This window comes from Methylobacterium sp. A49B (assembly GCF_053346215.1).
This window is the reverse complement of the sequence record NZ_JBKFBO010000152.1, coordinates 1-57,671: the sequence shown is the minus strand read 5'-3', so window position 1 is coordinate 57,671 and position 57,671 is coordinate 1. Positions and strand designations below refer to the sequence as shown.

Here is a 57,671-nt window from a genome sequence, read left to right as displayed (position 1 = left end):
TGGGCACCCGGACCGTGGGCAAGGTCTACGCGGTCCTGCCGAAGGCGGACGCGGACGGGAAGCGGGAGGTGAAGACCCTCGCGACCGGCCTGCACCGGCCGAACGGCGTCGCCTATCACGACGGCGCGCTCTACGTGGCCGAGCTCTCGAAGATCTGGCGCTACGATGACATCGCCAATCACCTCGACGGCGCCGCGAAGCCGACCCTCGTCTACGACGACCTGCCGAAGGACGAGGCCCATGGCTGGAAATTTATCGCCATCGGTCCGGACAACAAGCTGTACGTGCCGATCGGCGCGCCGGGCAACATCCTGATGCCTCCGGACACGCACGCGCAGATCCGCCGGATCGACCTCGACGGCAAGAACGCCGAGGTCATCGCCCGCGGGGTGCGCAACACGGTCGGCTTCGACTGGAACCCGAAGACCAAGCAGCTCTGGTTCACCGACAACGGCCGCGACTGGGTGTCGGAGGATATCCCGAACGACGAGCTGAACGTGATCACCGATCCAGGCAAGCAGCATTTCGGCTACCCGTTCTGCCACCAGGGGACGTTCACGGATCCGGAATACGGCTGGGGCCATTCCTGCGCGGAGTTCACCGCGCCGGCGGCGCTCCTCGGCCCGCACACGGCCTCGCTGGGCCTGCGCTTCTACACCGGCACGCAGTTCCCGGACGCCTACCGAGACGCGATCTTCGTCGCGCGGCACGGCTCGTGGAACCGCACGACCAAGCTCGGCGGCGACGTGGTGATGGCCAAGCCAGGCTCTGACGGCAAGGTGACCTCGGTGGAGCCGTTTATGACTGGCTTCCTCCAGGACAACAAGTATGTCGGCCGTCCGGTGGACGTGCTGGTCGCCAAGGATGGGTCGCTGCTCGTGTCGGACGACTACAACGGCGCGATCTACCGCGTCAGTTACGGCCAATGATGCCTCGGCCTGTGCGCGTGATCCGAGGGCTCGCCCCTGCCCTCGGCGTGCTTCTGACGGGTGCGGCCCTCGCTGCGCCCGACGCCGCGATGCAGGAGCGCCTCGCCCCCTGCATCGCCTGCCACGGGGCGGGCACGTCGGAGACGGAGGGCGTGCCCTCGCTCGGCGGGCAGATGCCGGACTACGTGGTGACGCAGCTCTTCCAGTTCCGGGAGAAGCAGCGTGAGGCGCCGCCGATGAACGACATCGCGGCCGGCTTCTCGGACGACGACCTGCGCAGCTACGCCGACGCGGTGGCGACGCTGCCGCCGCCCACCCGGTCCGAAGCGGCCGCCGATCCGGCCCTGACGGAGCGGGGGCAGGCGCTCGTCGCCAAGCACCAGTGCAATTCCTGCCACGGGTCCGATCTCGCCGGGCGGGACGCGATCCCGCGGATCCGGGCGCAGCGCGAGGATTATCTGGCCAAAGCGCTGACCGGCTACAAGTCGAACAGCCGGCCGGGCTACGATCCCGCGATGAACGAGGTCGCGCAAGGTTTGAACGAGGCCGACATCAAGGATCTGGCGGCTTACGTGTCGCGGCTCTGACTCGAACGCCCCTTTGACCGCGCCGACCCGTCATCACGAAGGCAGCGAAGGGACCTAGGGCGACGCGCTGCTTGTCAGCGTGGCGTGGCCTGGATTGCTGTGCCGCGCCCGCGATGATGGCCGCGCCGGGGCGATGGCATCACCCGTCGGTTGTCACCCCACCACCCGCAGCGCATCGCCCCTCGCCAGTTCCCCACCGGCGATCACCTCGGCGTAGACCCCGAGGTCGCGGTGGCCGAGGCGTGCGTCGAGCGTCCAGGGGATGTCGCAGTCGCGGATGCCACTCGCCGGATCGACGTTGGTCGCCGCGCAGCGCACGGTCCGCTTGGTGATCTTGAGCCGCAGCCCGTTCGGCGCCTCCACCACCTGTCCCACCATCTCCAACTCGGCGAAGGGCGCGAGGCCATCGACGAGGAGGTTCCCGCGAAAGCGCAGCGGGTCCACGGGCGCGCCGATGTAATCCTCCACCGCCGCCACGCTCGCGCGGTTGATCAGCGAGACGTAGCCGGTCGGCGAATCCGTGAAGCGATATTGCGGCGGGGCGGCGAGAACCTTCGGCTCACCGCGCAGGCTTTCGGGGATGAAGTGCCGCATCAGGTCCGCGAGGCCCTCCCGGCCGTCCTCGGTGTCGAGGCGGAAGGCGCGCACCGCGCCGAAACCTTCGACGGTGAGCGTCGCCGTGGCGTCGTCGTAGCGGGTGCGCAGGCGGGCGAGCGCCTCGTCGCGCATGAGCATCAGGTACTTGGTCTTGGGCTGATGCCGAGGTGCGACTGCGTTGAAGCCCGAGGGACCGTTCTCGATGGCGTAGAGGCGGTCGCCGGGGAAGAATCCGCTGGTCTCGAGCTGCGCCCGCTCGACGGGTTCCGGGCTCAGGCCCTTCACCGGGTAGCGGTACAGGGCGCTGACATGAATCAATGCGGTCATGCGCGGAGCGTGGCCCTGAAATGATCCGGCGCGCAAGGGCTTCGCCGCCCCTTGTGGTGCTCAATTGCAACACCACATCGGGTCTACCGGCGGCCACCAGCGGCGCCGGGGCCCTCGCGCGGCGGAAAGCCGGAGGGCGACGTTTCGGTGGCGCCGCGCCTCTCATCGGGCGGCGGATGCCGGTACGGGAGGGTTGTGCATGAATTTCGAAAAGTACACCGAGCGCGCCCGCGGCTTCGTGCAGGCGGCTCAGAATCTCGCGATGCGCGAGGGGCATCCCCAGCTTCAGCCGGGTCACCTTCTGAAGGTGCTGCTCGACGATCCGGAGGGCCTCTGCGCCGGCCTGATCGACCGCGCGGGCGGCCAGTCGCGCGTGGCGCTGGCCCAGACCGAGCAGTGGCTCGCCAAGCAGCCGAAGGTTTCCGGAAACGCGTCCGCCCCGCAGGCGACGCGCGAGCTGATGCGCCTGTTCGACACCGCCGAGAAAGCCGCCGAGAAGGCGGGCGATTCCTACGTGACTGTGGAGCGGCTGCTCCTCGCGCTCGCGGTGGAGAAGGATTCCGAGGCCGGCAAGGCGCTCCAGGCGGCCGGTGTCACCCCGGCCTCGCTCAACGCCGCGATCAACGCGCTCCGTAAGGGCCGCACCGCCGACAACGCCTCGGCCGAGAACGCCTACGACGCGCTGAAGAAGTATGCCCGCGATCTCACCGAGGCCGCCCGGGACGGCAAGCTCGACCCGGTGATCGGCCGCGACGAGGAGATCCGGCGGACCATCCAGGTCCTGTCCCGGCGCACCAAGAACAACCCGGTGCTCATCGGCGAGCCCGGCGTCGGCAAGACCGCGATCGTGGAGGGTCTGGCCCTGCGCATCGTCAACGGCGACGTGCCCGAGTCCCTGCGGGACAAGAGCCTGCTCGCCCTCGACATGGGCGCGCTGATCGCCGGCGCGAAGTACCGCGGCGAGTTCGAGGAGCGGCTGAAGGGCGTGCTCTCGGAGGTCACGGCGGCCGAGGGCGGCATCATCCTGTTCATCGACGAGATGCACACGCTGGTCGGCGCCGGAAAGGCGGACGGGGCGATGGACGCCTCGAACCTCCTGAAGCCGGCGCTCGCCCGCGGCGAGCTGCACTGCGTCGGCGCGACCACGCTCGACGAGTACCGCAAGCATGTCGAGAAGGACGCGGCCCTGGCCCGGCGCTTCCAGCCGGTCTTCGTGTCGGAGCCGACCGTCGAGGACACGGTCTCGATCCTGCGCGGCCTGAAGGAGAAATACGAGCAGCACCACGGCGTGCGCATCCAGGATTCCGCCCTGGTGGCGGCCGCGACGCTCTCGAACCGCTACATCACCGACCGCTTCCTGCCCGACAAGGCGATCGATCTCGTCGACGAGGCCGGCTCGCGCCTGCGCATGCAGGTCGATTCGAAGCCCGAGGAACTCGACAACATCGACCGCGAGATCGTCCGGCTGAAGATCGAGGCCGAGGCGCTCAAGAAGGAGACCGATTCCGCCTCCCGCGACCGGCTGGTCCGGCTGGAGAAGGAGCTCGGCGACCTCGAGGAGCGCTCGGCGGCGATCACCGCCCGCTGGAAGGCCGAGAAGGACAAGCTCGGCACGGCGGCCGGCCTCAAGAAGAAGCTGGACGAGGCGCGGAACGACTTGGCCGCGGCGCAGCGCCAGGGTCAGTACCAGCGCGCGGGTGAGCTCGCCTACGGGGTGATCCCGGGTCTGGAGAAGCAGCTCGCCGAGATCGAGGCGAAGTCGGAGAACGGCCGCGACGCGATGATGGAGGAGGCGGTCACGCCCGCCCATGTCGCCGGGGTCGTCTCCCGCTGGACCGGCGTGCCGGTGGACAAGATGCTGGAGGGCGAGCGCGAGAAGCTGTTGGCCATGGAGGAGGCGCTGTCCAAGCGCGTCGTCGGCCAGCGCGAGGCGGTGGAGGCGGTCTCGACCGCGGTCCGGCGCGCCCGCGCGGGCTTGCAGGATCCGAACCGGCCGATCGGCTCGTTCATGTTCCTGGGCCCGACCGGCGTCGGCAAGACCGAGCTGACCAAGGCTCTGGCCGGCTTCCTGTTCGACGACGACACGGCGCTCGTGCGCATCGACATGTCCGAGTACATGGAGAAGCACGCGGTCGCCCGGCTGATCGGCGCGCCTCCCGGCTATGTCGGCTACGAGGAGGGCGGCGCCCTCACCGAGGCCGTGCGCCGGCGGCCCTACCAGGTCGTGCTGTTCGACGAGGTCGAGAAGGCGCACCCGGACGTGTTCAACGTCCTGCTGCAGGTGCTCGACGACGGGCGGCTCACCGACGGCCAGGGGCGGACGGTCGACTTCCGCAACACGCTGCTGATCATGACCTCGAATCTGGGGGCCGAGTATCTGGTCAACCAGCCTGCGGGCCAGGACAGCGACGCGGTCCGCGCGGAGGTGATGGGCGTGGTGCGGGGCCACTTCCGGCCGGAGTTCCTGAACCGGGTCGACGAGATCATCCTGTTCCACCGCCTCGCGCGGTCGGAGATGGGGGCGATCGTCGAGATCCAGCTCGGGCGCCTGCAGAAGCTGCTGGATGACCGGAAGATCACCCTGGAGGTCGACGAGGACGCCAAGAACTGGCTCGCCGACAAGGGCTACGATCCGGCCTACGGGGCGCGGCCGCTGAAGCGGGTGATCCAGAAGAACGTCCAGGATCCGCTGGCCGAGCTGGTACTCTCCGGCAGGGTCCATGACAGCGAGACGGTGCCGGTCCGCCTCGGCCCGATGGGCCTGATGATCGGCGACGTCACGGTCGGCACCGAGCGCCGGCCGGTTCACGCGACGTTGAACTGATCGTATCGCCGGAATGGCTGAGGGCGGCGCGTCACCGCACGGCGCGCCGCCCTCCTCGTCTCTGGTCCATCGGGACTGCGCCCTGTCGGCGGATCCGGCTCATCCTCGGCGACCTCACGCGGCTGAGTGGCGTGACCCTTCCGAGGGACGGGACGCGGGCACGCATCGGGCGACCGTTTCGCCGGCAGCGTGTGCCTCGCTCCGAGCATGACGCGTCACCTCACGATCTTGCGGGACGCCGGGTTGATGCTCGCGCCCGCGACGGGAGCCGGTGCCAGAGTTCCCGGGATCGCGGCCATCATGAAACAGCGGCCGCGAGGCTGCGCGCCGGGTCAGCCCTGCGCGGCGTGAGCGACTGGTCCGGGCATCCGGACCGGCCCGGCCAGCCGTATGGCCCCGGCCAGATCCGCCGCCTGCGCCCGGTCCCGGCAGACCAGCCAGAGATCGTCGTGGGCAGAAAGCTCGGCGTCGAACAGGTCGACGAGGGCAGCCGGCGGATCGGCGAGGTCAGGCCAGTGATAGAGACGGAAGCCCAGCGCTTCATAGAGCGGAAGAAGGGGGGCCAAGTCCCAGAGCCTGTGATTGCTCAGCGTGGCGTCGAGGCGGCCCGTGGCGAGCAGCGCGGCGTCGGCAATCGCACCGCCCTCCCCCCAGGGGAACCAGCCCCGCCCGTAATCCAGCGTGAAGCGCTGGGCGGCCACGGCGAGCCAGCCGACATGGCCGGTGCGGCGCGCCGACGGTTCGAGCGGCCGCAGCGATCCGGCCCGGCGCCCACCCCGGGTCGGCGCCCAGAAGGCCTGACCATCGCACGCCGCGAGCAGGATACCCTGCGCCGCCTCGGCACGCTCGGTGCGCGCCGGACCGGTGCGGTCCTCGTTCCAGGCCGGCAGGCTCAGTACACAGGCGCGGGGCCAGCCGGCGCCGCAGGCTGCCACCATCACGCCCCAGCCTGGAAGGCCACCCGCGAAGGGCCGAGTCCCGTCGATCGGATCGCCCACGAAAGTCCAGGCGTCCCGGTCCAGCAGCGCCCGCGCCGCCGGCTTTCCCAGCTCCTCTGCCGTCTCCTCCTCGATCAGGTCCGGGCCGAACCGATCGTGCAGCAGGCGGCTGACGGCAAGGTCGGCCTCAGTCAAGGCCTGGCCGAGATCCGGGCCCTTGTTGGTCATGTCCAGGCCGCGCGCCCGCAGGGCCAGCGCCAGCGGTGCCGCCTCCTCGACGAAGGCGAGCATCCGCGCGAGGACGTCCCGCGCGGGCGTGTCGGGCGCTTTGGTCATGCGGCGAACAGCTCCGGGGCACGGAGCATCAGGGCCTGGACCAGGACCAGTGTCTTGAGGTCGGGCAAGCGGCCGGTCCGGGCTTGGTCCGCCAGTTCCGAGAGCGGCACCTCCAGAACCGCTACCTGCTCGCCCTCCTCGGGCAGGCCGCCGCCAGGACCGACGCGGTCGGCGGGTCCGTAGGGCGCAAGATAGAGCCAGAGCCGCTCGGAGGACACGCTGGGCATCGTGTAGGCGTGCGCCACCGGCTCCAGCCGGGCCAGGCGCACGCCCGCCTCCTCCATCGCCTCGCGGATCGCGGTCGCCTCCGGCGTGCCGCCGTCGAGACCGCCGGCGGGCGCCTCGTCGAGATCCGCCGCCTCACCCCAGAAGGCCGGGCCGACCCGGGCCTGCCGCACCAGCAGGGCCACCCGCCGCCCCGGATCGTAGGGCAGCACGCAGGCGGCCTGACCGTGATCCTCCAAGGCGCGCCGCACCGTCCTGCCGTCCGGCAGCGTCAGCGTGGCGAGGCCGAAGGTGTTCCAGCCGCGGTGGAGCACCTCCAGCGGCAGGGCGGGCGCGGTGTCGGTCATCGGGCGGTCAGCGCTTGGTGTTGGCGGCGGTCTGGCCGAACATCACCTTCTTGGCATCCTCGCTCATGGTCTTGCCGTAATCGGGATTGACCTCGGGGGCGCGGGCATAGGCCGCCTGCGTGGCCGGCCGCTCCGCGATCGTGGTGAACCAGCGTTTGAGGTTCGGATGATCGTCGAGGTTCTGGCCCTGCTTCTCGTACGGCACGATCCAGGGATAGCAGGCCATGTCGGCGATGGAGTAGTCCGAGCCGGCCACGAAGGCGCGATCGGCCAGCCGCCGGTCGATGACGCCGTAGAGCCGGTTGGTCTCGTTGACGTAGCGCTTGATCGCGTAGTCGATCTTCTCCGGCGCATACTGCGAGAAGTGGTGGTTCTGGCCGAGCATCGGCCCGAGGCCGCCCATCTGCCAGAACAGCCATTGCAGCACGTCGGCCCGGCCGCGCAGATCGGTGGGGATGAAGCGCCCGGTCTTCTCGGCGAGGTAGAGCAGGATCGCGCCGGATTCGAACAGCGTGAGCGGCGCACCGCCGCCCGCCGGCTCATCGTCGACGATCGCCGGCATGCGGTTGTTCGGAGCAATCCTGAGAAAATCGGGGTTGAACTGCTCGCCCTTACCAATATTAACAGCATGTATCTGGTAGGGTAGCGCCGCTTCTTCCAAAAACATCGTGATCTTGTGGCCGTTCGGCGTCGGCCAGTAATAGAGATTGATCATCAGTCCGCGTCCCGCTGCGCCCCCAGCGGACGAGAAGTGGGCCGCACGCAGCCCCTGGTCAAGGACGGACCTGGCGCCGTCGGGGCGACGGATGCGGGTCGATCCGCTGCGCCCCGTCCGCATTTCGATCACCGTCGACGGCCCACGGGGGCCATCCTGGCATTGCGCCTGCGTCCAATCCTGCAACGGCGCACCGGAAGACGACGGATCGAGATCTGCCGACGCTACAGTGGCGAACGTGTGCCGCGGTCCTGGTTGCCGGGGCCTGCTGCGCGGTCTCGGATCGACAGATGCGCCTTCACCGAGGCTTGTCGGCGGCGGATGGCGGCGCCAAAGTCGCGGCGTGGCCGCGGACACCCGACCCGATCTCATCCCGCGGCGCGATGCCGGACGGCCTGGACATGTCCCTCCCCCTGACCGAGAGGTCGCTGTGACGGCTCCCGAACTTCCGCCATACCGGGACCGGGTCCGGGGAACCCGTTAGGGAAGCGCGATGAAACCTGTCCTGTTGACCGGGGCGGCCGGGTTCATCGGCTACCACGTCGCCAAGCGCTATCTGGAGGAGGGTCGGACCGTCCTCGGGATTGACGACCTCAACGATTATTACGACGTCGCGCTCAAGCAGAGCCGCCTCGGGCAACTCACGGCGCACGCGAATTTCGCGTTCCGCACGGTCGATCTGGCGGATCGCGCCGCCATCGAGGACCTGTTTCGCACGCACGCCTTCGGCACGGTCGTCCATCTCGGCGCGCAGGCGGGTGTGCGCTACTCCCTGGAGAACCCGCACGTCTACGTGAAGAGCAACGTTGAAGGCTTCCTGCACATCCTCGAAGGCTGTCGGCACAACCCGGTCGAGCACCTTCTCTATGCCTCGTCGAGTTCGGTCTACGGCGCGGTGACGCAGATGCCCTTCTCGGTGCACCAGAACGTCGACCATCCGATCAGCCTGTACGCGGCCACCAAGAAATCGAACGAGCTGTTCGCTCACTGCTACAGCCATCTCTACCGCATCCCGTGCAGCGGACTGCGCTTCTTCACGGTCTACGGACCCTGGGGCCGGCCGGACATGGCGCTGTTCCTGTTCACGCGCGCGATCCTGGCGGGCGAGCCGATCAAGGTCTTCGGCCACGGGCAGATGATGCGCGACTTCACCTATATCGACGACGTGGTCGAGGGCATCGTGCGGCTTGCCGCGAAGCCGGCGCAGGACAACCCGGCCTGGGACCCGCGCGCGCCCGATCCCGGCAGCAGCGCAGCCCCGTACCGGGTCTACAACATCGGCAACCATGAGCCCGTGCAGCTTCTGCACCTGATCGAGGTGCTGGAGGCCTGCCTCGGCCGGAAGGCGGTCAAGGAGTTCCTGCCCTTCCAGCCCGGCGACGTGCCGGAGACCTACGCCGACACGGACGACCTCGCCGCGGCGACCGGCTACGCGCCGAGCACCCCCATCGAGATCGGCGTGGAACGCTTCGTCCGCTGGTACCGGGCGTACTACCGCGTCTGACCGCGGGCGCGGCGATCGTCGGCCGACCGGCCGGCGGCGCCGGAGGCCATGCCCGGACGACACGTCGCAAGCCATTCCGGGGACGCCGCCCGACCCCATATCGGATGTCGGGCCAGCCTCGGGCCCTGGAACCCGCATGGCCCTGACCCGCGACCTCCTCGATATCCGGACGATCTACCACGAGCCGGCGGTGGAGGGCTTTCCCCTCGGCCAAGAGATCCTGGCGCGCTTTCCCGATGCCGAGCGCATCGCGGTGCCGTCGCACTGGAACATCCCGGAGCTGCACGGCAATGCCGGATCGGTGGCGGACTGGGTGCGGATCAAGCGCTCGACGCTGGTCCTGGGGGTGAAGAAGAGCCTCACGATGCGTCCGAACGGCCGCAGCGCGCACTTCATCGCCCCGTCGACCTCCAACGGCTGCGCCATGGCCTGCGCCTACTGCTACGTCCCGCGGCGCAAGGGCTTCTCGAACCCGATCTCCCTGTTCGTCAACGTCGAGCAGGCCTGCGCGGCGATCCGTCGGCATGCCGGGCGGCAAGGTCCCCTCCCTGAGCCGGACCTGATCGACCCGGCCGCCTGGGTCTACGACATCGGCGAGAACGGCGACCTGTCGGTAGATGCCGCCGTGAGCAGCGGCGTGCGCCGCTTCGTCGAGCTGTTCCGCACCGTCCCGAACGCCAAGGCGTCCTTCGCCACCAAGGCGGTGAACCGCGACCTCCTCGACTACGACCCACAGGGCAAGACCCGAATCCGCTTCTCGCTCATGCCGGCACGGATCGCCAAGGTCGTCGACGTGCGCACCGCCCCGATCCCCGAGCGGATCGCCGCCATCGACGACTTCGTGGCCGCCGGCTACGAGGTCCACGCCAATTTCTCGCCGGTCATCCTGTACGAGGGCTGGGAGGACGACTGGCGGGCGCTCTTCGCCGAGCTTGACGATACGCTGTCGGACGCCGCCAAGGCGCAGCTCAAGTGCGAGATCATCATGCTGACCCACAACGCGGATCTCCACGCCGTGAATCTCGGCTGGCATCCGCGGGCGGAGGATTTCCTCTGGCGTCCGGATATCCAGGAAGCGAAGGTCTCGCAGGGCGGCGGCACCAACCTGCGCTACCGGACGGGCTGGAAGGGCCGGTGGCTCGGCCGGTTCAAGGCCCTGCTCGCGGAGACCATGCCTTACTGCACGGTGCGCTACGCGTTCTGAACTCCCGGTCCCGCGCGGCGTTGGAGCGCCAGCGGAGGGAGAGCGTCGTCATGGCCACGCACGAGACCTACATCCAGGAAGCCGTGGCCCTCGCCGAGGCGAATGTCGCGGCCGGAGGGTCCCCGTACGGCGCGGTGATCGTGCGCGACGGAGGGATCCTCGTGCGCGCGGCCAACACCGTGCACGCCACGAACGACCCCAGCGCCCATGCCGAGATGGTGGCCCTGCGCGAGGCGAGCCGGCTCCTCGGACGCCGGGACCTCTCGGATTGCGTGATGTACGCGAGCGGGCGCCCGTGCCCCATGTGCCATGCGGCAATGCGGCTCGCCGGCTTCAAGCGGGGCTACTTCGCCTACTCGGCCGAGGAGGCCGAGCAGCACGACGCCGGCAGCGCGGCGATCTACGCCGAACTCTGCCAGCCCCTCGAGTCGCAGCCGATGCGTCTGAGCCAGGTCCGGCCCGCGGGCGAGTCGCCCTACGCCGCCTGGGCGGCGCGACGGAAACGATGACGCCTCAATGCGTCCAGGGTGCCGTTCGGTTGAACTTGAAATTGTCCGAGTACGAGAGGCCTTTGCGGGCGGCGGGCTTGGCCGGCTGCTCGACCCGGTAGGCGATACCCTCGCGCTTGGCGTAGGCCACCGCCTCGTCCTCGGTGTCGAATTCCAGGCGCACCTGCTGCAGCATGTCGGACGAGCCGTTCCAGCCCATCAAGGGGTCGATCTCGCGCGGGCTGGTCCGGTCGAATTCCAGGATCCACTGCTTGGTCCGGGCGAGGCCGGACTGCGTGGCATCGCGGGACGGTCGGAAGATGCGGGCGCTCGGCATCTGCGGTCGACAAGCTCCTGAAAGAATGGTCGGGGCGATAGGATTCGAACCTACGACCCCCTGGTCCCAAACCAGGTGCGCTACCAGACTGCGCCACACCCCGACACCCTCATAGAGGGCCAAGAGGCCTAACGCTTTGGCTGTTCCGGCGCAACTGCGCCGATGCGGTGAATTTGGAACGCACGGGAAACGAATGGTGGCTGGTCAAACCGAGCGGTGCGACGAAGGATCCGGCGCTTCCACAGGCTGTGCAGTCGCGCTGAGTGCGCCGATGCCAGGGATGGTTGTCGGCCGAGCGAACGGCGGCCGTTGTCGCGTCTACGTTGATGACACCGTGGCTCCGCTGCCAGGGTATGGCTATAGAATCATCCAAGACAACCTTGAAGGCACACGGTGGCAGGCGTGCGAGAGGCGATCGAGGCGGCGGAAGCACGGCTCATCCCCCTCCCCCTTTTCCCGCGACTACAACCCATCGATCGTTCGACTTATCCAGGATGAGAAGCTGCTCGCGAAGCACAAGCGCGTGGTCGGGAACAACGCAGCGCGTCCCTACGCTCATCCCTGGGCTACCACGCAGCGGATGCGCGCTCGCATCGCCGCGTAGGACGCGCCGCAACTGCCTCGCCGCAGCACGACGCGGGGGCGACGTGGTCGCTGATCCATGATCGGGCGCAGCTCTGTGGACGACCGCCACATCATTCCCCGCATCGATTGCTCCGCCTTGCCACACACCTGTCTAGCTCATGGCTACTATCGGCCGCTGGTTATGGATCCGTGCGGAGTGTTAGAGTCTTAGCTCGGATGAGCATCGAGGCGCTCGATTATGGATCGCTGACGGCCTCTCCAAAACCGAAAGACTGCGGCTAAATATGATCGTCAATTAACATGTTGTAAGATGATGGTAGCCGAATTTTCACCTGTTCCGGGTGTAGAAAGTTTGCACTGCCGCTGCTTTATCGCTAAAATTTCGTTAAGAACGAGGAGAATTTTATGTCTTTGTGGCCTCGAGTTTTTGCATTCTACTGTGCAAGTATAATCTGCACTCATGGTGTCGTTGCTGGCGAAACTCCGGGTCGTTATCTTCTCGGCCCGCAAGATCGTATCAATATCAGAGTGTATGACTTGCGCCGAAACACTGGCGAGGCCTATTCCTGGGTCGCGCTCAATGGCCAGTTTTTAGTTGCGGCAGACGGCACTGTCTCACTTCCAATTATTGGCCAAATCAAAGCCGAAGGTGGAACGCCAGGCGATCTTGCGACTGCGATCGGCGTCGCGCTCAAACAAGCCGCCGATCTCGCAGAAAGGCCTGCCGCATCGGTCGAAGTGGCGACGTATCGGCCATTTTACATCACTGGCGCCGTCCAACAACCCGGCAAGTATGAGTATCAGCCTGGGTTGACCGTGATCCAAGCCGTCAGCACCGCGCAGGGCTTTGTTCGCGGCTCCGATCCATTGGCCATGCAACGCAATGCCCTGACCTCGCGCGGCGAAACGCAAACCTTAGCCGCCGAAAGGGTTGCGCTGATCACCAGACTCGAACGCCTCGATGCAGAGATCGCTGGAGCAGATACAATCACGATTGCGGAGGAACTCAAAAATAATTCCGACAAGACAAGAGTGGCTCAAGCCATCCGCGACGAGCAACTTATTTTTGAGACGCGGCGGAATGCTACTAAAGCAGAGGTTCTCGCGATCCAGAGAAATATCGATACCCTCAAATCTGAATTGACAGTTCTAGAGAGCAAATCAAAGACGCTTGATCGTCAGCTTGAACTGAGTCAAAGCGAACTCAATCTAGTGAGCGATCTTGTGTCGAAAGGCTTAAGCATAGCGCCGCGGAGACTGGCCGCACAGCAAAGCCAAGCGTCATTTGAGAGCAACCGACTCGACGTTCAAGTGGCAATGTTGCGGGCGCAACAGAGCCTAGCCCGCGCGGAGCGCGACATCATTGATCTGCGGGCGCGCTTCCGACGTGAAGCGCTGTCCGAAGCTGCAGAGACGCGCCAGAAGTTGGCACTGAACGAAGAGAAAGCGCGCACAGCCGAGAACCTTTTGAGCAACGCCGAATCGCAAATGCTCAGCAGCACCAGCGACGCTTTCGGCAATACGGTGGCCCGCTTTGAGATCACCCGCGGCATTGACGGTGCCGCGAAGACTTGGGTCGTCTCGGAAGACACATCCGTGGAGCCTGGCGATGTCGTCAAGGTCAGCCTTCAACGTGGTCGTGGCGCGCAGACAAACCAGATGACCGAGACGCCAATGGTGGCGACGTCACCCACCCGGTCGACGGGCGGCGTTAGTCCCGGTCGCGGCGGCACATATTCAACTGAAGTCACTCGCCGAGCCACTGAGAACACAATTCCATGACGGCGAATTTTAGTAAATAGACACAGGCAATATTCAATTTTCTATCAATCTTAACGTATGTCAGCCAATCTTAAGGCAGATTTCCGCGTTCAGTAGGTTTTTTGGACTATGCCACAGCGCCACGTCCCAGATGAATCTCAGCCGCAACCAAGCGTTCAAATTCTGCGGGCCTATACGATATGAGCATAGAGCCGATTGGGGCCATCACATTTATCCTCGGCCTTATCTGCTTATTATTGGGCACGCGGGCAATAGTCATCGCGTTCTTGGTTGTTTGCGTTCTCGGTTCGGCGGCGGCAATTCTGTTTGGGAGCACAGGTATCGCACCGGCCCATGTTTTTCTGATATTTCTGGTTCTCGCAAATTTGTCCTATCGGGATGTTTGCGCGAAAGTTCTCAATCAACTTCGATTTCCGGAGCCAGGATTCTGGCTGCTATGCCTGTTTTTATACGGGGTTGCGAGCAGTTATATCATGCCGCGACTGTTCGCCGGTCAAACTCAGATCATACCCCTTGGCGCGTCATCCAACTTGCCGACAAGCGAGGGAACTGTCCCACTCGGTCCCGTATCGAGCAATCTTAATCAATCCATTTATATGCTGGGGAACATAGTATGTTTCACGATAATCGCGGCCGTGGGATCGACGAGAGAAGGCATCGATACGGTTACGAAGGCACTCATCGCCTTCTGTCTTGCCGACATTTGCTTCGGACTTATTGATGTTATTACCGCCGCGACGGGAACACAGGACGCACTAAAATTTATACGCAACGCGCAGTATACTTTTCATGATGACGAAACCGTGGGAAATATGAGGCGGATCATCGGTTCTTATACCGAGGCGTCCGCCTTCGCTTGGATCACCCTAGGTGTGTTCGGCTTCACAGGGACCTTATTTCTCTATGGACGCAAGCCGCTAATTTCGGGTCTTTTAGCATTATCTTCGCTTTTATTTATTGTGCTCTCAACATCATCGACCGGACTGGTCGGGTCGGCGATGGTGGCATCAATTTTATACATGATCGCTTTTATGCGATGCAGCACCCGCCTACAAGATCGCTTCAGTGCTGCCACTGTTATCGCCTGTCCCCTATTGCTCATTATCTGTATAGTGCTTGTTTTATCAATCGATGGCGTGGGATCGGCGATATATGATTATGTTGATACACTCGTCATAAGCAAAAGTACAACCCAGTCGGGTGCCGAACGCGGGACTTGGAACACTTATGCGTTGCGTAACCTTTTTGACTCTGGAGGCTTGGGGGTCGGCTTAGGAACCAGTCGTGCTTCGAGTTTCCCGCTGGCTGTACTTTCCCAAGTCGGGATCCCGGGAGCAATTTTCTATGTGTTGTTTTTAGTTTCAGTTTTTCGAAATGTAGACGAAATCCCACGCAGTTATACCGGCGACATTCGCGCTGCGGCCAGAGTGGGATGCATCTCATTGATATTTGGAGCCATGATATCTGGCACGACTGTTGATTTGGGATTGTTATTTTATGTGTTTGCTGGCTGCGCATGTTCTGCTTCATATGATCGGCAAGAGGCGAGCCATGGCATGGCTTCTGCTTATCAACTATAATAATTGTTCAGACAAAAAACTAGAGCCGGACTTTTGATGGATCTTATTAAGTTTGCCGTTCCTCATCGGCTCAGCTTAATACAGTCAGTACATCGCACGCTGTCTGTAAATGGCAAACAATAGGTCGCTCGTAAATCGATCCGTCTCCATGGGTCCGGGCTTGAAATTCAAGCTTATCATGGACGTGTGCAAACTTCGCAGCCCTGAACCGGAGCAGAACGCTGACAGCGACAAGGCAAAGTGGCCAAGGTGGTGGTCAGGGGTCGTAGTCGCGGATCAGGCGGCGGGAGCGTGTCTTCGAAGCGAAGGCCCTCACCATCCGTCGTCACGGTCGGTCTCTGCCAGCGTTGGCCCGGTCCGGCGCGCTCGGCGGCAGTGTTTAGACCCACATGCGTAGCCACAACGCCGTTACACGACCAACCCTGAAGCGGCCCCTGGTCCCCGGCACGACGCGCGCTTGCGGCGCCGGTTTCCCCCTTGCATCGGTCCGGCACGCGGACAAGCACCCACTCCAAGCGGAGGATGGGACACGCGTCGAGGGACGCACGAGGCGAAGTGGATGATGGCGGATCGGGCGCAAGCGGGGCTGAGGCTCGGTGGCTTGGAAGCGGCCGTACCTCTAAGTATCGCTATTTACGCTGGGATCTCGATCATGTCGTGACGGGTAGAGGCCACCTCCGGGGCTGGCTCGCATAACGGTCAACGCGGCGCGGTCGGGTGTGCGCGGCCGACCGCTCTCCAGCTTGGCCAACTCAAGCGGAGGTATCGGCACGATCTCGACCCAAGGGCCATCGCGACAGAGCGATTTCGTTGTCCCTCTGCAACGCGCCGAATACGGCTCTGTTTGAAGGTCTGAGCAGACTTTCGCATTCGCAGATGGATCTGCGCCCACGTCGTGCAACACCGTAGCGGTGGCCGATGGGAGCAGTCCAGCCTCAATGCCGCCATCGACCCGAGCACAGAAATGAGCGGGAAGGTCACGCCTTCATTCAATCTGCAGAATAAATTCGAATGTAATCAACCCACATATCAACATATTTCGCGGGCGGAACAACTATGGGCCAATCACCCGAGGAGAGAGCGTTGTCAAACATCCAATAAAGAGGCGTCTTGCTGCCTTTCTCTGGGATTGGTATTTTGAAAGTTACTTTATCGTCGATGTAGAATGTTGCCTGTGCATCTTCGACCAGTACCCCGTACGTATGCCAATCTGAGGTGGCGTCAAAATTTGCTGTGAACATCTGCCGAGGAACGCCATCATTCTTGCCGTCTCCTATCCAGAGGATGACGTTGTTGGCTATAGTGTATGAACCGGGGTCAGCCTGCTCGTCGTAAGCCTCGAAACCATCGATCTCGAGGCCGTTCGGCTCGTTTCCCTTGCCGTCGGTGCCTAGGCTACCGGCCCACATGCTTGGCCACATACCCTTGCCGAGCGGCAAAATGGCTCGCATCTCGACGTAGCCTTTGCGGAATGCAGCAATCGGCGGCCGTCCATCTGCGTACGCGGTGCAAAGCAGGCCGGAGCGCCATTTGCGCCCATAACTCTGTGGATCCACGTATGCGTCATCGTAAAGGGCGCGAATGCGAAGGCAAGACGGCATCGGAAGCTGGAAGACATCGCTCAGCTTCTCGTTTTTTGTCATGAAGTACGAACCCGAGCCCCACTGATTGCCGTCAGGGCGCACGCCAAACGCCCACCGGCTGTCGTCCGGAAGCGTGTCGAAGTCGTCCGCGAGAAGCTGCCTCATCCCGGTCGCGGGAGCAGGAACCGACAGCGCCGCACGCCGGATGGCCGGATTATCGATCAACAGTGTGAAATCGAGGCGAAGCCCTTTTTCGGTTGGGTCGTCATACCACGCCATGATGCGGCAGTTGAGCGGGCCGGTGCGGACGCTGCTGAGATCCATCGTGGCGGTCCACCCGCCTTGGCCGTCCTGCGCAACGCTGACCCAGGGCGACACGCCAGGCACGGCAATCATGATGTTCTTGAATGTGCCGGTGTATGTGCCGGCGAAGGCGAACGTCTTGCTGGCAGTGAGGATAATGTCCGGGTAGGCCACGCAGCCCTGCGCTTCAGCTGTGGCCGAGCCCGTCTTGATCGGTGATGTGAGCGTCAGCATGCGCGCAGCCGTGGCTTCAGCCGGCGTCGTCGGCATCGCGTTGGCCGCAAGGGCGGCAGCACCGGCGCCCAACAAAGATCGTCTGTCAATCTGCACGCGACGCTCCATGTAGCTCATTTGATATTGAACAGTATAGCTGTGTTCGATGGCGATACCACCAAATTGTCTTTGCCGTAGAATCCGCGTCGCGAGGACATCGACACGGTGGCATCGGCCGCCGAGTTCTGTACGGATCGAGCCTTTCGCAGACCTTCCGAGCCGGTGACGAGGAGCCGGCGCGGGTACTGGTCTCCTCCCTTGGAGTTCCGGCCGAGCCGTTCCTCACCGCTGCTGGACTTGTCGAGCGGTGTCAAACCCAGCCAGGCCGCACACCGACGCTCGGAGCAGGAATGGCTCGGACCGGTGACGGCGGCGGCCAGCGCGGTCGCGCCGAGGAAGCCCCCCCGGCTTGTTGGCGATGCGTCGGGCGTGATCGTTCGAGCGGTACCAGGCCAACTGATCGCGCTCGAGCCGATGACGGCTGTCTTGCACCCCCAATCGCCTGCTCAGCGAGGGTGCCGATCACTTGGCGGCCAGCTTCCGGACCTCGTACGCCTCGCCAGCGATCGCACGCGGTACAAAGGCGAGGGCGAGCGTGAGACCCGTCGAGATATCGATGCTGACTCGGGCAGCAGCGCGCGGACCATGTGACCAATTGCGTGCGCTGGCGGACCAGGAGATCGCGTGTCCGATTCAGAGACAGGGCTGATCGCTGCTCGACCAGTTTGGTCGGCACGAAGCACATGGTCGGCCGCGTGACAGCTTCGCAGTCGAAAATCCGCTGGCTAAGACGATCAGCGGCTTGTTCAAGCCGAGGTGATCCATCGGCGCAGGCCGTCGAGTTCGCTACCTTCGAATTCACCGACTGGTTCAACACCCGCCGCTTGCTCGAACCCATCGGCAACGCGCGTTCTGCCGCAGCCGAAGCGACCGGATTTCCTGAGGTCGAGGCGCTCACCCCGGCTCCCTGATCCAAGCCATACGGCCCCCAGGAAATACGGTGCGGTCCAGGCCTGTCTGGAGTCGTGGGCGTGCCGCCCGTGCTTTATCGTGGCCGGAGCCCGACCGCATGAATACTCAGACGGTTCAACGGATTCCGCCATACCGCCGTAAACCACGCTCGACTCGTCCGCAGGTAATCCACTGCAGTCTGCCTCTTATTTACTTTCTGCCACCGGTTCCTAGTTTTGAAAATACAAGCAAACGGGTCCTGAGATTTTGAGAATTTGGACCTGTCTCAGTCTTTGATCCGTTCCAGAAAGAATCGAAAGTTTCCCAAACAAAAACCCGAGCCGAGATATTGATTTTGCCTTTTTCGCGAACGATTCCATGCTAGTTCTTTGGGCAGTGAAAGGGGGAAGCGTTGATGTTCGGTCTCGTCGGGATGAGGCGGGGAGGACCGCTATCGTCAGCGCTTGTACTCGGTGGCACAGTCCCCCTTGCGGCGGCCGTTCTCACAGCTGCAACCGGCACCGCGATGGCTTTCACCACCCTCGCTCTCTTGGGCATTGCCCTTTTCAATCTCGTCTTCTTTACAGCGCTTTTAACAGCCGGCGTGCACTTCCTTGGGCGGACTATCTTCCGCATACTTTACAGCTTACTATGCCTTTTTTTGAGCCTCTACCTATTCGCTTACACATACCACTTCCTACTCTACGGACAGCTCATCGGCGATCCGTCGATCAGCGCGCTTCTCGATACCAATCCGCAGGAGGCCCTTGAATTTCTAAACTGGGCGACGGACTGGCGTCGTGTGCTTCTGGCCCTCCTGGCGGCGGTTCTCGCCGCACTTGCGCTCGCCCTAACGACGCCACGATCAGTCCCGAGGCCGTCGCGGCGAATTGGGCTCGCTGCGGTTGCGCTTGCCGGCCTGATGCTGCCGGTCGGCGCTTGGCATCGCGGCATCTCGTATTTCAATCCAGGCTTCTTCCTGCCGCGCTCGGTTACCAACAACCTGCTCTACCGCGCCGCGGCCGAGCGCATGCAGGCCGCCCTTGAGAAGAATAGTGTCGGCGATGTCACCCGACCAACAGAGCGGGCGGCGACCCACATCCTCATCATCGGGGAATCCACCACGCGCCGCCACATGTCCCTCTATGGTTACGAGCGTGACACGACACCCAACCTGCGTCGGCTCGCGCCGGAACTCTATGTCGCTGAGGACGTCTGTTCGTCCCGCGGCCAGACGGTTCCGGCACTGCAGGAATTGCTCACCTTCGCATCTCGCGAGGATCTTGCGCCGCTCTTCGAGAAACCGAGTCTGCTCCAGATCCTGAAGGCCGCCGGTTTCCGCACGTGGTGGCTTTCGAACCAGCAACTCTACGGCAGATGGGACAACTGGTCTGCGATCCTGTCGGGACCGGCTGACACACGTGTCTTCGTGAACCGCGTCGGCTGGGGCGCGGGCGTCAGCCTCGACGAACAGCTTCTCGCTCCCCTCACAATGGCCCTCGCCGACCCAGCGCCCCTGAAATTCGTAATTGTTCACCTACTCGGCGCGCACGCCGAATACAGCCTCCGATATGCGCCAGCGTTTGCACGATTTACCAACGTGTCGCTTCCTTCTACGCCACGGCGCCTACAGGGAATCGAAATCGACCGCTACAACGCCTATGACAACGCCGTGCTCTACACGGATCATGTGGTCGCACAGATCATAGATGCCGCTCGCGAGACCGGCGAGAACGCAAGCGTCACCTTTCTCTCCGACCATGGCGAGGCGCTCGGCGAGGTCTCGGACTTCCACTCCCACATTGATGGCCCCGCCCCACGCCAAGTCTACGAGATTCCATTCACAATGTGGATCTCGCCGGCGCTGCGCAACCGCCTCGGCGCCAAGGTTGAGGACCTTCGGGAGAATCTAACGCGGCCCTACCAGACGGACAGCGTCATCAATACCCTTCTTGACCTGTACGGCATCGACCATGCCGGCCGCGTCGCCGAAAGGAGCCTGTTCGCGCCCGCGTTACGGATCCCGGTCCGATACTGTGACACCCTGCCTTGAGCATCAGATCGCTGCGCGGCATGAGCGCAATCTTGAGCCTCCCTCAGCATCGCGGACACAGGGAGATCATTTCGCAGTCCTCTCGGCGTGCTCGGGCGTAAGATCGCCGAGTGCCGAGTGGATGCGGTGCCGAGCGTGGTAGCCCGCGATGTAAGCGGGCAGATCGCGCCGCGCTTCATCCCGGGTTACCCATCGTCGCTGATGGACGAACTCGACCTCGAGCGTGTGGAAGAAGCTCTCTATCGGGGCGTTGTCGTGAGGCCCAAGCCGTGCGGCTCATGGACGGCTTCGCCCCCATACCGGCGAGCTGTCTCCGGTAGGCCTCGGTTGCGTCCTGGCTGCCGCGATACAAGTGGCCGATGAGCCCGGCGGCCGGCCGCTGCCGCTTGGCGGCCATCATCAATGCCGCCGCCCCTCAGCTCGGCGCGCATGTGATCGCGCATCGACCAGCCGACGATCTTGCGCGCGGCCAGTTCGAGGACGGCGGCCAGGTACCGCCAGCCCGTGTCGGTCGGCAGGTTGGCGATGTCGCTCCGCGATCCTTCGGTTCGGCAAACCAAGCCGTGTCGGGTCGCGCAGCCGAGAAATCCTGCTTGACGAGATTGGGCGCGATCGGGAGATCGTGACGGCTGTCGGTCGTACAGCGCCGGAACCGACGACCCGCCAGGGCACGAATGTCTTGCCGGCGCATGTGACGCTCCACCGCCCGCGGCGGACGAACCGGCCCTCAGCCCGGAGGGCGGCATGCACGCGTGCGGCACCTTGGCGTCGGTGGCAGGCGGCATGGACGCGCCGGACGTCGTCCAGGGGTTGGCGATCGGAGGCCGAGCGGGCGCTCTCAAGCCGTGAGCGCCATCCGTGGAAGCCGCTGGGCGAGGCCCCGAGCACGCGGCACATGAGACGCACCGGCCGGGTCCGCGCATGCTGCTCCTTCAAGGCGAAGGTCACTTGGGCAGCTCCGCGAAGTTGCCGATCGCTTTTTTGATCCGTCGCGCTGCATACGCGGGCGTTCGAGCCCCTGCCGCAGTCGGACGATGTCGGCAACCTGATTGGAAGGGGACGCCACTGGGCTTGGTAGCAAGGCGCCCGTCAATCCAGCAGACTGCGGTCCAGATGAAGGCCCGTTCAGCGTGTCATGCCATTGCCTCAGCATCGAGTGCCGGATCCCAAGCTCGGCCGCGACCTGCATCGGCGGCCGGCTGCTGCTCTCCAGCAAGGCGGTCGCCTCGCGTTTGGACTCGTGTGTGAACTCTCGTCTCGTCTTCGCCATTCGACACCTTCCCCGCTCAGCATGAGCGTATCAAAGGTGTCCGCGATGCCGAGGGAGGATCAACATACGGATCCCCGCGAATGACGGAGGTGACCTTAACCTCAGGTCGGTGAACCAGCAGCTCCAATCTTGACCTTAGGTAGCTCCACGCGTTTAGGTAGCAGCCGTGCGCGGAGTCCAAGGATAGGCCTCTCATAGAAGCGCCAGGAAATATGTGCGAGAGCAACGCTAATTGCAAAGCTGATTAAGGCACCAATGAACCAGCCCAAGATTGGATAGTTCGCAAGACCAATATAGCCTGGAATTGATCGGCTCGGTATGAAGTTATGAATGAGATAGAACCCGTAACTGATAACCCCAAGATATTCAAGCGGCGGCCACTCAAGTAACCGGACCGCTAAACTTTCTTGATTACAACGTATCCATGCAACAAGCAATGCTAGCGCAATGCTGACTGTGAAAGTTGACATTCCGCCAATGGGATCGGGCACACGGGCGGCAAGCCAGCTCGCGCTGTAAGTTGCGATGACGGTCACCGCGATGAGGAGCGGAAGTGTCCTGCGTAAGGGCGCGCGGTATCGCTCCGCGCGCATGAGAATGCCAGCCGCTCCTCCCAATGCGATCAGCGCGAAGTTCCAAGGACTTGTCAGGTAGATATTCCGCGCTGACACGCCGTGATGTTGCATCAACAGGTGCCCTGCTGCGGCAACGATCACCACGCAGATACAGATGCGTGCATGCCAGACCGCCGGGCACAGCACGAAGGCGATCGGGGCAAGCACATAGAACTGCTGTTCGACCGACAGCGTCCATAGGACTCCGAAAGGACTGCCTAAATTGGGACTGACGAATGCTGAGAAATAGTTCGACAAATAGACCGCGTGCCAAACAAAATCGAGGCCATTCCCCATAGGGTCATATAGCCTTCGTACAAGAAAGAGGAGAGCCAGCAATCCATAGTAGGCTGGAAAGATGCGTAGCGCTCGCTTAGTGGCGAAGATGCGCAGTGCCGTGCCGACCCCGTAACGAGCAGCCTCCACATCAAGGCGCGCCCCGTGCAACTCACCAATGATGAGAAATCCTGAGATTACTAGGAAAGTCCATACCCCCAAGGGCGCGGCATAAAATTCAAGATTGCACTTGTGCGATAGGAATACGGCTATTACGCACAAAGCGCGTAGCCCGTTAAAGCCAAGTATTCTAAATTTAGTCGACTCTGCCATCTGCTCTTACAATCAAAATGCTTCCATCCACACTGAAAATCTCAGATGCCGTTACTGACCCTTGATTCGATCCGTATGGCAGAAAATGCCAACTTCGAAATTTATCAATATTTGCATGCTGTCAATAGAAATCTCTTCCCTGGGTTGATACAAAATACTTACAGATCGACAACGTGGCAATGACATGCCGGCCCCGATCTTGGAGCTTGAAATGGGATGACGAGGGCTGGCCGGTTCTAGAGGAATGTCATTTTAGCTCATTCCTTGCAGATCAGATCGCGCTTAGGCAAATCGGGCGCATAGGCATGGACATAATCAACAAGCAAATCTGAAGGATTCCGCGTTTTGTCGATAGGCCAACCTGAGCCGAGAGCAAGATTGACAAGCATCATCAGTGGCTTCGTGTGCTCGTGCGGAGTTGGCTTTCTGCCGATCTCGCGCCGGTCTAAATAGAATATGATCCATTCCTTTGTCACTTCGACGCCATAGGTGTGAAAAGTCTCGCTCAAACTACCGCTTGGCACCTTAGTGGTAATTGCTTCGCCTCGATTTTCTTCGGGATTGATCTTATTCCAAACATGCAGAACAGAATTGAAGGCATCCGGAATGTGTCCATAATACTCTATGACATCGATCTCGACGCTCGGAGTCTTGTCGTCCTTCCGTGAATTGGATGCAAGCCAGAACGCCGGCCAAACTCCTGGACCGGGAGGCAACTTCATACGTGCCTCGAAGTAACCGTATGTCTGTGCGAAACCGGCCGTCGTCGGGTCAGCGGAAGACAGCAAGCCCGACGTCCACTTGCCGTTCTCGTGCTTCCTGGCCCTAATAGTCAATATGCCATTTTTCACGAAGAACGGCACGTTCCTTTCGGGGTCTGAGTAAAAGTCTATAGGATCCAGAAACTTTGCATCGCCGAAATCGCCATTCCAGGGGGTGTGTGCGGACCACCGCGCTCGTTCGTTGTTGGACTTAGATACGCTTAAATCATTAAAATCGTCACCCCAGACTTTTTTGTAACGGCAAATCTGAAGTGATCCGTCCCCTGCCTGAAGCTGATTACACGCTGCAAGGACAGAAACGACGCTCAGCACTGCGGCCGGGAACATCATCAGGATCGCTCTTCGGAAACGCGATTTCATTCGGGAGTTCCGCTAATTCTAAGTTGTCTCAGCGCATAGGTGCAGCGACCGACGAAGGCTCTTTTCGAGGTTAATCTAGAGCACGGTCGCTTCTCCCTCTCACTCTCTCAACCGCCAGACGCCTCATCCATCTACGGGCAATACCACGTTATCCGACAAATTTCCGGACGTCGTACCGAATGCCAAGCGGCCGTCACGACAAACCGGGCGGGCTGAGCGTGATGAGTCTGCTGGACATCGACCGGGAGACCTTCGTGCGGGTGGCGTTTTCAACGCGTGTCGAAGGTCGGTCTGCCGATGGCTCTCCCATGCAGGCAGTGCGAACATCCTTCACGACGCCGCCCATCGACAAGGATCGAGATCGCTTACCACCGCTTCGCCGCCTGAGGGACGACCCGTGCCGGGCGTGGGTTCGGAGGCCTCCCGGCACACCACAGCGTGCCGTTGGTGTTCATGGACGGATCACGCAGCCTTTGAGCCTACCGACTGCCCTTGCACGTCACAGCTCATACTACACAGGCCATCAGGACATGGACAGGTTCCGGCCACGCAGCATCACGCTGAGCCTCGTCTGCCGCGGGATCGAGAACAGCGAGCGCCCGCGACGCCGCGGCTAGATCGTCGATCTATCGACAGGCTTGGGATGAGGACGGCCTGGCCCGCTTGGCTCGCGTCGATCGCCGCCCAAATTGTGACCAGCACAGGACAGCTACGCCCCTGCATCCACGCCCGCGCCCTCATCAGCCAAAACCAAGCGGAACGAGCCCGCGTCTAACCCCAAACCGGAAAGCTGCGGGCTGACCGCATCACGGCAATTTATTTCGTATCCTCATCGTACAAGTCCTATCAGATCTTCGACACCACGCCAAAATGCTCACGTCGATTATGTGCAGCTAACTTGGCGTTTTCATTTTGAATGATGCCTCTCAACGCCAGGCCAAATTCATCAAACACTCCTTCATTGGCGAGATTATGGTCCGCCTTATCAATCACGACAATGGGACCTCCAATAATATCTTCGACCTTCTTCTTATCATGTCCCAAATTTTTATAAACCTCCAACATGCCTGGCTCGTTTTCGCTGAAAATGAAGGCAAGAGACGCGCCGCGTTTGCGGACATTATCGATCCGGCCACTTACAGTATCTTGAAAATTGACTTTCTGGAATATATTTTTTACGCTCCTTTTGGAAACTCGACCTGCAAGGCGCGATAGCTTCATCAATATCCTCAAAATTCTTTTGGGATCACGAAAGAGGCGAGACCATGATGCACGGCTCTTGGCCTGTGCTGCATAGCTCGCCAAGCCCCAATTCGGGTTACGCATCATAGTTTCAAGATCATACGAGGGATTCCAATCAAAGCAAAATAAGTTTACGAGAACTGCCGCTGAGATCCGCTCATCTCGACATATAGCGTGAAACGCGAGAAACGCTCCGCTACAAAATCCGACGACCATGACCGGATTTTGAGTTGACGCTTGCAAATGATCAATGACGACACGTACGTCATTGACAGCGTCCAGCGAGTATAGGGGCGATGAACCATCACTTCTTTCCACACTGTCTCCGATACCTAAGAGATCAAATCGGAAGGACGATACGCCGGATTGCGCTAACTTGCGGGATAGGGCTACAATCTGCCGTCCTCTGCCCGAGTGTGGGTTTCGACCTGAGCCAATAAACAAGATTATTGGAGTGTCGATCGCACTGTGTTCCGGCCGGCACAAAACGCCGAACATGCCGTGACCGAATTGTCTCGGCCTTTCGCTCCAGCCCGGACCATTGATCTGGCTTGCCGGTGAGGGCGTTCGTCGCGCCTCCGTCGATAACTTTGCTTGGTGAATAACAAAATTCGTAACATTTTTAAATGCTTCGGTCGGCGTTTCCGAAAACATGTCACTGACAAGAAGATTGGCAAGTTCTGGAAATAATTCTGTCGACACTTCACAGCCAAGATCCTTGTATCGCTGTGCGAGGCGTTTGGTGTCGCTGCCGATGATAAGCACTCTGGGAGCCGGCGCTCGTATATCAGCAAACAAATCAATTTTTGAAATATCAATAATCAGAGAACTGTGTAAACGAAAACTGCCAAGCAGCAATTCGTCAGCTTTCTGAGGGATTGGCGTACCATCTGGGAGATGATCGATCGTAGTCGCTCGTAATCTCATTTCTCGCAAATAAGCTCGACCGCTTGTGAAAGGCGCGAGAAGGGCAAGTCCGTCAACGTTGCAATTGGCTGCAACCAAAGCCGCGAGAGTCGCGCCTAGTCGAAGTCCAACCAGTACGATCTCCTTCGCTTCAGCTTCAGTGCGAAGAAACATGACTGCTTGAATAATCGCGTTGGTAAAATTATCCAGGCGCCGGGGATCGATGTCGAGCGAATCGCCTTCTCCTGGGTAATCGAAACGCAGAACTGCACATCCAGCACCCGCGATCTGCGCTGCTAATTCTCGCCATGCTCGATGAGCTGAAAGTTGTTCGAATCCCAAAGTTCCGCACAAAATCACAGCGCGATCGCTGACACCAGCACTGAACCAGCCAAAATTTCCATTAAATTCAACAGGATATTCAAGAATAGATGACCCGACATCTTTCATTGCTGCCGACATGAATTCAGCGCCCATCAAGTCAGGAGATTCCCATTGCGTGTCCATTAATTCCGGAGGCCTACAGTGTAAACTCCCGATCTACCGTCTGGACTCACTCCCAGTTGCAAACAGTCGCCGCGAAGCAGACGGCAGCGAGGTATTTGCCCGCGAACCAATCGCAACAGGCGGCGTTGCGACAGGTATCCGCAACCCTGCCCGGACGTCCGTTCGATTGTGGTACAGCCGCGACAGAGCACGGACGAGACGGACGTGATCTGCCCGGTAGCTCCGGACTTGGCTGATTGAGAGGATCAGCCAATACCAAGGAAGCCAGCATACGCCGAGGGCTGAAGTTGAACGCGCGGCCGGGGCCTCGTGCGCTTGAGCAGGATCGCGGGGCGCGCACCCATGTTTAACATGTGCTCGCGGACGGCGTGACTGGTGGAGTCGCCGTCGCCGTCGCCGACAACGCTCTTGGGCACGCATGGCGGCTGGTCGAGCAACGGACTGAACCGCCCCGAGGTTTTCGGAGGCTCCAGCTCTTGGAAAGCTGGAGCTATGACGAAACACACTCCGCCTTTATACCTGAGGCTTGCGAGCGGGCAGTCCGGCCGGTTCGGGAGCACGAGGGCGAGTCCAGTTCGCAATGGGCTGCGATCCAGTCAATCGCGGCCAAGATCGGTTGCTTGGGCGAGACGCTGCGCAATTCGGCGCGCCAGGCCGAACGCGGCCGGGGCGTCGGGGTCGGCTCGACCACGGACGAGTGCGAGCGGATCAAGGCTCTGGAGCGGGAAAACCGCGAACTCCGGCCGGCCAACGAGATCCGGAGGAAAGGATCGACGTATCCTGCGCAGGTGGAACTCGACTGCCGGTTCCGGTCGTGATCACATTCATCAACGATCACCGCGCCCTGAACGTTGACGGGGCGATCTCAAGGGTCCTGCCGATCATCCCGTCAACGTACCGCGCCTAGACTGCGCGGCGGACCGACCCGGCAAGCTGCCGCCCGGGCCAAGCGTGCCGCGGCACTGATGGTCGAGGTCCGGCGCGTGCACGCGGTCAACTTCGGCATCTACGGCGTCCGGACGGTCTGGCGGCGGCACGCTCGCGCGGGGATCCGGGTCGCGCGCTGCACGGTGGCCCGGCTGATGCGCGCGTTGAGCTTGGCCGGCGTGGTGCGGAGAGCGCAGGGTCCGCACCACCGTTCCCGATTTTGTGCTACGAACCGTTTCCCGTGAAGATGACCGTAGAATATCTGTGCAAATTACGCCTCCTAGATTTTGCGAGATGAATTTGATCGAGGCTTGCGGCAGACTGAGTCATGCAATTATAATCAGATTCTGAAGTCGCAATTGACTCGCTGGACATTTGATATAGATCAACCATGTCGATCTGCTCAGTCGACAAAGATGCAGGAATGGCCTCTGAGATGAAAATTGCGAGATATCTTAAATCTTACTTTATTAACGGGATTGTCGCATGGATCCGCCGCACTGCGAAATCAAGAGACTTGGCGTGCATCAAACTTCGACCGGAATTGAGCCAGACGACCCATGTTGTTTTGATGATTGTCAAGAATGAGCAATCGCGGATACCGTTCTTTCTGCAATATTATAGAAACTTAGGATTTCAGCATTTTGTGGCAATCGACAACTGCTCTACCGATGGCACAAGGGAAATCTTATTACAGGAGCATGATGTATCGCTATTTGAAGCCAAAGGCGGATTCAAGAGCGCGAGATTTGGCATGGACTGGGTTAATCACATCGCGGCAAAATATTGCGCAAATAAATGGCTTCTACATGTTGACGCAGACGAATTTTTGGTTTTCGAAGGCTACAAGACCCGTAAAATTTTAGATTTTACAAAGGACCTCGCAGCTCGCAATCAAATCAGCGTCCAGTGCGTCATGCTGGATATGTATAGTGACCGATTGCCCTCTGAGAATTTTTATAGGTCTGGGCAGGATCCATTGACGATTTGCAACAAGTTTGATGCCTCCGGATATCAGGTTACTTACGATTCGGTTTCAAGGACCAGTTGGATCAAGGGCGGTGTGCGGAATAGATTATTTTTTGAGGAGATTTCTAACTCTCCGGCGCTGAATAAGACGCCTTTGACATACTGGAAGAGCCATTATGCCTTCATTAAGTGCGCCCATGAACTTTGGCCGCCAAGGCTTAACAATGGCGACTCCATCGAAGGAGGACCACACCATGGAGCGCTGCTCCATTTTAAGTTTTTGAGCGATTTTGACTCGAAAATTTTGAACGAAATCACAAGTCAGCAGCATACCGCCGAGTACAGTCAATATATACTTGGAGCCAATCGAGCTTATGAGAAAGGATTTGTATTCAGTGAAACTGTCGACTATAAGGACTGGAACACACTTGTGCAAGCTGGACTCATCTCACAGATATACTCGAAAGAAAGTAGATTAACGGTTTAGCATCATCGCGTCGAATTATGATGATTACTCTATTAATCCAACAGGGTTGCGATATTCTGCCGTATAGATGTGTGTCGAAACGCCACGGTCGATCTTCGCTGCTGCGTCACCTCCACGCTCGACCGCGACGATTGGCCTATACAACCCGAAGGCCCTCAATTTTTATTGCGCAAGGATCTTGCTCAAGGCCGGTCCCGCTCCAGCGAGGCAAGTCCACCCAAGCTCTTCCCAGGGTCTGGGTGGCCAGTATTCAGCCACAGGCGCAAGCCCAACGGAACGGGGATCATCGATCCCGCGGCGCCGCGTGGAGATCCCGGACCAAGGCCGTATATTCACCGGCCTCAACACACAGCCCATGGTCGCCGATGTGTTCCACCTCGATGGCGCGACCTTGATGACCATGATCATGCATCGGTAGCCCGACCGGCGCCGGAAGGGCGAGCGGAACGAAGGGAGGCCAAGTTGGCCTCTCGCCGCCCCCTCATCCCTGACCTCACGTCGACATCGACAGAGGAGCGATGGCGTCGGCTGTGGCGACGCGCCACAAACGAGATTGATGCTGTGATGATCTCCGCCTCAGCAAGAACCGCTCGCACCTTGTCACGCAACCAGGAGCGGCGCGCACTGGCGACCACGAGGTGCGACGAGATCGAAGGTCAAGACATAGGACGGATAAGGGCCTTCATGACATCACTATATCCAGGCCCCGGCTTTAACCCAATGAGGCGCCTGTCAGCAAACAGCTACTCGTGAATATTTTACACGTCATCTAAAAACTGCGACGAGAGATTTAATATTATATCCCGCAATTAGAAGGGCAAGCAAATATGCCATTGCACCGACAGAAACGACAACCGCAGTGGTGACATATATATTGACAAAGACACCGGCGATAGTTCCCCCTAATAGACCAACCGCACAATACATCGCGGCTCCGGCAGTCAATGGTATTGCGCATTGGCGCAGCTGTGTAAACGGACTCAAGCCAATCATCGATTTTAAGCAATACATCGTTATTACCATCAATACAAATGAACACAGCAGCCTTGATAATATGACTCCCTCAGCGCCAAACTGCCAAGCGCCGATCGCAATCACTGGCAATTTCATCATAAATTCGACGAAAGACAGATTGAATAAAATCTTTGTCTTTCCAAGTGCGGCAGCAAGCGCTGGAAATGGCTGAGTCAATAAGTAAAAAATGGGCTCAATCGCGATTATCTGCAAGAACGGCACCACGGAGAGCCATTTTTCTCCGAGAAGTGCTCGAACTAGGGGGTCTGCTGCAACGCTAAGGCCAAAAAATATGGGGACCCCGACCATCGAAACTGCTCGTAAGCATCGTTCGTATTGTTGAGTGAGTATCGGTCGATTGCCAGTCGATTTTGCGAACGTTGACATCATCGGGGTTACTGTTGGCAAGATCAGACTCTGCGCCGGCAGGGCCGCGATGTCATTGGCCATAGTATATCTGCCAAACTGCGCGTGATCTACAAATTTACCTAGCAATAGTCTATCATACTGCCAATTAAATGCGGCAAATGCCTTCGATAGGCTCAGCCAGCCGGAGAATGAAAGAAAATATTTGTACTGCAGAAAAGTTAATCTTGGCCAGCACGGGGCGATAATATATGACAGGCTTGAGGATGCCGCTGGAGCTACAACAGTATTTACGACAATCGACCAAACTCCCGCGCCCATATATGCGCAGGTGATGGCAGCTATGCTACCTATAGCTTTCCCAAACGTTTCGATAATGAATGTCGGTCTAAAATCCAAATTCTTTACCGTTAAAGCGATGCCAGGACTTGTCATGCCTCGCGCGACCGAACACAAACTTAGTGCCAATACTAAATCATGCAATTGAGGCATTCCGTAAATTGCGGCGAACGGCACGGACAGCGCAGCAGTTACAGACGCTATCAAAAAACTCCTTGCTAGATTGATTGTAAAGGCAGTGTCTAAATGTGATTTAGAAATGTTAGGCATGCAAATGAGGGCAGCACCAACTGGGAAATCGGTAATCATATCGATTATCGATATCAACGTCATCGCAATCGCAACGATGCCGAATTCACTGGGTCCGAGCGTTCTTGCGAGAACAAGTAACGTGATAAAATCGATTCCCTTTCCAATTATCTTTGAGGAAATTGTTAACAGGGCACCGTTAAGCGCTCGTTTGGAACTCATTAGAAACATCCTGGCAGAAACATCGAATTTCTCACGAATCCATCCGCAAATTTACAGGTAGACGAAGAATGCTTTCAAGATCATGACTCGTGGACGAAATAGCCATATCATAGACACGTTTTGCTTAAACACTCAAATTTCCAAGATCGAGTTTATGTGATGCGGCTTGCTGACTGATCCCGGCTACTCAGCGCGAAAACCATCCAGGCGAGTTTAGGGCTGTGCCTCGTTGCCAGCAGGCTGCCCAATGGGTCCGAGCCGCAGGGGGGCTTTTAGCGTAGGCCGTAAGTTTTTCAATTGCGAGTACGTTTCGGGTTGAGCACTGCTGAGTGCTCGGCGGCGTTGAACATCGCCTATCCGAGCCCAACCGTCAGGAAATTATAGATCTGGTGGAGCCACCGCTTCCTCCGTGAACCGATCTAGGTCGCGAACCCATAACGGCTGGCACGGTTGGACCGCGGCGTCGTTAGCCCTCTGAGCAGGAGGGCCTTGATGGCGCGGTTTGATCTGACGGATGCGGAGTGGGCGGTGATCGAGCTTCTGTTGCCGACGGACGTGCGCGGCAAGGAGCGCGTGGATGACCGGCGGGTGCTTAACGGGATCTTCTGGCGGCTGCGCACGGGCGCGCCCTGGGCCGACATCCCGGCGCGCTACGGCCCACATACGACCTGCGGCAACCGTTTTCGGCGCTGGCGCAAGCGTGGCATCTGGGATCGGCTTCTGGACGCGGTGTCAAAGGCTTACGACGGCGACCTGCAGATGATCGACGCCACCAGCGTGCGGGCTCACCAGCATGCCGCCTGCACCCAAAAAAAGATGGCCGATCCGGTGGCATGGGTCGCTCGCGTGGCGGCCTGACGAGCAAGATCCACGCGCTGGTGGATGCCGAGGGCCGTCCGGTGGCGCTCAAGATCACCGCGGGTCAAGCGCAAGATGGGCGCGCGGCGGCCGACATGCTGGGCGGTCTGGGCACGGGCCAGATCCTGCTGGGCGACCGAGCGTACGACAGCGACGCGTTACGCGCTCGGATGGCTGAGTAGGGCGCGTGGGCGAACGTCAGGCCGATGCCCAACCGCAAGAAGGTGTTGGCCTTCAGCCCGTTCCTGTACAAGTACCGCAATCTGGTCGAGCGCTTCTTCAGCAAGATCAAGCACTTCCGCGCCGTCGCCACGCGCTACGACAAGGATCCCGACAACTTCCTCGCCAGCGTCAAGCTCGCAGCCGTGCGGGTCTGGCTGCGAGCTTAATGAGTCCGCGACCTAGAGCGCCCAACGGAACCGTTTGCGCGAGTTGAGGATGATGAGGCTTTCGGCGAGGCTGGTGAAGGCTTTGTCGATATCGGCGCGTTGCTCGTAGTGGATAAGCAGGCGGCGGTAGCGGTTGAACCACGCGTCGATGTCCTCATCCTGAGCTTGTTGAAGGATCGACGACCCAGCGGTGACGCCCGCGCCGCTCGCTGCTCTCGGTACCTCGCGGGCGATACGCGGTACGATCCCGCGGGCCCTGCACATCTGGCGCCTTGCCCTGGCATCGTAGGCCTTCGGTGCGCAGCTTTCCGGGCCGTCGGCGCGGTCGCCAGCGCCGTCCGCTCCGTAGGGGCGGGATGGCGTCGAGCGTCGGGGCCTGCATCGGGCTGTCGTGCCGATTGACCCCGCTCAGGCAGAAGCCGAGCGGCGTCCCGCGCGCATCGGTGACGAGGTGTCGCTTCGTGTCCGGCCTGCCCCGGTCCGTCCGCTTCGGGCCAGTGGCAGAGCCCCTTTCCCGCAGGGACCGACGCAGTGTCCGAGTTCACCCGGCTCCAGTCGATCTCACTCGCCGCGTGCAGGCCCTCCAGCATGACCTGGATGCAGGCGAGCCTAGACGCTCGCCCCCTGCCTGTCAGGCAGGCGCCGCCAGCGACTCATCCCGCAGCCGCAGCCCATCGCGGCGGGCAGCATTCCCCAGTGCAGACCCGAGCGCAGCACAAACAGAAGGCCGCTCAGCGCCGCCCGGTTCGCGACCGGACGGCGTCCGCCCTTCGGACGGGGCCGGGGTGGTGGAAGGAGCGGGGCACTCAAGGTCCAGAGATCATCGGGCAGAAGCGGGCGTGTCACATCCACCAGCGCCTGCCAAACGATCCGTGCCCGATCTGTTGAGCGCTCCTAGTCTGCATTGCGCGCAGCCACGCCGGCGCGTCAGGGCGGCGACTTTGCTTCATGCCGTCACGAAAGCCAAACAGCGTATGCAGCACTGTTTAAGCTCGTGTCGACTATAATCGTGCGGGTCTGTCACAGAGCTGATTTGTAGACTTCAATCGTTTCGGCGCAGACACGCGAGATGGTCAAATATTGTATCTGGTTCTGGCTTTGGATTTTCCAGAACGCCAGTTGTTGCGGATCGTCCAGTAACCGCAACATCTCCCGTGCAAGGGCGTCTGGCCTTCGCGTGGGCACAAGAATACCGGCCTTTCCATCGTTCAACAGCTGCGGAATTCCATCGACGTCGGTCGCGATTACTGCACAACCCGCTTCCCTTGCTTCGGAGATCACGAGCGGTGCAGGGTCTGCATGGGAGGGAAGAACGAAGATATCCGCCGCGGCCAAATAGGAAACTGGCTGCTGGATTGTCCCAAGGAACTCGACCGAATTTGCGCTCGACAGCTCGGACACATATTTAGTGTATGTGTCGATCATAGGGCCGCCTCCAACAATATATAATTTGCAATCCGGCCTGGATCGATAGACGATTTCGAAGGCATCGAATAGATCAATCAAGCCTTTTCTAGGATGAAGTCCTCCTACGAACATGACATTGGGCTTTGAAAGACAGACTTGCTTGCGATCCACACTTTTCAATCGAGCGGAACCGATTGTGCCGTTCAGCACGACCGCAAGCTTCTGTTCCTTGATGCCTCGCCGAGACATCGATTTTTTCACGGCCTCGCTAACTGCGATGACCTTCTTGCCAAGTCCCATCAAGATGGAGCTTCGTTCGAACTCGTTGTGTACAGTTGTAATTAAAGGGATGCCAAGCATCATGCAGGATGGCCACGCCAGGACTGCACTGGTCATCATATGCGCGTGCACAATATCGGGGCGATCCTTTCGCAACAACCGATAAAACGCCAGCATCTCAGATGGAATGAGATGTATCTTTCGCCGATGAGCGAGGTATCTCGTTCCAACTTTGTTGTCCTGCAGCAAATCGTCAAAGTCGCCACCGGCGCTAGCGATGAGAACAGCATGATCTAGTCGCGCCTGCTCGCATGCCAAGTCGACCGCAGCATGGACGTGCCCATTTGATTTTTTGGTATGGTTAAGGATATGGATGATTTTCATCGGAACTGACTTTAAGCTCCTCAGCAGACGGTTTGTAGCTAATGGAAAAATTCAGTCCGCCATCTTAGTCGGCTCATTCAGCGGCTATTAGGTTAACAAACGGCCTTTCGACGAGGTTGGATGGCGGTACAGATAAGACAGCTGCACCAACGCTTGATCTACCCACGTCCATTAATATTGTTCTCGGCAATTGCCAACCCGTCGCAACGATCAGCCGATGAGTTTTCAATAGGCCATAAGGAATGAACTGGCTTAGAACCGAGATCGATCGACTAGATGATCGATCCTATCCAACAACAACATAACACCGATCAGCGTTTATTAAGGTGACCCGCCAGTTTGAATATTGACCATTTGTAAAACTTCAATTGCATATGACGCGAATTAAGAAAATTATCCGAATCTCATTCGCATATACGCGAGTTTTCATGCTCTCGCCTCACCAAGAAAACCTACAAAAGGATCGTTCCGAAAATCATTCGCTGACAACTTCTGGCTTTGGGCTAAGATTGTGAGGTTGGTACTTAAACTTCCAGGAGCTCTTGCTCAGTCCGATCATTTAAGGGTTCGTCAGAAGGCCGGTTCGTCGAAGGAGGCTGTTGAGCCGGTTATCTTGTGCTTGCTAAAAAGGTTTCGCGCCTTGCTGTGGTAACGCTTCGCAAGCCGCCTCAAGGCGCAAGACGCGCAGCGCCTCGGCATGCGCCCAAGCCATGCCAAATGGCGGAGACCAGCCAGCTGCGGCAATCTTGTTCGCGGGGAAGCGCATACGCCACAGCGGGTTGCGCAATGGCAGGCGGCGGAAACGCGCAAAGTCGCGAACCCAATCGACCGCAGGCGGCACGGGCGGTACCTTGAAGCGTGAGTCGCCGGTCGCATCATACGCCTTAAGCATAAAATCGGCGTGCGTCGGCGTCGCGAAATGGTCCTCGCCTACATTAAAAGTCTCGAAGCTCCCGGCAGGGCCAACGCCGGAGAGCCCCCGGTCCATCGCCCACAGGATCGCATCTGACACGTCGCCCACGTAGACGTGGTGCGCGTGACGGTGGGCCGCAATGACGCGTTTCGAACGGGGCCAGTCACGGATTTCAATGAGTTCTGGGAGACCCACGACTACCGTCGGGCGCAGCGCCACGTAGCGGGTCAGACGTGCCTCGGCGGCCAACGCGAGCTCGCCAGCGAGTTTCGTGCGGCCGTAGGCTCGGGTCTGGTCGATGGCCCAGTACTCGTTGGGCACGTCCCGATCGGCAGTCAGCACGGGGGCGTCCTCAGACATGATGCGACCGCGGCCACTGCCATAAACGGCGACTGAGCTGGTGTAGACGAAGGTGCGCACCTGAGCCCGCTCGCCCGCTGCGGCGAGCAGCCGAGTCGCCTCGACATTGGCCTGCGGCATGCGAGCAGGGTCGTGCATCTCGGCAGCAATGTGGAGGATAGCATCACAGCCCTCGACCAGAGCATCGTAGCCATCTTGGCGCATGAGGTCGAAGTGCCGCCATTCGAGCCCCGGCGCACGTGAGTCTAATGGTAGGGACTTGGACGTCGTCGCCCGCACCCGGTAACCCCGCGCAGCGAGATCGGCTAATACAACTCGGCCGATGCGCCCGGTGGCACCGGTGAGCAAGACCCGTACTGGGTTCTGTTCGCCGGCCGGCGAAGTGCAAATGGCGGGCGGGCGGGCAGACCGGACACGGGCCTTGAGGCCGTCGGCCAAGCGCAGAGAGGTTGCCACGATCATCTGCGTTGGATTGGCGTGGCCGGCCGTGGGAAAGGTCGAGGAGCCGGCGACGTAGAGCCCGTCGACGCCGTGGACCTGATGATCTGCGTCCACCACGCCCATGGTCGGATCGTCCGCCATCCGCGTTGCCCCGGTCGGGTGGCCGACGTCGGTGATCGAGTCCGGGAAAGGTGCTTGGTGCCGCACCCAAGGTTCGAGTTCAGGAACCGGAAGTCCCATCGCCGCGAAGCTGTCGCGGGCGACTTCGGCCATGCGGCGCATGGAACGCTCTTCGTCCGGATGTACACGCCAGTCGATGCGGGGCAGCCGCGAGCCGAAACGGTCGCGCCGGTCCGACAAAGTAATCCGGCTATCAGGATCCGGCCGCTGCTCGCACATCGCGTCAAGCGTCAGGGACGAGAGCTTGCGGGGAAAGCCGTTTGCCTGAACGAAATACTGATGTAAACCACGCACCAGCAGGCCTGGACTGGCGGCCAGCACGCCGACGTCTTCGCTCAACTTGGCGCGTCCCGAGGCGATGCGCTTAAGCGCCTCAAGGGGGTCGCCCGGTGCGACTTCCTCTCCGAGCCAGGCCGCGACGTTGAGCAATCCTTCCTCGCGCTGCAATTGCGGGCTCAACCGCAGGCCGGCCCGGAACAGGTTGCCGCGCACGGTGAAGCGCCCGAAGCGGCGCTCAACCTCTCTCGAGCTCTCGACCGGGAAGGACGCGATTGAGCCGCGGGGATGGTCCATGAGATAGCGGCCGACGAGGTCGCGGTCGTTGCCCAGGCCGCCTTTGACCACGCTATCTGATGAGAGGAGCAGGCGTGGGTTTTCGATGCCGCCCGCACACAACACAACTATGCGGGCCGGTATCGTGAACCGTTGTCCGTCAGGCGCGGCAACAATAACCGAGGAAACGGCCTTACCGGATTCGACCGGATCGATCCGGATCACGGTGGCGTTTGTCAGCAACGTGAAGTTGGGGCCAAGCCGATCGTCAATACGCGGTCCAAACCGCATGTACTCGAACCGGTAGGCATGCTCGCCGTCGCGACTGAACTGCCAAAAAAACGGCAGCAATAGCCGTGGGTCGGGTGCGGCCGGCGCTTGGCGATTGGCAAGCCTCCAGAAGCGGTCGTCACTGAAGCCCTCGCCGGAGACCAGCCCAAGGTATTCGGCGCTGCGCTCAAGAAAAGGAACGAGGATTTCGCGCCTGAAGGGCCAGCCGGAAGCTGGCACCCAAGGGCGGTGCTCGAAGTCGATTTCGTCGAAGGCGGCGCAGCGGCCGCCCCAAGTGTGCGAACTACCGCCGATAATTCGATTGCGTACGTGCCACTGGTCATCGACTGAGAGGCGTGCGCGTCCGATGTTCTCGACTTCGTCGAGCGCGTCTGCGTCGGACTGCCGCTCGTGACTGCCGCTCTCCAGCATCGTCACACGCAGGCCGCTCCGTGTGAGTTCACGGGCGATGGTGCTACCGGCAGGACCAGAGCCCACGATGCACACGTCGCTGCCTTCGACAGCTGCGGTCGCTTGGCCACCGGCGGTGCGCAGATCGATGATCCTCATCATGCCTCCGTTTCAGATCAAAATCGCTTAAGGCAGATCGAGCCGGTTTGAACACATATATCCTAAGCTTTGCCATAAACCCAATTGGTACGGTTAAGTTTATATGATATTATTCCTAAGTCTGTCTATTCCGCAGCGGTGCCTGATCGAGCTTGGTCGAACGGCAGCGGATGCTCGACTGGCCGATGCCGAGCGCGGCGCGGCCGCGCCACTCCCTGACCCCGTGGGCCTCCTGAACCTGGCGCAGAAGCTCGCGTCGCCGAGCAGGCGTCAGATCTCTTTTGCGAGCACATCCGGCAGGCCATCTTTGTCGCGGCTGAGATCGGCTACGCGCTGCTTGAACCTGCGGTTCTCGTCCTCGCGCTGCTCCAGCCGCCGTAGCTCGCCTGTAACCAATCCACCACAGAGATCCTTCGCGCGGTGGAATCTCTGCCCGGAGATGCCCATCCCGGCAGTACCTCCGCGGCCGATGTCCCGGTCTCGGCCTGCTTCGCCGCGCACGCGATCTGCTCTTCGCTGAACCTGCACTTCTTCACGGCTCCGCTCCTCCCTTCAAGGTCTCACAAAGCCGGCACACTCGCGCTCAGGACGGTTCAAAACAATGTGGGACGTTGTGCGGCAGCGCGATGAGCACCATCGAGCGCACATGCTCAGGGACTTTCCCGGGACCGTTCCGCTCAGGCGCCTGTGTGCTCACATGATCAACTCGGCGGCGTGCCCACCAAGTCGTTACTCGACAAGCGTATCTCAGGGGATGCCCGATCGCTTAGATCGAACCTCGAATAGGGCTTACGTTGTTTCCGCGAACAAAAAATATAGATCTTCTGCAAGACTCAAAACGCACCCCATCTAAGATATAATTCTCTTCGTCCGGCGAATTATTGAGCGCAGATAGGGATAAGCCATAGGATTGATGCGGGCATTGATTATCGATCGCGCCATTTTGTTCGGCAATGTCCAAAGACTTGTGATGAACAGTAGGATTGATATAAACTGAATAGGGCTGACCTCTTGCTTCGCCCGCTTCAAAATTCTCCTAACTTGGCTGAATGAGATTGATTTTTGATCCAACACATCGGCCATGAATTCTCTTTGAAGAGTATAAAGATAGCGAGAATGTATTTCAGTCTCCGATCCGTCTAGATTGTGATGGTTCAACAAACTTGTGAGGTGCCTCAATCTTTTCTCAAAGACATGAGCATCACGTCTTAACCGCTGGGCATTCACTGAACCAGCGCCAGAGAGATTGGTACCATGCAATCGATACTGCCCAAGAGCCGTGTTGATTGAAATGACTTGCCCCCTGTAAGGCGCCAGCAAATAGGCGACCCCATCGATACCGAAATCGTAACTGATATCACCAAGTCCTTCATACAACGACCTCCTCCAAATATTCCCGGAAGTTGGCGGTATGACATAATAGCCCCTGCGCTGGATGTCGCGTCTGAATTGATCACTTCCTTCAGAGTCATTCAAGGATGGGAAAGATAGCCCTATGATTTTTCCGTCAGGCCCTATTGGATCGAGAGCAAATTGAACTTTAGAAACTTCATCCGTCAAATAACGAGATATGCTTGAAACAGCGTGAGGATACAGCACATCATCCGCATCAAGGAACATCAGAAATTCGCCAGATGACTTTGAGACTCCGTACAGACAGGCCGGTATCGAGCCACGATTTTCTGTTCGAAAGGAGTTCAATTTACTGCCGTAGGAGCTGATAACCTCCCACGAATCGTCGATTGAACCATCATCTACGACTATGATTTCGAAACTCACTCCGTTTTGAGCCAGCGCGCTGTTTATTGCGGTCGCTACATATTTTCCATAATTAAAACAGGTAATTATGATGCTGATTTTTGGCTGGGTATCCATCCTAGGCCTCTGGAATGCTGCTTATGAGAGGATGAAAATTTGGCTGGAGATGATCGTCGATATAATTATCACTTTGTTGACAAGCCACAATGAATTGCCCTTCTCGTCCTGATTCAAAATTTTCGGAAGCGTTACCAGTCGACCTGACACGGTCATGAAGTGTGCGTATCGACATTCGCCTTCCAGAACCTTCTGTGCAGGAGTGTGGCCTGGAACGGTTTGCCTGCGCGCGTGACAAGGACCATTGTCCCAGCATGGTCGGTTCGACGCATGAAGCTCCGCCCGGTCGAGACGAGCACTCACTGATCGCGGCAGAGCTCGGATGATTGACCGTGGGCGTGCATTCCAAACGCGCGAGGGGACGATATTCGTCATAATGCCGATCCAAGCCGGAACGATGTCGTCGATGAGGCGTGGCTGCACGTCGCCATCGTCGCGCTGGAAAGTTTCCATAACCCGGCGTCCACGCCGTTCCCTTGAGTGCTTGGTCTCGGAAGTGGGGTGACGGATCGAGCCCGAAGCGCTCGGTTTCTCGTCGAGGTCCGAACGATAAGCTCTTAGGTTGTGAGGCCAAGCAGAGTCTCGAGCGGACGGACGTGGTCGTAGGCGTCGACGAACACCTGAAAGCGGTCCCGGAGTTGTTCGTGCGTGTCGTTGCGGGAGCGCTTGACCGCCGCGTCCTCGATGGTGCGGCTCATTCACTCGACCCGACCGGTGGTCCACGGATGGTTGGACTGAGTCAAGCGCCGCTCGATGCCGTGGTCGTGGCAGATGCGATCGAGCATAAGCCGGCCGTACCAGACGATCGGACTTGAGCGATTGCCCGCGGCAGGGCGGAATTGCACTCCGTTGTCGGTCAGGGTTCGCTTGAGCGTCCAGCTTGGCGAGAGCCGGCTTCGAAGTGCCGTCGATGGCCACGAACAGGCGGACTTTGCCTTGCTCAATCCAGGCCTTTTCGATGTCGATGTGGACGCAGCCAATGCCAACATCGGCCAAGCGCTCATTCCGGCGCTTGGCGCCTTCCATCTTCGGCAGGCGGCTGATGCCGTGCCGGGTCCCGGGCCGCGGCGGAGTGACGAGCGGGCCAGATGCGGGAACGTGGGCTTCAGGCCGTAGAGGCCGTCGTCCGGCGGCGGCAGTGTGTGGCGCCGGGCGCCGACGATAACCGCCACCTCCGCTGGAGCGAGGACGGGCGAGCGCGGCTTCTTCGGCCCCATGGCAGCGTCTGCCGTCGACCGCCGTGCGCCTTGTCTGGATCGACTTCGGGCCATGTGTCACCTGAAAGCCCCAGCGCCTTATATTCGGTTGCCATCTGCACTGCTGACCCGAGCCAGATCGCAGCTTTTGCGCTAAGCCTAACCGTGGGGCGGGCTTGATCGGATACCAGCGTAACGCCGTACCTTGGCCGTTCTCGTCTCGGGAATCCGGATTGAAAGAGACCGCAAGGGCTTGTTTATCGTGACACTGCGTCCACAAGCGGGTTGCCTGAAGTTCCGCTCCGTCGGAATGGTCTCCGCGCTCGCGCTCTTGGCAGCGACACCGTCCGCTGCGGAGACCTTAGAGAGCGCGCTCGCGAAGGCCTACCAGGGGAATCCGACGCTCAACGCGAGCCGTGCGGGCGTTCGGGCGACCGATGAGAACGTGGCGATCGCGCAATCCGGATACCGGCCTCAGGTCAACGTCGGTGCGTCCATCGGTGTCCAGTACCTCCAGACCCGCAGCGCGAGCGCTCTCACGGCCGCGAGTTCGACCGGCACGGGCGCGACAGCGACGGGTGCCGGCAGCGCTCTGGGTACGAGTGCGAGCACCGGCGCGGGTCTCGGTACGTCGACGGGTATCGGAACCACCTCGGGCACGACCGGCACGGGGACGGCCGGCTCGTTCACCACGGGCGGCACCGGTCAGACGGCCTCCGCCGTCGGGGGTTCTGTCGGAGGCTCGACCGACATCGCGACGCAGACGATCGGATCGAGCCGGACGATCCGGACGACCTATCTGCCGAGCAGCGCGAATCTGACGGTCTCGCAGACCATCTTCAACGGATTCCAGACCGACAACCTGACCCGGCGCGCCGAATCGACCGTCTACAGCCAGCGCGAGACGCTCCGCTATACGGAGCTCACGGTCCTCTACAACGCCGTCCAGGCGTACATGAACGTGCTCAGCAACACCGCGACGCTGGAGCTGAACCGCAACAACGTCGAGGTGCTGGAAGAGCAGCTCCGGCAGACGCGCGACCGGTTCAACGTCGGCGAGGTGACCCGGACCGACGTGGCCCAGGCGGAGGCGCGCCTCGCCGGCGCCCGCTCGCAGGTCAGCGCGGCCGAATCGGCCCTGCGCACCAGCATCGGCATCTATCGGCAGAATATCGGCGTCGAGCCGCGCCAGCTCGCGCCGGGCCGGCCGCTGGATCGGTTCGTGCCGGGGAGCCTCGACGCGGCCATCGCCGTCGGCCTGCGCGAGCATCCGCAGATCGTGTCGGCCATCCACGCCGTCGATGCCGCCGAATCGCAGGTCAAGGTGCTGGAAGGCCAGCTCGCACCGAGCCTCAGCCTTCAGGGCTCGCTCAGCCAGCTCTACGATCAGAACGGCCCGAACACGAGCTTCTTCGTCGGCTTCGTCGGCGGCCGGCTCAACATCCCGATCTACGAGGGCGGCCAGACCTACGCGCAGATCCGCCAGGCCAAGGAGACGGTCGGCCAGACGCGGATCCAGGTCGATCAGGTCCGCGATCAGGTCCGGGCGCAGATCGTCGATTTCTGGGGCCGGCTGGAGGCCGCGAAGGCGCAGGTCATCGCCGCCCAGGCTCAGGTCCAGGCCAACGAGGTGGCGCTGAACGGCGTGCGCGAGGAGGCCCGCGTCGGCCAGCGCACCACCCTCGACGTCCTGAACGCACAGCAGGAATTGCTGAACTCGCGGGTGAACCTGATCCTCGCCCAGCGCGACCGGGTGATCTTCTCCTACGGGGTGGTGCAGGCGATCGGACAGCTTACGGCGCGCTTCACGGCACTGCCGGTGGAATACTACAGCGCGAAGGTCCACTACGATCAGGTCAAGGACCTGTGGTTCGGCCTGCGCACGCCGGACGGACGCTGAGGTCTTTTCCACGGGGAGTGTGGTGCGGGCGCGCTTGCCGCAACGAAACGGCATGAAATACTGATCGAACACCGACCCGCCCGGGTCGCATTCCAGTCTCCCATGCCCGAGTGCGCCTGCCGATGAGTGCAGCAAGCCCCAAGATCCAGGATTCGAATTTCCAGGACAAGGCTGCCGACAAGGCGCACGAGCCTTCGATGGAAGAGATCCTCGCGTCGATCCGGCGGATCATCGCCGACGATCAGGCGACGAAGCCGACCGAGACGGCCACGCCCGAGCCCGAGGATGTGCTGGACCTCGCCGAGGCCGCCGAGCCCGTGGTGCGGCCGCGCGTCGTCGCGCCGGAGCCCGAGCCCCTCGATTTCGACGCCATCGATTTCGACGATCCGGAGCCCGTCGCGCGGGAGTCGGAGCTGGTGCCGGAACCGCCTGCACCGCCAAGCCCGCCCCCGGAGCCTGCCTTCCAGGCTACGCGGCCGGAGCCTGCCTTCCAGGCCCCGCAGCCGGAGCCCGAGGCCCTCGTCTCGCCGGCGACCGATGCCAGCGTCAGCGGCGCGTTCAACCTGCTGGCCCATACGGTGCTGACCCAGAACGCCCGCACGCTCGAGGATCTCGTCAAGGAGATGCTTCGGCCCATGCTGAAGTCCTGGCTCGACGACAATCTGCCGGCCGTGGTGGAGCGTCTCGTGCGCGCCGAGATCGAGCGGGTCTCGCGCGGCCGGTGAGCCGCTGCGCCTGGGTCCGACCACCCGGCCCTGCCCGCCGCGTGTTGACGGGAGCGGCGTGACGGTCGAAAGCGGGGCCGACCCCGTTTGGACAAGCGCCGGCCCGTACCCGCGATGATGGACAAGACCTTCGAGCCCGCCTCCGTCGAGGCGCGGATTTCCGCCGCCTGGACTGAGGCGGACGCGTTTCGCGCCGGACGGCCCGAGCGCGCCGGAGCAAGCCCCTACTGCATCGTGATCCCGCCGCCGAACGTGACGGGCTCGCTGCATATGGGCCACGCCCTCAACAACACCCTGCAGGACATCCTCTGCCGCTTCGAGCGCATGCGCGGCAAGGACGTGCTCTGGCAGCCGGGGACGGACCATGCCGGCATCGCCACCCAGATGGTGGTCGAGCGGCGGATGATGGAGCGCCAGGAGCCAGGCCGCCGCGAGATCGGCCGGGCCGCCTTCGTCGAGAAGGTCTGGGCCTGGAAGGCGGAATCGGGCGGCGCCATCGTCAACCAGCTGAAACGGCTCGGCGCCTCGTGCGACTGGTCCCGCGGACGCTTCACCATGGACGAGGGGCTGAGCCGCGCCGTGCTCAAGACCTTCGTCGACCTGCACCGGCAGGGCCTGATCTACCGCGACAAGCGGCTGGTGAACTGGGATCCGAAGTTCCAGACCGCGATCTCGGACCTGGAGGTCCAGCAGATCGAGACCAAGGGCCACCTCTGGCATTTCGACTACCCGGTGGTGGACGAGGCCGGCGCCGAGACCGGCGCGGTCATCACAGTGGCGACCACCCGCCCCGAGACGATGCTGGGCGATACCGCCGTCGCGGTCCATCCGGAAGACGAACGCTACACGGCACTGGTCGGCAAGCGCGTGCGCCTGCCCCTGGTCGGCCGGCTGATCCCGATCGTGGCCGACGAGTACTCCGACCCCGAGAAGGGCACCGGCGCGGTGAAGATCACCCCGGCACACGACTTCAACGACTTCGACGTCGGCCGCCGCCACGGCCTCGGCCTGATCAACGTGCTCGACCCCGAAGGTCAGATGCTCCTCGACGGCAACGCGGCGTTCCTGGCCGACGCCGCCCCCGAGCCCGAGGCGCTGGCGCTTCACGGCCTCGACCGGGCGCACGCGCGCAGGAAGGTCGTCGAGCTGATGGAGGCGCGCGGGCGCCTGCGCACGATCGAGCCGAACACGCACGCGGTCCCGCACGGCGACCGCTCGGGCGTGGTCATCGAGCCCTACCTGACCGACCAGTGGTATGTGAACGTCAAGCCGCTGGCCGAACGCGCCCTCCAGGCGGTGCGCGACGGACAGACCAGATTCGTCCCCGAAAACTACGAAAAGATCTTCTTCCAGTGGCTCACCAACATCGAGCCGTGGTGTATCTCGCGCCAGCTCTGGTGGGGCCACCAGATCCCGGTCTGGTACGACGCGGAAGGCGGCGTCTTCGTCGCCGAGAGCGAGGCCGAGGCCCTGGCCCAGGCCGAGGCGAAAGTCGGCCGGCCGGTCGCCCTCACCCGCGACGAGGACGTCCTCGACACGTGGTTCTCCTCGGCGCTCTGGCCGTTCTCGACCCTCGGCTGGCCGGATGCCACGCCGGCCTTCGCCCGCTTCTACCCGACCAACACCCTGGTGACCGGCAAGGACATCCTGTTCTTCTGGGTGGCCCGGATGATGATGATGGGCTTGCACCTCACCGACCGGGCTCCCTTCAACACGGTCTACCTGCACACGCTGGTGCGGGACGCGTCGGGTGCGAAGATGTCGAAGTCGAAGGGCAACGTCGTCGATCCGCTGGAGCTGATCGATCAGGTCGGGGCCGACGCCCTGCGCTTCACCCTCTGCGCGCTGGCCGTTCAGGGCCGCGACATCAAGTTGTCCACCGACCGGGTCCAGGGCTACCGCAACTTCGCGACCAAGCTCTGGAACGCCGCCCGCTTCGCCGAGCTGAACGGCTGCCGCCTGGATCCGGCGTTCGACCCGCGTTCCGCGACCGGTGCGATCAACCGCTGGGCGCTGACCGAGGCGGCCCGCGCGGTGGCGGAGGTGACGGCGGCGCTGGAGGCGTTCCGCTTCAACGATGCGGCGGGTGCCGCCTACCGCTTCGTCTGGAACATTTTCTGTGACTGGTATCTCGAACTCGCCAAGCCGGTGCTGCAGGGCGAGGGCGTCGATCCGGCAGTCCGGGCGGAGACGCAGGCCAGCGTCGCGTTCCTGATCGATCAGGTCGCCAAGCTCCTGCACCCGTTCATGCCCTTCCTCACCGAGGAACTGTGGGCGATCAAGGGCGCAGCCCTGCCGGAGCGCGGGCTCCTGACCCTGGCGCCCTGGCCGGACCTAGCCGGACTCGCAGACGCGACCGCCGAGGCCGAGGTCGGCTTCGTGGTCGATCTCGTCAGCCAGATCCGCTCGGCGCGCTCCGAAACCAACGTCCCGGCCGGCGCGCAGATCCCGCTGGCGATGGTCGGCGCCGCTCCGGAAATCCGGGCGCGGGTCGAGGCGTGGCGGGACACGCTGCTGCGCCTCGCCCGGCTGTCGGAGATCACCTTCGCGGAGAGTCCGCCCAGGAACTCGGTTCAGCTGCTGGTGCGCGGCAGCGTCGCCGCCCTGCCGCTGGAGGGTGTCGTCGACCTCGCCGCCGAGGTCGCGCGCCTGAAGAAGGAGCAGGGCAAGGCCCAGGGCGAGATCAAGAAGATCGACGCCAAGCTCGGCAATGCCGACTTCGTGGCCCGGGCGCCCGAGGAGATCATCGACGAGAATCGCGAGCGGCGCGAGAGCGAGGCGGCGCGGCTCGTGAAGATCGAGGAGGCCCTGGTCCGGCTGAGCGGGGATTGAGCGCGTCTCGCCCAGACCCGGCACGGCCGGCGGCGCCGTCCGGGCCGTCATGCGACATCCGTTCGAACGCTGCTGCTGACGCGCCCCTCTTTCGTCAGGGGCGAAGCGCAACCGCGAAGGGTATGCTGGCGATTGGCCTGCTTCACTCCGCGCGTAAGGACGGCCGGGTCGAACTCGATCGGTGACACGACCCGGCCGTCATGCGCGCATGCCAGCAACCTGCGGATGATCCTGACCCCGCATGGCCGCACCACCACCTGTCCAAACGGTAATTTGACCGCCACGCCCGGGTCAGGGGCGGCCCTCTAGACAGATCCCATCGACCGCCGCGTGAGCCGGCGTCGTCCCGATCAGTTTCAAGAGGTTCAGACCCCTATGACCGAGACCCGTCCCTCAGGCCGCACCTCGCGCCGCGCCCTCGCCTCCGTGGCGGCCGCCGCGCTGATCGCCGGCGGCGCCCTCGGCAGCGGCTACCTGCCGTCCGCCACGCCCGCCTACGCGCAGGCCCTGCCCAAGTCGCCGATCGAGGCCCCCGAGCATCCGCCGGGCTCCTTCGCCGGCATCGTCAACAAGGTGAAGCCCGGCGTCGTCTCGGTGAAGGTCAAGCTCGACGACTCGGCGAGCAGCGACGACGATGATGGCCCGAGCCAGGGCCGCAACCTCCAGAACGTGCCGCCGCAGCTGCGTGAATTCTTCAAGCGCTTCGGCCAGAACGGCCCCGGCGGCATGCAGCCTCAGCACCAGGGTCCGCGGGGCGCGGTTGGCTCCGGCTTCATCATCTCGGGCGACGGCTACGTGGTGACCAACAACCACGTGGTCGATCACGCCAAAACCGTGCAGGTGACCCTCGACGACGGCCGCACCCTCGACGCGAAGGTGATCGGCAAGGATTCCAAGACCGATGTCGCGCTGCTGAAGATCACCGAGGGCTCGAACTTCCCCTACGTGCAGTTCGGCAAGGCCGCGCCGCAGGTGGGCGATTGGGTCGTGGCGATCGGCAACCCGTTCGGCCTCGGCGGCACCGTGACCGCCGGCATCGTCTCGGCCCGCGGCCGCGACATCGGCGCCGGTCCCTACGACGACTTCCTGCAGATCGACGCGCCCATCAACAAGGGTAATTCCGGCGGTCCGACCTTCAACGTCAACGGCGAGGTGGTCGGCATGAACACCGCCATCGCGTCCCCGTCGGGCGGCAGCGTCGGCCTCGCCTTCGCGATCCCCGCCGAGACCGTGCAGGCGGTGGTCGATCAGCTCCGCACCGACGGCAAGGTCGCCCGCGGCTATCTCGGCGTGCAGATCCAGCCGGTGACGCAGGACATCGCCGAGGGGCTCGGCCTCGACAAGGCCAAGGGTGCCCTGGTCGACCACGCCGAGAACGGCACGCCGGCCGCCAAGGCCGGGCTCAAGGCCGGCGACGTGATCGAGAAGGTCAACGGCGACACGGTGGACAGCGCCCGCGAGCTGTCGCGCAAGATCGCCGGCATGAAGCCGGGCGCCAAGATCGAGCTGAGCTACCTGCGCGGCGGCAAGTCCGACACCGCCACGGTGACGCTCGGCACCATGCCCACCGACGGCTCCAAGATGGCCAGCCGCGACGAGGATTCGGGCAACGGCCAGCCGCGGCTCGGTCTGCAGCTCGCCCCGGCCGGTGAGGTCGGCCTGTCCGATCAGGGCGTCGCGGTGGTGCAGGTCGATCCCGACGGGCCGGCGGCCGCGAAGGGCATCGAGGCGGGCGACGTCATCCTCGACGTCGGCGGCCAGAGCGTGTCCCGTCCCGCGGATGTCGCGGCACAGATCCGGTCGGCCGAGTCGAGCGGGCGCAAGGCCGTGCTGATGCGGGTGAAGAGCGGCAAGGGCCAGACGCGCTTCGTCGCGGTCTCGCTCAGCAAGAACGCCGGCTGAGGCCGGTTCCTCCCGGCGCGGGGTTCTTCCGCCTCGCGCCGTCTCGTGGTGACCCCCGACTGGCGCCGGCCGATCAGGCCGGCGCCTCTTTGCGCCTTCAAACCGGTCGTCTTTGCGAGCGCTGCGAAGCAACCCGGTGAACCACGACATCGACGGGCGTGGCGCTGCTGGATTGCTCCGCTGCGCTCGCAAAGACGATGGGTGGCCGCATCCTCAACCCGAAGCCGGATTTTGTCCCGGTATCGGGATCCCCAGTCCCGACCCGAGCCGCGCCCGGCACCGGCCGAGGGCCGCGAACGCGGCGTTCGAATCGCGGGCGAGCCGCATCAGATCCCCGAGCCGTGCCCGGCCGCGGGCGAAGGCGAAGAACACCGCCGCGATGTCGGGCTCACCGTCCGCCGTGAGCGCCTCCGCGGCGAAGGCCGGCAGCGCCTGGCCGGCAGGGTCGCAGATCACCCGCAGGGCCGCGAAGGGGAGCCCGTGCCGCCCGGCGAAGGACGCGGCCACGTGAGACTCCATGTCAACGGCGGCGGCTCCCGTCGCGGCCCGCAACTCCGTCTTGCCGTCGACGGCGAGGACGGCCGTGTCGACGCCGGCCAGATCCGCCGGGATCACCCGCGGCCCCACCCCCGACAGGGCGTTGAGGAGCGTCGCCGAGAGGTCGAGATCGACGGCGCGCCGCCCCTCCTGGCCGACGACGCCGGTGCCCACCACCACGTCCCCGGGCTTGAGCGACGGATCGAGCCCGCCCGCGATCCCGAAGCTGACGACGGCCCGGCACCCGGGTGGGACGCGCGCGTCGAGGAGCTGGCGGAGCCGGTGCGGGTTGCCGCCGGCGCCCACCGCCTCGACCCCCTCCCCTGCCGCCATGCGGCGCTCGCGGGCGAGGCCGGTGACGGCCAGGACGGGTGCGGTCGGGTCGATCATGGCGCGCTGGTGGACCAGTCCGGCGAGGTCCGCAAGCAGGCGCGAGCGCCGCGGTGCGGCGGCGGGCCGATCCGGCACGGGGCGGGGCTTGCCCGGTCCCGCGGGATCGCTGTCTGAGGAGGCCACGTGTCGGATACCGGGGCTCGCGAGTCGGTCACCGGGACGGTCGGACGCGCTGCGATCCGGCGGGGCGGGGCCGGCCCTCGCGGCCGGCCCCCTCACATCACATGCCGAACTGGACGCGCCGGCTGTTGCCGCGCTTGAGGTTGCGGAAGCGCGCCATCGCCCAGAGCGGGAAGAACTTCGGGTAGCCATGGTACCGCAGGTAGAATACCCGCGGGAAGCCCGTGGCGGTGTAGCGCTCCTCCTTCCAGAACCCGTCCGCACCCTGGGTGCGGGTCAAGAAGTTGATGCCCCGGGTCACCGCCGGGTCGTCGACCGCGCCGGCCGCCATCAGGGCGAGAAGCGCCCAGGCGGTCTGCGAGGCGGTGGAGGAGCCGGGCTCGAAGGCCGGGTCGATCTTGTACGAGGACGCGTCCTCGCCCCAGCCGCCATCCGGGTTCTGGATGCGGACGAGCCAGGAGACCGCCCGCTGGATCCGCGGATCGGCCGGATCGACGCCGGCGGCGTTGAGGGCGCAGAGCACCGACCACGTGCCGTAGATGAAGTTCATGCCCCAGCGGCCGTACCACGAGCCGTCCTCCTCCTGGTCGTTCAGGAGGTAGTTCACGCCGCGGTCCAGCGCCCGGGAGGTCTCGCGGGTCTCGCCGAGCTGGGCCAGCATCCCGACCACGCGGGCGGTCACGTCCGCGGTCGGCGGATCGAGCAGCGCGCCGTGATCCGAGAACGGGATGTGGTTGAGGTACATGTGGTTGTTGTCGGCGTCGAACGCCGCCCAGCCGCCATCCTCGGACTGCAGCCCCTCGACCCATTCGCGGGCGCGGGCGATGGAGGCCTTGTAGTCGGGCATGCCGGCGACCAGGCCGTGCTGGTGCATGGCGCGATCCATCGCCATCACCACGACGGCGGTGTCGTCGAGGTCGGGATAATGGGCGTTGGCGTACTGGAACGCCCAGCCGCCCGGCCGGACCTTCGGCTTGCGCGCCGCCCAGTCGCCGACGATGTCGAGCACCTGACGGGGCTTCAGCCAGTCGAGCCCGGCGCGGGCCTGGGCCTCGGCCTCGGGGCCGCCGGCCTCGAGCAGCGCGTGGCTCGCGAGCGCCGTGTCCCAGACCGGCGAGACGCAGGGCTGGACATAGGCCTCGTCGGCCTTCTCGACGACGAGCTTCTCGATGGCGTCGCAGGCGACGCGGACCTGCGGGTGATCGGGCCGGTAGCCCATCACCTCGTACATCAGCACCGAGTTGACCATGGCGGGGAAGATCGCCCCGAGCCCGTCCTCGCCGTTCAGCCGCTCGCTGACCCAGGCGCGCGCCTTCTCCATGGCCCGCTGCCGCCTCTTGCGCGGCATGTGATCCTCCACGAGCTGGAGGATCCGGTCGATGAAGCCGAAGATCGGCGTCCAGGGCCAGGTGGCGTGGGGCGAGCCCGGCCAGCGCCGGACGCTCTCCGGCGGCGTGATGAAGAGTTCCTGCACGCTGATGCCGCGCGGGTTGCGCGCCCGGGGCTTCGTCGCCTGGAGCACGAACAGCGGCACCACGGTGGTGCGCGCCCAGTAGCTGATCTTGTCGAGGTGGAACGGGAACCACTTCGGCAGGAACATCACCTCGACGGGCATCACCGGCACGGCGCGCCACGGCACCTCGCCGTAGAGGGCGAGCATGAAGCGGGTGAACACGTTGGCGTTGGCCGCGCCGCCGCGGGACAGGATGCCCTCGCGCGCCCGGCGCATGTGCGGCGCCTCGATGTCGTCGCCGATCATCTTGAGGGCGAAATACGCCTTGACCGTGCAGCTCATGTCGAACGGCCCCTCGTGGACGAGGGCCCATCCGCCGTGCCGCCCCTGGGTGCGGCGGAGATAGTTGCCGATCTTGGCCTCGAGGTCGCCGGGGACCTGCGTGCCGCGGAAATGGTGGAACAGGATGTACTCGGACGGGATCGTGGCATCCGCCTCGAGTTCGAAGCAGATATGCCCGTCGTCTTGTGCCAGGGCAGTCAGCGCGCGCGTCGCATGCACCACGCCGCGCTCGACATCGTCGAGCGAGATCCCCTGCGTCTTCGAGCGCTGAAGCGCCTCGACCTTGCTTACGGCCTCTCTCATCGTCCTCGTCGCCTCGAACGACCGCCTCGCGGCGGACGCCATGCCTCAAGCTGCGCCGCGCGCCTGGGTTCCGGCGCGCACGGTTGATCCCACGCGCAGGGCGCGCGCGGCCGTCTGGCCCGAGCGGATCGCTCCCTCGATCGTCGACGGCAGGCCGGTGGCGGTCCAATCGCCTGCCAGGACGAGATTGTCGTAGGCGGTTTCGGCCCTGGGTCGCCGCGCGGCTTCCGCCGGCGTCGCCGCGAAGGTCGCACGCTTCTCCTTTACGATCTGCCAGCTGGGCAGGTCCGGTGCAAGGTTGCACAGCTGTGCGATCTCGGACCAGATCTGCCGCGCGAGGTCTTCCCGCGGCACGTCGAGAAGCCGGTCCGCCCCGCTGATCGTCACCGAATACCGGTCCGGATAGGCGAACAGCCACTCCGTCAGGCTGTTGACGACCCCGAGGACCAGGGGGCTGCCGGGCTTCGGCACATACGCGAAATGCGCGTTCACGATGGAGCGGAATTCCATCGGGGCGAGGAGACCGGGCAACACCTCGCGGGCCACCCAGGGCGGCAGCGCCAGGACGACGCCGTCCTCCGGCCCGAGGCTCTCGGCGCCGTCCGAGAACACGAGCTGGTCGACCCGGCCATCCGCGAGGTCGAGCCCGCGTAGGCGCCGGCCGAGGCGGATCTCGCAGCCGCGCCCCGTCAGGTAGCGCAATGCCGGGTCCACGAAGGCGTAGGACAGGCCCTCGACGGCGACGAGGGGCCGGCAGGCCTTGCCGCCGGCGCCGAGGGTCTCGCGCAGGATCCGCGCCGCCAAGCCGACGTCGCTGTCGCGGGGCTCGGTGTTCAGGGCGGCGAGCAGCACCGGATGCCAGAGGCGCCGGTAGAGCGCGCCCTCGCACGCCATGTGGGCGCCGATCGTGCCGCCCGCGCCCTCCGCCTTGCCGGAGGCGGCGCGCAGGATGCCGAGGGGCGCGAGGTAGTCGCGTGCCTTCGTGCCGGGAACGCGCCGCGCCGGGCTCATCACCCACCAGGGCAGCCGTCCCGCGTTGGGCCGCAGGCGCCAGCGCTCGCCGGTCTCCAGATCGGCGAAGTCGAACTCCGCCGCGTCGGGCCCGACCAGGGCGTCGGGCGGTGCGCCGACCGTTTTGAGGAAGCCCAGTGCATCGGCATTGCCGGAGAGCAGCAGGTGGTTGCCGTTGTCGATGGTCAGGCCGAGGGCCGGGTCGTAATAGGAGCGGCAGCGACCGCCCGCCTGCTTGGCGGCCTCGTGCAGCACGACCCGGGCGCCCGAATCGACCAGGGCGACAGCGGCGGACAGGCCGGCCAGGCCGGCGCCGACGACGTGAACGGTGCCCATCAGATCAGGCCGTGCCGGAGGACGACGCCGAGGAGGGCGAGCTTGCCGGGCTTCACCCGGGCGCGGGGCATGGCCCAGCCGCGTGCGAGCACCGCCTTCAGATAGAGGTGATAGGCCGCCGCCATCAGCCGGGCGGCCTTGGTCGCCTTGCGCGGGCTGCGCCGGATGATCTCCCAGGTCGCCTGGTAATGGTCCTCGGCCTCTCGGGCGAGGGAGGTGCAGACCTCGCCGATGCGCGGATGACGGATCGCCTCGACCGGCGTCGGGTCGGTGAGGCCGATGGCCTGGAGCTTCTCCCGCGGCAGGTAGAGCCGGCCGCGCTCGGCATCCTCGTCGATGTCCCGGAGGATGTTGGTGAGCTGGAGCGCGCGCCCCTGATGCCACGCGAGCCGGACGCCGTCCGCCTCCGGCATGCCGAAGATCCGCACCGACAGTCGCCCGACGGCGCTGGCGACCCGGTCGCAGTAGAGGTCGAGGGTCTCGGCGTCGGGGGCGACGATGTCCGCCACGGCGTCCATGGCCATGCCGTCGATCACGGCCTGGAAATCCTCGCGCTTCAGGCCGAAGCGGCGCACCGGCTCCACGAGGTCGCGGACCCGGGGGACCGGGCGGCCGGCATACAGGGCGTCGATGTCGGCGCGCCAGCGGTCGAGTTCGACCTGCCGGACCGCCCGGGTGCCGCCGTCGTCGGCGACGTCGTCCACCGCCCGGCAGAAGGCGTAGACGGCATACATCGCCTCCCGCCGCTCCTTCGGCAGCAGGCGCATGGCCGTGTAGAACGAGGAGCCGGCGGCCGGCAGCGCCGGAGCGGCGCTCTCGGGGTCGTGGGCGGGTGTCGCGGTGGCACTCACGGGCGGATTCCTTGAGCCGCGGCCCGGACGATCCGGCCGCGGAAGGGCCGGCGCGTCAGGGTGGCGGTGACGCCGCCGAGCGCCGTGAGGGCGAAGGCGGCCTTGCCGTGATGGACCTTCTCCGAGAGCGGGTCGCGTTCCAGCAGGCCCCGGCTCAGAACCACGGCGAGGCGGTGGATCGCGGCGATTTCCAGCGACAGACGCAGGTCGTCGATCAGGTCCGGCAGGACCGCACCCTCGTCGAGGAGGTCGAGGCATTTCTGCGCCAGCTCGCGGATCACGGCCCGGAGCTGCGGCAGCGCCTTGGCCTCACCCAGCATCGCCACCGTGGCGCCGTGGCGGTCGAGGCAATCCTGCGGGAGGTAGACCCGGTCGAGGGCGGCGAAATCCTTGCCGCAATCCTGGAGGTGGTTGATCACCTGCAGAGCCGCGCAGATCGCGTCGGAGGGCCCCCAGACCCGGGCCGGGTCCTCGCCGTGCACGTCGAGGACGAATCGCCCCACCGGCATCGCCGAGTAGCGGCAGTAATGGATCAGCTCGTCCCAGTTGGCGTAGCGGCTCTTGCGCGCGTCCATGCGGAACGCGTCGAGGAGTTCGAGGGCGTGGCGGGGCGGCAATCCGCGGGCGGCGAGTTCGCGCTTGAGCGGCTCGGCCTCCGGATCGGAGGGACCGGCACCGGTGAGCGAATCCGCCAGCCGGTCGAGCAGCTCGATCTTGCGCTCGGGCGACAGGTCCGCGTGGTCGGCCACGTCGTCGCCGGCACGGACGAAGTTGTAGAAGGCCAGGATCGCGCCGCGGTGGCGCGGATGGATCAGGTGCGAGGCGACCGGGAAATTCTCGTCGTGGTGGCCCTTGCCGGAGCGCGTCGCGGCGGCGGTCTCGAGGGTGCTCATGCGAGGTACCCCGCCTCCCGGAACCACGTGATCGCGTCGGACAGGCCCTCGCGGTAGGGCCGCGCCGCGTAGCCGAGTTCGGCCCGCGCCTTCCTGTCCGAGAAGAACATCCGGTAGCGGGACATGCGGATGCCGTCGATCGTCGCGAAGGGCTGCTTGCCGGTGACCCGGGCGGCGAGCTGGGCGAAGAACGCCACCGGGTAGACCGCCGCCCGCGGCAGGTTCACGGTCGGCGGCTTGCGCCCGACCATCCCGGCGATGTCGGCGAGCATCTGCGACAGGAACACGTCCTCGCCGCCGAGGATGTAGCGCTCGCCGATCCGGCCCTTGCGCAGCGCCAGGAGGTGCCCCTGGGCCACGTCGTCCACGTGGGCGAGGTTGAGGCCGGTATCGACGAAGGCCGGCATCTTGCCGAGCGCCGCCTCCTGGATGATCCGGCCGGTGGGGGTGGGCTTGACGTCGCGGGGACCGATCGGCGTCGAGGGGTTGACGATCACCGCCTGCAGGCCGTCCCGGGCGACCATCTCCTCGACCACCCGCTCGGCCACGACCTTGCTGCGCTTGTAGGCGCCGATGGCGGTCTCGGGCGTCAGCGGCATGGTCTCGTCGGAGGGCGTGACGCCGTCGGCCGGCGGCCTGATCGTCGCGACGCTCGACGTGTAGACCACCCGCTCCACCCCCGCCTCCAGGGCCGCGCGCATCATCAGGCGCGTGCCGTCGCGGTTGGTGCGGACGATCTCCTCCATGTCCGGCGCCCAGAGCCGGTAATCGGCCGCCGCGTGGATCAGGTAGCGCTGTCCGCGCATCGCCGCCGCCACGGCGGCCGGATCGCGCATGTCGCCCTCGGCGATCTCGACGTCGGTCCAGGTGAGATTCCGGCGGGGGCTCGAGGCGCGCACGAGGATGCGCACCGGGAAGCCGGCCCGGCGGAAGACGTCGACCAATGCGGAGCCGAGGAAGCCGCTCGCGCCGGTGATCAGCACGGGACCGACCTCGGATGAGCCGGGGGTTATGGCCTCTGCCATCACGGATCTGGAGGGTTACCGAAAACCAGCGCGGCCGGGGATCCCCAGCCGCGCCGCGCTTGTGTCATCGAACCGCTCGAGCGGCAAGCCGCGGCCCGGCGGCCGACCTCAGGCGAGCCGCAGGCGCGACCGCCCTTCCTTCCGCTCCGGCAACGTATCGAGCGCGGTCCTGACGATGGTGGCGGCGTCGAGCCCCGCCTGCGCGTACATCTTCTCCGGGCTGTCGTGGTCCTGGTAGGCGTCCGGCAAGGTCATCGTCCGGACCCGCACCCGCCCCGCGTCCAGCGCGCCCTTCTCGGCGAGCAGGTGCAGAACCATCGCGCCGAACCCGCCCCGCGAGCCCTCCTCGATCGTCAGGAGAACCTCGTGGTCCCGCGCAAGCTCCAGGACCAGCGCCTCGTCCAGAGGCTTGGCGAACCGCGCATCCGCCACCGTCACCGCCACGCCCTGCTCGGCCAGCGTGTCCGCCGCCTTCAGAGCCTCCGAAAGCCGCGTGCCCAGGCTCAGGATCGCCACCCGCGCCTCCGCGTCCCGCCGCACCACACGGCCCTTGCCGATCGCCAGCACCTCGCCCCGCTCCGGAAGCTCGACGCCGACACCCTCGCCGCGCGGGTAGCGCAGCGCGATCGGGCCCGTGTCGTGCGCGTGCGCGGTCGCCACCATGTGCACCAGCTCGGCCTCGTCGGCCGCCGCCATCACCGTCATGTTCGGCAGGCAGCACAGATACGCCAGGTCGAACGCGCCGGCATGCGTCGCCCCGTCCGCCCCCACCAGCCCCGCACGGTCCATGCAGAAGCGCACCGGCAGGTTCTGCAGCGCCACGTCGTGCACCACCTGGTCGTAGGCCCGCTGCAGGAACGTCGAGTAGATCGCCACGAACGGACGGTAGCCCTCGGTCGCCAGCCCCCCCGCGAACGTCACCGCGTGCTGCTCGGCGATGCCCACGTCGAAGGTCTTGTCCGGATGCGCCTTGCCGAACAGGTCGATGCCCGTGCCGCCCGGCATCGCGGCCGTGATCGCCACCACCCGGTCGTCGGCGTCCGCCGCCTTGATCAGGCTCTCGCCGAACACCCGCGTGTAGGCCGGCGCGTTCGGCTTGGCCTTGGCCTGCACCCCTGAGACCACGTCGAACTTGACCACGCCGTGGTAGCGGTCGGCGCTGGCTTCCGCCGGCGCGTAGCCCTTGCCCTTGCGGGTGACCACGTGCAGCAGGATCGGGCCGTGCTCGGCGTCGCGCACGTTCTTCAGCACCGGCAGCAGGTGGTCGAGGTTGTGCCCGTCCACGGGACCGACGTAGTGGAAGCCCATCTCCTCGAACATGGTGCCGCCGCCGACCACGAGCGAGCGGGCGTACTCCTCGGCCGCGGCCGCGCGCTGGTAGAGCGCCTTCGGCAGGAGCTTGCCGAGCTGCTTGGCGGTCTCGCGCAGGGACTGGTAGGTGCCGCCCGAGGCGAGCCGCGCGAGGTAGGCCGACATGGCGCCGACAGGCGGGGCGATCGACATGTCGTTGTCGTTGAGGATGACGATCAGGCGCGAGTGCAGGGCGCCGGCGTTGTTCATGGCCTCGTAGGCCATGCCGGCCGACATCGAGCCGTCGCCGATCACCGCGATGGCGTTGCGGCGCTTGCGCGCCTGGCCCTTCTGCTTGGCGGAGGCCGCGTCGAGGTCGCGGGCGACCGCCATGCCGAGCGCGGCCGAGATCGAGGTCGAGGAGTGGGCGGCGCCGAAGGGGTCGTAGACGCTCTCGGAGCGCTTGGTGAAGCCCGACAGGCCGCCGCCCTGGCGCAGCGTGCGGATGCGGTCGCGGCGCTCGGTGAGGATCTTGTGCGGGTAGCACTGGTGGCCGACGTCCCAGACGATGCGGTCGTCGGGGGTGTCGAACACGTGGTGCAGCGCGACCGTGAGCTCGACCACGCCCAGCCCGGAGCCGAGATGGCCGCCCGTGATCGAGACCGCGTCGATCATCTCGGCCCGCACCGCGTCCGCCACCGCCTGCAGCTCCGACTCCGGAAGACCGCGCAACGCAGCAGGGTTCGGGATACG

36 protein-coding genes, 1 tRNA gene and 6 pseudogenes (1 of these 43 running past the window's edge) are annotated in these 57,671 nt (G+C 63.2%); 17 read left to right on the top strand and 26 right to left on the bottom strand.

Annotated features, from left to right (window positions below; genetic code table 11):
- Together ACLBX9_RS32385 and ACLBX9_RS32380 are read left to right on the top strand one after the other, a co-directional pair.
- On the top strand, window positions 1-929 hold the 3' portion of the coding sequence (locus tag ACLBX9_RS32385; protein ID WP_447721774.1) for a PQQ-dependent sugar dehydrogenase. It extends 343 nt beyond the left edge of the window; the window shows 929 of its 1,272 coding nt (coding positions 344-1,272); its start codon lies off the left edge, out of view; it ends in the stop codon at window positions 927-929.
- Complete coding sequence (locus tag ACLBX9_RS32380; protein WP_447721788.1) at window positions 929-1,516, top strand: c-type cytochrome; 588 nt, start codon at window positions 929-931, stop codon at window positions 1,514-1,516. Before ACLBX9_RS32385 ends, ACLBX9_RS32380 begins: the two co-directional genes overlap by 1 nt.
- 153 nt (window positions 1,517-1,669) lie before the next feature.
- Here ACLBX9_RS32380 and ACLBX9_RS32375 read toward each other — a convergent pair whose 3' ends face one another.
- Complete coding sequence (locus ACLBX9_RS32375) at window positions 1,670-2,440, bottom strand: MOSC domain-containing protein (RefSeq protein ID WP_447721773.1); 771 nt, start codon at window positions 2,438-2,440, stop codon at window positions 1,670-1,672.
- Window positions 2,441-2,639: 199 nt separating this feature from the next.
- On the opposite strand from ACLBX9_RS32375, the gene clpB reads away from it, so the two are divergent.
- Window positions 2,640-5,264 carry an ATP-dependent chaperone ClpB gene (clpB, locus tag ACLBX9_RS32370; protein ID WP_447721772.1) on the top strand — a complete coding sequence of 875 codons (2,625 nt, stop codon included), beginning with the start codon at window positions 2,640-2,642 and terminating at the stop codon, window positions 5,262-5,264.
- A 332-nt stretch (window positions 5,265-5,596) separates the two neighbouring features.
- Here the strand turns inward: clpB and ACLBX9_RS32365 are convergent, their stop codons facing one another.
- The 3 genes from ACLBX9_RS32365 to ACLBX9_RS32355 are packed head-to-tail and all read right to left on the bottom strand — an operon-like array spanning window position 5,597 to window position 7,825.
- Complete coding sequence (locus ACLBX9_RS32365) at window positions 5,597-6,538, bottom strand: inositol monophosphatase family protein (protein ID WP_447721771.1); 942 nt, start codon at window positions 6,536-6,538, stop codon at window positions 5,597-5,599.
- Window positions 6,535-7,110, bottom strand: coding sequence for an NUDIX domain-containing protein (locus ACLBX9_RS32360; RefSeq protein ID WP_010682692.1), 576 nt, complete (start codon window positions 7,108-7,110; stop codon window positions 6,535-6,537). The genes ACLBX9_RS32365 and ACLBX9_RS32360 overlap by 4 nt, the downstream gene beginning before the upstream one ends.
- 7 nt (window positions 7,111-7,117) lie before the next feature.
- On the bottom strand, window positions 7,118-7,825 hold the full coding sequence (locus tag ACLBX9_RS32355; RefSeq protein WP_447721770.1) for a glutathione binding-like protein: 708 nt from the start codon (window positions 7,823-7,825) through the stop codon (window positions 7,118-7,120).
- Window positions 7,826-8,318: 493 nt separating this feature from the next.
- Between ACLBX9_RS32355 and ACLBX9_RS32350 the strand changes: the two genes are divergently transcribed.
- The 3 genes from ACLBX9_RS32350 (at window position 8,319) to ACLBX9_RS32340 (ending at window position 11,042) form a co-directional block, all read left to right on the top strand.
- Window positions 8,319-9,329 (top strand): NAD-dependent epimerase, encoded by a 1,011-nt coding sequence (locus tag ACLBX9_RS32350; protein ID WP_447721769.1) that lies wholly within the window; start codon window positions 8,319-8,321, stop codon window positions 9,327-9,329.
- Between the two features lie 136 nt (window positions 9,330-9,465).
- A complete protein-coding gene (locus tag ACLBX9_RS32345) occupies window positions 9,466-10,533 on the top strand; it encodes a spore photoproduct lyase family protein (RefSeq protein ID WP_447721768.1) in 1,068 nt (355 codons plus the stop codon).
- 50 nt (window positions 10,534-10,583) lie between these two features.
- Complete coding sequence (locus ACLBX9_RS32340) at window positions 10,584-11,042, top strand: nucleoside deaminase (RefSeq protein WP_447721767.1); 459 nt, start codon at window positions 10,584-10,586, stop codon at window positions 11,040-11,042.
- Between the two features lie 4 nt (window positions 11,043-11,046).
- Here ACLBX9_RS32340 and ACLBX9_RS32335 read toward each other — a convergent pair whose 3' ends face one another.
- Window positions 11,047-11,358, bottom strand: coding sequence for an ETC complex I subunit (locus ACLBX9_RS32335; RefSeq protein WP_010682687.1), 312 nt, complete (start codon window positions 11,356-11,358; stop codon window positions 11,047-11,049).
- A gap of 26 nt (window positions 11,359-11,384) precedes the next feature.
- Window positions 11,385-11,461, bottom strand: a tRNA-Pro gene (locus tag ACLBX9_RS32330).
- A gap of 887 nt (window positions 11,462-12,348) precedes the next feature.
- On the opposite strand from ACLBX9_RS32330, the gene ACLBX9_RS32325 reads away from it, so the two are divergent.
- On the top strand, window positions 12,349-13,725 hold the full coding sequence (locus ACLBX9_RS32325) for a polysaccharide biosynthesis/export family protein (RefSeq protein ID WP_447721766.1): 1,377 nt from the start codon (window positions 12,349-12,351) through the stop codon (window positions 13,723-13,725).
- 179 nt (window positions 13,726-13,904) lie between these two features.
- On the top strand, window positions 13,905-15,305 hold the full coding sequence (locus tag ACLBX9_RS32320) for a hypothetical protein (RefSeq protein ID WP_083920180.1): 1,401 nt from the start codon (window positions 13,905-13,907) through the stop codon (window positions 15,303-15,305).
- Window positions 15,306-16,294: 989 nt separating this feature from the next.
- Here the strand turns inward: ACLBX9_RS32320 and ACLBX9_RS32315 are convergent.
- Together ACLBX9_RS32315 and ACLBX9_RS32310 are read right to left on the bottom strand one after the other, a co-directional pair.
- Window positions 16,295-17,542, bottom strand: a complete 1,248-nt coding sequence (locus ACLBX9_RS32315; protein ID WP_447721765.1) for a glycoside hydrolase family 16 protein — start codon at window positions 17,540-17,542, stop codon at window positions 16,295-16,297.
- A complete protein-coding gene (locus ACLBX9_RS32310) occupies window positions 17,539-17,898 on the bottom strand; it encodes a transposase (protein ID WP_447721787.1) in 360 nt (119 codons plus the stop codon). Before ACLBX9_RS32310 ends, ACLBX9_RS32315 begins: the two co-directional genes overlap by 4 nt.
- A gap of 281 nt (window positions 17,899-18,179) precedes the next feature.
- Here ACLBX9_RS32310 and ACLBX9_RS32305 point away from each other — a divergent pair.
- Window positions 18,180-18,435, top strand: a pseudogene (locus ACLBX9_RS32305) (IS3 family transposase); the annotation flags it as partial.
- A gap of 506 nt (window positions 18,436-18,941) precedes the next feature.
- Complete coding sequence (locus ACLBX9_RS32300) at window positions 18,942-20,468, top strand: phosphoethanolamine transferase (RefSeq protein ID WP_447721764.1); 1,527 nt, start codon at window positions 18,942-18,944, stop codon at window positions 20,466-20,468.
- A gap of 66 nt (window positions 20,469-20,534) precedes the next feature.
- Here the strand turns inward: ACLBX9_RS32300 and ACLBX9_RS32295 are convergent.
- The 4 genes and pseudogenes from ACLBX9_RS32295 to ACLBX9_RS32280 form a co-directional block, all read right to left on the bottom strand.
- A pseudogene (locus tag ACLBX9_RS32295) lies at window positions 20,535-21,738 on the bottom strand (IS3 family transposase).
- A gap of 101 nt (window positions 21,739-21,839) precedes the next feature.
- A complete protein-coding gene (locus ACLBX9_RS32290) occupies window positions 21,840-22,961 on the bottom strand; it encodes an acyltransferase family protein (protein ID WP_447721763.1) in 1,122 nt (373 codons plus the stop codon).
- Between the two features lie 257 nt (window positions 22,962-23,218).
- On the bottom strand, window positions 23,219-24,103 hold the full coding sequence (locus tag ACLBX9_RS32285; protein ID WP_447721762.1) for a glycoside hydrolase family 16 protein: 885 nt from the start codon (window positions 24,101-24,103) through the stop codon (window positions 23,219-23,221).
- Between the two features lie 846 nt (window positions 24,104-24,949).
- Window positions 24,950-26,728, bottom strand: a complete 1,779-nt coding sequence (locus ACLBX9_RS32280; protein WP_447721761.1) for an alpha/beta fold hydrolase — start codon at window positions 26,726-26,728, stop codon at window positions 24,950-24,952.
- 522 nt (window positions 26,729-27,250) lie between these two features.
- Here ACLBX9_RS32280 and ACLBX9_RS32275 point away from each other — a divergent pair.
- Together ACLBX9_RS32275 and ACLBX9_RS32270 are read left to right on the top strand one after the other, a co-directional pair.
- Window positions 27,251-27,904 (top strand): annotated as a pseudogene (locus ACLBX9_RS32275) (IS3 family transposase); the annotation flags it as partial.
- A gap of 205 nt (window positions 27,905-28,109) precedes the next feature.
- Entirely contained in the window at window positions 28,110-29,141 is a 1,032-nt protein-coding gene (locus tag ACLBX9_RS32270) for a glycosyltransferase family 2 protein (protein ID WP_447721760.1), read from the top strand.
- A 765-nt stretch (window positions 29,142-29,906) separates the two neighbouring features.
- Here the strand turns inward: ACLBX9_RS32270 and ACLBX9_RS32265 are convergent.
- The gene (locus ACLBX9_RS32265; RefSeq protein ID WP_447721759.1) at window positions 29,907-31,331 is read right to left on the bottom strand and encodes a lipopolysaccharide biosynthesis protein; all 1,425 of its coding nucleotides are present in this window, start codon (window positions 31,329-31,331) and stop codon (window positions 29,907-29,909) included.
- Window positions 31,332-31,823: 492 nt separating this feature from the next.
- Between ACLBX9_RS32265 and ACLBX9_RS32260 the strand changes: the two are divergent.
- A pseudogene (locus ACLBX9_RS32260) lies at window positions 31,824-32,578 on the top strand (IS5 family transposase).
- Between the two features lie 12 nt (window positions 32,579-32,590).
- On the opposite strand, the pseudogene ACLBX9_RS32255 reads toward ACLBX9_RS32260, so the two are convergent.
- From ACLBX9_RS32255 to ACLBX9_RS32230, 6 genes and pseudogenes are all read right to left on the bottom strand, one after another.
- Window positions 32,591-33,424: pseudogene (locus ACLBX9_RS32255) on the bottom strand (IS5 family transposase).
- Window positions 33,425-33,598: 174 nt separating this feature from the next.
- Window positions 33,599-34,648, bottom strand: a complete 1,050-nt coding sequence (locus ACLBX9_RS32250) for a glycosyltransferase family 4 protein (protein ID WP_447721758.1) — start codon at window positions 34,646-34,648, stop codon at window positions 33,599-33,601.
- 622 nt (window positions 34,649-35,270) lie between these two features.
- The gene (locus ACLBX9_RS32245) at window positions 35,271-37,937 is read right to left on the bottom strand and encodes a GMC oxidoreductase (RefSeq protein WP_447721757.1); all 2,667 of its coding nucleotides are present in this window, start codon (window positions 37,935-37,937) and stop codon (window positions 35,271-35,273) included.
- Window positions 37,938-38,058: 121 nt separating this feature from the next.
- Window positions 38,059-38,470: pseudogene (locus ACLBX9_RS32240) on the bottom strand (transposase); the annotation flags it as partial.
- Window positions 38,471-38,783: 313 nt separating this feature from the next.
- Window positions 38,784-39,809: a glycosyltransferase family 2 protein gene (locus ACLBX9_RS32235; protein ID WP_447721756.1), complete on the bottom strand. Its 1,026-nt coding sequence runs from the start codon at window positions 39,807-39,809 to the stop codon at window positions 38,784-38,786.
- A gap of 557 nt (window positions 39,810-40,366) precedes the next feature.
- Entirely contained in the window at window positions 40,367-40,507 is a 141-nt protein-coding gene (locus tag ACLBX9_RS32230; RefSeq protein ID WP_158169119.1) for a hypothetical protein, read from the bottom strand.
- Window positions 40,508-41,315: 808 nt separating this feature from the next.
- On the opposite strand from ACLBX9_RS32230, the gene ACLBX9_RS32225 reads away from it, so the two are divergent.
- The 4 genes from ACLBX9_RS32225 to ACLBX9_RS32210 all read left to right on the top strand — a co-directional run bounded on the left by ACLBX9_RS32225 (window position 41,316) and on the right by ACLBX9_RS32210 (window position 48,364).
- Window positions 41,316-42,905: a TolC family outer membrane protein gene (locus tag ACLBX9_RS32225; RefSeq protein WP_051072105.1), complete on the top strand. Its 1,590-nt coding sequence runs from the start codon at window positions 41,316-41,318 to the stop codon at window positions 42,903-42,905.
- A gap of 122 nt (window positions 42,906-43,027) precedes the next feature.
- A complete protein-coding gene (locus tag ACLBX9_RS32220; RefSeq protein ID WP_447721755.1) occupies window positions 43,028-43,630 on the top strand; it encodes a PopZ family protein in 603 nt (200 codons plus the stop codon).
- Window positions 43,631-43,744: 114 nt separating this feature from the next.
- Window positions 43,745-46,462, top strand: coding sequence for a valine--tRNA ligase (locus ACLBX9_RS32215; RefSeq protein ID WP_447721754.1), 2,718 nt, complete (start codon window positions 43,745-43,747; stop codon window positions 46,460-46,462).
- 375 nt (window positions 46,463-46,837) lie between these two features.
- Window positions 46,838-48,364 carry a Do family serine endopeptidase gene (locus tag ACLBX9_RS32210; RefSeq protein WP_447721753.1) on the top strand — a complete coding sequence of 509 codons (1,527 nt, stop codon included), beginning with the start codon at window positions 46,838-46,840 and terminating at the stop codon, window positions 48,362-48,364.
- A 213-nt stretch (window positions 48,365-48,577) separates the two neighbouring features.
- Here ACLBX9_RS32210 and ACLBX9_RS32205 read toward each other — a convergent pair whose 3' ends face one another.
- The 7 genes from ACLBX9_RS32205 to dxs form a co-directional block, all read right to left on the bottom strand.
- Window positions 48,578-49,291, bottom strand: a complete 714-nt coding sequence (locus ACLBX9_RS32205; protein WP_447721786.1) for a phosphorylase — start codon at window positions 49,289-49,291, stop codon at window positions 48,578-48,580.
- A 223-nt stretch (window positions 49,292-49,514) separates the two neighbouring features.
- Window positions 49,515-51,512, bottom strand: a complete 1,998-nt coding sequence (gene shc, locus ACLBX9_RS32200; protein WP_447721752.1) for a squalene--hopene cyclase — start codon at window positions 51,510-51,512, stop codon at window positions 49,515-49,517.
- 45 nt (window positions 51,513-51,557) lie between these two features.
- Window positions 51,558-52,859, bottom strand: coding sequence for a hydroxysqualene dehydroxylase HpnE (gene hpnE / locus ACLBX9_RS32195; protein ID WP_447721751.1), 1,302 nt, complete (start codon window positions 52,857-52,859; stop codon window positions 51,558-51,560).
- Window positions 52,859-53,710, bottom strand: a complete 852-nt coding sequence (gene hpnD, locus ACLBX9_RS32190) for a presqualene diphosphate synthase HpnD (protein ID WP_447721750.1) — start codon at window positions 53,708-53,710, stop codon at window positions 52,859-52,861. The genes hpnE and hpnD overlap by 1 nt, the downstream gene beginning before the upstream one ends.
- On the bottom strand, window positions 53,707-54,603 hold the full coding sequence (gene hpnC, locus ACLBX9_RS32185) for a squalene synthase HpnC (protein WP_447721749.1): 897 nt from the start codon (window positions 54,601-54,603) through the stop codon (window positions 53,707-53,709). Before hpnC ends, hpnD begins: the two co-directional genes overlap by 4 nt.
- The gene (gene hpnA, locus ACLBX9_RS32180; protein ID WP_051072104.1) at window positions 54,600-55,628 is read right to left on the bottom strand and encodes a hopanoid-associated sugar epimerase; all 1,029 of its coding nucleotides are present in this window, start codon (window positions 55,626-55,628) and stop codon (window positions 54,600-54,602) included. The genes hpnC and hpnA overlap by 4 nt, the downstream gene beginning before the upstream one ends.
- A 108-nt stretch (window positions 55,629-55,736) precedes the next feature.
- Window positions 55,737-57,668: a 1-deoxy-D-xylulose-5-phosphate synthase gene (dxs, locus tag ACLBX9_RS32175; protein WP_447721785.1), complete on the bottom strand. Its 1,932-nt coding sequence runs from the start codon at window positions 57,666-57,668 to the stop codon at window positions 55,737-55,739.
- Window positions 57,669-57,671 lie beyond the last annotated feature (3 nt).

Bases quoted from the DNA above. Each gene is read 5' to 3' on its own strand.
- ACLBX9_RS32380 (WP_447721788.1), top strand. From the start codon at position 929: ATGCCTCGGCCTGTGCGCGTGATCCGAGGGCTCGCCCCTGCCCTCGGC.
- ACLBX9_RS32375 (WP_447721773.1), bottom strand. From the start codon at position 2,440: ATGACCGCATTGATTCATGTCAGCGCCCTGTACCGCTACCCGGTGAAG.
- clpB (WP_447721772.1), top strand. From the start codon at position 2,640: ATGAATTTCGAAAAGTACACCGAGCGCGCCCGCGGCTTCGTGCAGGCG.
- ACLBX9_RS32365 (WP_447721771.1), bottom strand. From the start codon at position 6,538: ATGACCAAAGCGCCCGACACGCCCGCGCGGGACGTCCTCGCGCGGATG.
- ACLBX9_RS32360 (WP_010682692.1), bottom strand. From the start codon at position 7,110: ATGACCGACACCGCGCCCGCCCTGCCGCTGGAGGTGCTCCACCGCGGC.
- ACLBX9_RS32355 (WP_447721770.1), bottom strand. From the start codon at position 7,825: ATGATCAATCTCTATTACTGGCCGACGCCGAACGGCCACAAGATCACG.
- ACLBX9_RS32350 (WP_447721769.1), top strand. From the start codon at position 8,319: ATGAAACCTGTCCTGTTGACCGGGGCGGCCGGGTTCATCGGCTACCAC.
- ACLBX9_RS32345 (WP_447721768.1), top strand. From the start codon at position 9,466: ATGGCCCTGACCCGCGACCTCCTCGATATCCGGACGATCTACCACGAG.
- ACLBX9_RS32340 (WP_447721767.1), top strand. From the start codon at position 10,584: ATGGCCACGCACGAGACCTACATCCAGGAAGCCGTGGCCCTCGCCGAG.
- ACLBX9_RS32335 (WP_010682687.1), bottom strand. From the start codon at position 11,358: ATGCCGAGCGCCCGCATCTTCCGACCGTCCCGCGATGCCACGCAGTCC.
- ACLBX9_RS32325 (WP_447721766.1), top strand. From the start codon at position 12,349: ATGTCTTTGTGGCCTCGAGTTTTTGCATTCTACTGTGCAAGTATAATC.
- ACLBX9_RS32320 (WP_083920180.1), top strand. From the start codon at position 13,905: ATGAGCATAGAGCCGATTGGGGCCATCACATTTATCCTCGGCCTTATC.
- ACLBX9_RS32315 (WP_447721765.1), bottom strand. From the start codon at position 17,542: ATGAGCTACATGGAGCGTCGCGTGCAGATTGACAGACGATCTTTGTTG.
- ACLBX9_RS32300 (WP_447721764.1), top strand. From the start codon at position 18,942: ATGGCTTTCACCACCCTCGCTCTCTTGGGCATTGCCCTTTTCAATCTC.
- ACLBX9_RS32290 (WP_447721763.1), bottom strand. From the start codon at position 22,961: ATGGCAGAGTCGACTAAATTTAGAATACTTGGCTTTAACGGGCTACGC.
- ACLBX9_RS32285 (WP_447721762.1), bottom strand. From the start codon at position 24,103: ATGAAATCGCGTTTCCGAAGAGCGATCCTGATGATGTTCCCGGCCGCA.
- ACLBX9_RS32280 (WP_447721761.1), bottom strand. From the start codon at position 26,728: ATGGGCGCTGAATTCATGTCGGCAGCAATGAAAGATGTCGGGTCATCT.
- ACLBX9_RS32270 (WP_447721760.1), top strand. From the start codon at position 28,110: ATGGCCTCTGAGATGAAAATTGCGAGATATCTTAAATCTTACTTTATT.
- ACLBX9_RS32265 (WP_447721759.1), bottom strand. From the start codon at position 31,331: ATGAGTTCCAAACGAGCGCTTAACGGTGCCCTGTTAACAATTTCCTCA.
- ACLBX9_RS32250 (WP_447721758.1), bottom strand. From the start codon at position 34,648: ATGAAAATCATCCATATCCTTAACCATACCAAAAAATCAAATGGGCAC.
- ACLBX9_RS32245 (WP_447721757.1), bottom strand. From the start codon at position 37,937: ATGATGAGGATCATCGATCTGCGCACCGCCGGTGGCCAAGCGACCGCA.
- ACLBX9_RS32235 (WP_447721756.1), bottom strand. From the start codon at position 39,809: ATGGATACCCAGCCAAAAATCAGCATCATAATTACCTGTTTTAATTAT.
- ACLBX9_RS32230 (WP_158169119.1), bottom strand. From the start codon at position 40,507: ATGAGCCGCACCATCGAGGACGCGGCGGTCAAGCGCTCCCGCAACGAC.
- ACLBX9_RS32225 (WP_051072105.1), top strand. From the start codon at position 41,316: ATGGTCTCCGCGCTCGCGCTCTTGGCAGCGACACCGTCCGCTGCGGAG.
- ACLBX9_RS32220 (WP_447721755.1), top strand. From the start codon at position 43,028: ATGAGTGCAGCAAGCCCCAAGATCCAGGATTCGAATTTCCAGGACAAG.
- ACLBX9_RS32215 (WP_447721754.1), top strand. From the start codon at position 43,745: ATGATGGACAAGACCTTCGAGCCCGCCTCCGTCGAGGCGCGGATTTCC.
- ACLBX9_RS32210 (WP_447721753.1), top strand. From the start codon at position 46,838: ATGACCGAGACCCGTCCCTCAGGCCGCACCTCGCGCCGCGCCCTCGCC.
- ACLBX9_RS32205 (WP_447721786.1), bottom strand. From the start codon at position 49,291: ATGATCGACCCGACCGCACCCGTCCTGGCCGTCACCGGCCTCGCCCGC.
- shc (WP_447721752.1), bottom strand. From the start codon at position 51,512: ATGAGAGAGGCCGTAAGCAAGGTCGAGGCGCTTCAGCGCTCGAAGACG.
- hpnE (WP_447721751.1), bottom strand. From the start codon at position 52,859: ATGGGCACCGTTCACGTCGTCGGCGCCGGCCTGGCCGGCCTGTCCGCC.
- hpnC (WP_447721749.1), bottom strand. From the start codon at position 54,603: ATGAGCACCCTCGAGACCGCCGCCGCGACGCGCTCCGGCAAGGGCCAC.
- hpnA (WP_051072104.1), bottom strand. From the start codon at position 55,628: ATGGCAGAGGCCATAACCCCCGGCTCATCCGAGGTCGGTCCCGTGCTG.